This is a genomic window from Pararhodobacter sp. (assembly GCF_036802785.1).
Lineage (GTDB): Bacteria > Pseudomonadota > Alphaproteobacteria > Rhodobacterales > Rhodobacteraceae > Pararhodobacter.
This window is the reverse complement of the sequence record NZ_DAIRVN010000025.1, coordinates 1-52,130: the sequence shown is the minus strand read 5'-3', so window position 1 is coordinate 52,130 and position 52,130 is coordinate 1. Positions and strand designations below refer to the sequence as shown.

Sequence of the window (52,130 nt, the reverse complement as noted above, 5' to 3'; positions counted from 1 at the left end):
CCCTCTTGGCCTGCGGCCAATTCACCCCCCAGCGTATTTCCGGCAAGATGAAGGGCGCGCGCGCCCCTCTTCCGGCCGGGTGCAGGGCCTGCGTCGTTTTCGCGCGCTGATCGGTCGGAGCCACGGCACCGCCGGTGCCGCTTTGCTGCGATCTAGGCCTTTGAACCCTGCAGCCGGAGGCCCAGATGAAAACCCATGTTCGCGCCCTTGTCGTTGGCGGTGGCGCCGTTGGCACCTCGATCGCCTATCATCTGGCAAAGGCGAGCTGGGACGTGATGCTGCTGGAGCGCGACGAGCTGACCTCGGGCAGCACCTGGCATGCGGCGGGGCTGCTGCCGCTGTTCAACATGAGCTACGCCACGACGCATATTCATGATTATTCGGTCCGGTTCTACAAGACGCTGGAGGCGGAGACGGGCCTGAACCCCGGCTTCTCGGTCGTCGGCAACTTGCGGATGGCCCAGACTGACGCGCGGATGGATGAATACAGGCTCTATTCCACCAATGCCGAATGCGTGGGGATCGAGCATGAATTCCTGACGCCTGCAGAGATCAGCGCGCGCTGGCCGCTGGTACGCACCGATGATCTGAAGGGCGCGCTGTTTCACCCCACGGATGGTTATATCAACCCGGCCGATGTGACGCAGGCGATGGCCAAGGGCGCGCGTCAGCGCGGCGTTGAGATTGTGCGGCGTTGTCAGGTTGACGGCTATCGGTGGACGGGGTCGGAATGGGTGGTTTCCTGCACGAGGATGGTGGAGCGCGGCGGTAATCTGGTGCCCTCGGATGAGCGGTTTGAGATCACGGCCGAGCATGTGGTCACGGCTACGGGGAACCATGCGCAACGCACCGCGCGGCTGCTGGGCGTCAAGATCCCGGCCATTCCGGTGGAGCATCAGTATATCGTGACCGAGCCTGACCCGGCGCTGCAGGCATGGCGCAAGGCCGGTCACGCTGAGCATCCGGTGCTGCGCGATGCCGATGCCAAATGGTATGTCCGCGAAGAGCGGGGCGGCTGGATTCTGGGCCCCTATGAGCGGGGCGCGCCCGCGCGGTTCCTCTATGACGTGCCCGAAAGCTTCCGCGCCGATCTGTTCCCGCTAGACCTGGAGCGGATCGAGCAGGAATATATGTCGATGCTCCATCGTCTGCCCAGCTCGGAAAATGTGGGGCTGAAGGATGATTTCAACGGCCCCATCTGCTACACCCCCGATGGCAACCCGCTGGTCGGCCCCGTGCCGGGGCTGCGCAACATGTGGCTGGCCGAGGGCTTCAGCTTCGGCATCACGGCGGCTGGTGGAACCGGGTATTATCTGGCGCAGATGATGGTCGCGGGCGAGGCCGAGATCGACATGGCAGCCCTTGACCCGCGCCGCTACGGCAGCTGGATGACGACCGAATACGCTGCGCGCAAGAACGAGGAATGCTATGAGCATGTCTTCATCCTGCACCATCCGGATGAAGAGCGCGAAGCCTGCCGCCCGCTGCGCACCGCCCCCGCCTATGACCGCCAGAAGGCGCTGGGCGCGCAGTTCGGCCAGGTGAATGGTTGGGAGCGGCCCAACTATTTCGGCCCGCCGGATGCGCCCGCTGGGTTCGACCATGACGCGCGCAGTTTCCGGCGCGGGGGCTGGTGGCCCTATGCGGTGGAGGAGGCGCGGGCGATCCGTGAGGGGGTTGGGCTGATCGATGCCTCGGCCTTCACCAAGCATCTGGTGCGCGGCCCCGGGGCGACGTCCTTTCTGGACGGGTTCACCTGCAACAAGCTGCCGAAAGTAGGGCGTATCAACCTGACCTATGCGCTGACTGATGCTGGCACGGTGCGCACCGAATATACCATCATGCGGCTGGGCGAGGATGCGTATTATCTGGTCTCCGCCGGGGCCTGGACGGAATATGACGGTGATTTCCTGCGCAAGGCGGCGGAGGATTTCATGGCCCGTTCCGGGGCCTGGGTGGATATTCACGATGTCACCACGCAATGGGGCGTCTTCGCCGTGGCCGGGCCGAAAACGCGCGAATTGCTGGCGCCGCTGGTGCGCGATGCGGTGCCGGAAACGGTGCTGTCGAACAAAAGGTTTCCGTGGCTGAGCATGCGCGGGATCGAGCTGAAGATGTGCTCGGTGCGGGCGGTGCGCGTGGCCTATACCGGGGAGCTGGGCTGGGAGCTGCATCATCCGATCGAGATGCAGAACTACCTGTTCGACCAGCTGATGGCGGCGGGTGAGGGAGTCGGCCTGAAGCTGGTGGGCGCGCGGGCTCAAAACTGGCTGAGGCAGGAAAAGTCCTATCGTGCGTTCGGGACCGAGCTGGGAAGAGACGCCACACCACTGGAGGCGGACCTTCCGCGCTTTGTGGATATGTCGAAAAACTTCCATGGCAAGGAGGCGATGGCGGCCACCGGGATCCGCGCGAAATGCGTGACCCTGCTGATCGACGGCCCAGCGGATGCCGACCCCTGGGGCAAAGAGGCGCTCTATCACGGGGATGAAAAGGTGGGGCGGCTGACCTCGGGCGGGTATTCGGTGGCTTTCGGCAAGCAGATCGGCATGGGCTATGTGACGCCGGATCGCGCGGTGCCGGGGACGCGGCTCAAGTTGCGGATGCAGCGCCAGCTCTGGGATGCAGAGGTGGTCGAGGACAGCCCCTATGACCCGGCCAACGCGCGCATCCGTATCGACGGCTAGAACTGCGGGTGGTGGCTGCCCCCGGGACGCCGCTCATCCCCCGTGACATTTCTGCACAGTTGAAGCAGGGGCGCTCCGCCCCCCTTCATCTTGCCGGAAATACGCGGGGGTGAATGGGCCGCAGGCCCAGAGGGGGCAAAGCCCCCTGACCTTTTCATATATGGCGCGTGCGCGCCCTTTTGCCGCCGCGCGGGGTGCTGTCAGGGGGTGCCACTCAGGTCGACACGGAGGCGGAGGAAGCCTGCGCGGGTCAGGCCGCGTTCCTGGGGCGCGAAGGCTGCGATTTCACTCAGACAGGCGCGGGCGGCGGGGCTGGTTTCAAAGAGCGCGGCGGTGGCGGGCAGGGGCGTGAAGCCAAGGCTGCCGCGCGGCCTGATCCCGACCGTGCCCTGCCGCGCGACATGCTGGCGAAGGATGTCGCGGACAAGGTTCTCGCCGCCAAGCACGAGCTTGCGCCGGACCGCCCCGGCGAAACAGCCCGCACCGCTGGCGCGGTAGCTGTTGGTGCACAGGATGAATTCGGCCATCGGGTCAAGCGGCTGGCCCCGGAACAGCGCCTGCGCCACGCGGTGCGCATGCCAGTCGATCAGCGCGCCTTGCGGGTCATAGCGGGCGGGCTGCGACAGGTCATAGGTGACATCAAGCGCGTCGATCACCTCGAAATTGTAGCCCGGAACATCGGGGTTGCGCAGCAGGGTGTCGCTGGTGCCGGGCCGGATGCGGTTGAAGGTTGCCGCACTGCGCTCAAGCCATTCCAGCACCTCGGCCCCCGTGACCCGCAGCGCGGCGATGGCATTGGGGAAGGTATACAGATCCGCGATATGGCGGAGGGCAAGCGCGCCCGCAGGCACATCGGTATAGCCACTGGCACCACTGCGTCCGCCTGACTTGAAGGGGGCCGCAGCCGACAGGACGGGCAGCGCGCGCAGTTCCGGGTCCGTCAGCCGCTCGGTGACGAAGGCGCGCTGCGCCTCGGACACCAGCGTCAGGGCCGCGCAGGTACCCAGATGCGCGAAGAAGCTGTGCAGCGGTTGCGGGGTATGGCCCACCGGGCGCCGGATGGCGGCGAGTGTCGCCTGATGCCCCTCGTTGACGGCGCTTGCGACCCGTTCGGGCAGGCTGGCGCCGGTTCCCGGCGGGTGTGCCGGTTCCGCCTTCCCCGGCGCTGCCCCTGCAGGCAGCGCCCGGGTTTCCGAGCGGCTGCCCAGAACCTGCCACTCCCCGCCCTCGCGGGTCATCACAAGGTCGATCAGCCCGATATGTGCCCCCCAGCAGCCACCCATCACCACCGGCTTTCCGGCGATTGTTCCGGTCTGGATTTCGACATCGGGCACAGACGAGAAGACGGGCGAGGGGAACAGCAGGTGGCTGTGCCCGCTCATCAGCGCGTCAATCCCCTCAAGGCGCGCCAGCGGCAGCACCGCGTTTTCCATCCCCTCGCTATGCCGCACGGGGCCAATGCCGGTATGGGCAAGCGCCACGATCACTTCCGCCCCCGCCGCGCGCATCTCGGGCAGCCAGCGGCGCGCGGCAGCCAGGATATCCTGCGCCCAAAGCCGACCGTCGAGCATGTGGCGGTCCCAGTCCACGACCTGCGGCGGCGCGAAGCCGATCACCCCCACCCGGCAGGGATGGAGCCTGCCGCAGCCGTCCACCAGCACCCGGTCCAGCAGCACATAGGGCCGCACCAGCGGCTTGCCGCCCCGGCCTTCCGGTCCGCTCAGAAGATTGGCCGAAACCGCCGGGCAGGCCGCACCCGCCAGCGTTTTCATAAGAAAATCAAGTCCGTAGTTGAACTCATGGTTGCCCAGCGTCAAGGCGTCATAGCCAAGCACATTCATTGCCGCCATGACCGGATGCAGATCGCCTTCCCGCAGCCCGCGTTCAAAGGCCATGAAATCGCCCATGGGCGTACCCTGCAGGAAATCGCCGTTGTCGAACAGCAGTGCATTGGGTGCTTCTGCGCGGGCCTGCTCAATCAGCCGGGCGGCGCTTGTCAGGCCGAAACCCGGCATGGGGCGGTCCGCGTAGTAATCATAGGGCAGCAGATGCAGGTGCAGATCGGTGGTTTCGATCAGCCGCAGGTGAACGGTCCAGTCTCCGGTCAGTTGCGCGCCGGGGAACGCGGGGTTGAACAAGGCGTCGCCTCGAACGATCACAGCAATCTACACCTACAGTACGCCACACGGCATTCATCAGTAGCGGGGCCGAAACATCAAAGGCAAGCGGGAACGGGCATGGTCGGGATCATCAGAGGTTGTTTGTTTCCAGTTACGCAATGGTGCACATCCTCCGGTTGAAAACAAGCGCTGATGGCGGCGCGGTGCGGGCCGGGACTGGCGCTGTGCCCGCGATCCGTGGCATATACTGCGCGATCAGCGAATGAGGGCGGGTGTGAGTGACGGGGTGGTCTTTTCGGGTGGCTGGGATGACCGGGCAGCCGCACTGCGTTCTGATGAGGCCGCTCTGGCGGTGCTGGCGGTGCGCGATGATACGCGGGTTCTGCCGGTCTGGCGCGGCAAGCCGCTGATCGCGGGTGAAGCGCGCGACCGGCTGGGCTGGCTGGGCGCAGACAGCGCGGTTCTTGCCCATGCGCGCCACAAGCGATTGTTTCTGGGCTTTCACACGGGGCGCCCGCATTTTGCGGCCGATGTCTCAGGCTGGGAGCCGGACGGGCTGGACCGCGCCGCGTTGGCGATGTTCTTTGATCCGACAGAGCATCATCACCCCGACCTGCCCGGCGACCATCGCTTTGCCGAGCTTCGCGGCGCGATGTCCCTGCTCTCGCCTGCTGATGCGGCCATGGCGGCCACGGCGCGCGCCTTGTTCAACTGGCACCGGACGCACCGGTTCTGCTCCAGTTGCGGGGCGCGCAGCGACTGGGTGATGGCAGGCTGGCAGCGCCAGTGCCCCGCCTGCAACGCACAGCATTTTCCGCGCACCGATCCGGTGGTGATCATGCTGGTCGTGCGCGGCAACCGGATGCTTCTGGGCCGCTCACCGGGCTGGCCCGAGGGGATGTATTCCGCGCTCGCCGGTTTCGTGGAGCCGGGCGAATCGCTTGAGGCAGCGGTGCGCCGCGAGGTTTTCGAAGAGACCGCGATCCGGACCGGCGCAGTGCGCTATCTCGCCTCGCAGCCCTGGCCCTGGCCCAATTCACTGATGCTGGGTTTCGTGGCCGAGGCGCTGTCAGATGCCATAACCCTGGATCATGAGCTGGAAGACGCACGCTGGATGACGCGTGAGGAGCTGGTCGATGTGCTGGCCGGGCTGCATCCCGAGGTGCGCAGGCCACGCGCCGGGGCGATTGCGCATTTCCTTATTTCCGGCTGGCTGGCCGGGCATATCAATTGACGCCGGGCGACTGCCCGGCACGGCAGGGTGAAAGGATGATTGCATGAAAATTGCCGCCACAAAGGATTTCAAACGGCCACGGGGCAAAGTGTTCGGCACCTTCGCCGATCCGGCGCGGATGGATGCCGTGCTGGGAAGCTTTGGCAAGAACCTGCGCCGCGAAGGGTCCGGCGGGGTGGGCACTGTCTGGCATCTGGACGTGGTCTCGGCCGGGAAAGAGCGCCCGGTGGCCATCACGCTGGCCGGAATGGAAGCGCCCGGGGTGATCAACCTGCGCGTCACCTCCGAGATGGTGGATGCCGATGTGGCCTTCGTCTTTACCGACCTGCCGGAGCGGGGCTGTCAGGTGGCAGCAGAGCTTGATCTGGCCCCCCATACGCTTGCCGCGCGCGTGGGCATCCAGACCCTGCGACTGGCCAAAGGCAAGGTCGAGCAGAAGATCCAGCGCACGCTGACCATGCTGGGCAGGCCTGACTGACGCAACGCTGCCCTTTTCCCCGCACTCGTTCTGGTGCCCGCGTCTTTGCCCGCCCGCCCGCTCAGCGGCGGGCGGCATCGGCCGGATAGGTGCCCAGAATCTTCAGCATCGTGGTGAAATAGCGCAGCTCGTCCAGCGCAAGGCGCACATTGGGGTCTTCGGGGTGGCCCTCGATATCGGCATAGAACTGGGTCGCGGTGAATGAGCCGCCGACCATGTAGCTTTCCAGCTTGGTCATGTTTACGCCATTGGTGGCAAAGCCGCCCATCGCCTTGTACAGCGCCGCCGGGATGTTGCGCACCTGAAAGACGAAGGTGGTGATCATGCCATGATCGCCCCGGTGCGTGAAATCGGGCTCAAGTCCCATCACCAGAAAGCGCGTGGTGTTGTTGCCCTGATCCTCGATATGGCGGGCCAGCACATCCAGCCCATAGATTTCGCCTGCCAGATCGCCCGCCAGCGCCGCCAGTTTCCTGTCGCCCAGCTCGGCCACATGCCGCGCGGAACCGGCGGTATCGGCCCCGGTCACGCGCTGGATACCGTGCAGCTTGAGGAACTCGCGGCACTGGCCCAGCAGCACCGGGTGGCTCATCGCCGAGGTGATCTCGCCCAGCCGCGCACCGGGAACGCCCAGCAGGTTGATATGCACCCGCACAAAGGCTTCATCGACGATATGCAGGCCCGATTGCGGCAGCAGGTTGTGGTTGTCGGGCACCCGGCCAAAGGTTGTGTTTTCCACCGGCAGCATCGCCAGCGCGGCCTCGCCCTCATGGACGGCGGCGATCACATCCTCGAAGGTGCGGCAGGGCAGCGCCTCCATCTCCGGGCGGGCATTGACGCAGGCCTGGTGCGAATAGGCGCCCGGCTCTCCCTGAAAGGCGATGCGTTGGGTCATGTTTTCCTCGTCTGCCGTGCCGAATTGCGGGGTTGGTCATTTCGTCGCGCTAAGTATCGCTTGAAATCGCCAAGGGGAAGCGGGTAGATAGCCCCGGAACCGCAAAGGCATGAACGGGACGCGACATGTTCGACACGATGGTACTCACCAAAGCAGTAGCGGGGCTTTGCACGGCTCTGCTTTTTCTCCTGGTCGGTAAGTGGGTCGCCGACGAAGTCTATATGCCCTATGGCGCTGCGCCTGAGGCCTATGTGATCGATCTGGGTGAAGATGCTGCTGCCGAGGACGAAGGCCCCGTCGAAGAAATCGACGTGATGGCGCTCTATGCCGAGGCGGATGCATCCGCTGGTGAAGGCCTGTGGCGCAACTGCCGCGCCTGCCACTCGCTGGAAGAAGGCCGCAACGGTACCGGCCCTTACCTCTATGGCGTGGTCGGTCGTGAGATCGACGTGGTTGCGGGGTTCAACTATTCCGGCGCGCTTGAGCAACTGGGCGAAATCTGGACGGTTGAGACACTGAACCACTTCCTCGAAAATCCGCGCGCCGCAGCGCCGGGCACAACCATGGGCTATGCCGGCATGCGCAGCCTTCAGGACCGCCTGAACCTGATTGCCTATCTGGAAACCCAGGGCGGCTGAGGCTGCACTGCCTGATCAATGCGAAAGGCCGCCGCGCAAGCTGCGGCCTTTTTTGATGCCCGGCCCTCCGATGGCGCCTCCGGTCCTTCGCCTTTGCCAGACAGGTATGCCGGGCGCGGCGCTTTGCTTTTCACCTGTTTCCAAATATCCCGGGGGAGTCCGCTCTGCGGCAGCAGAGCGGGCGGGGGCAGCGCCCCCTGCGCCGCGCAGCGGCAAGACAAACAGGTGTCTGCGCAAGCAGTCAATCAGGTCACCGGGCGGCTCATCAACCCGGCCCGGGGCCGTTTTTACCCCTTCTCACGCAATCGCCACTTGAACCCCGGGGCTGGCTGCCTTTAGCTGTCGTGACGCTCTGTGACACGTCAGACAAGCCCCTGCCTCAGGAGAACCGCATGAACCATCCGACCGCTGCCCGTGCCCTTGCTCTCAGCCCCGCCCCTGGCCGGATGCGCGTCTGGGCCGCCGGTGCGGTGCTGGCGCTTGCCGCCATGACGCTGGGGCAGCAGGCTGTCGGGCAGGAGGCGGGCGATGGCGCGGATGCCGGTGAGACGATCGTTGCGCATGGCTACTCGTTCTACGGTGACCTCAGCTATCCGCCGGATTTCGAGCGTTACAATTATGTCAATCCGGATGCCCCGCGCGGCGGCGAGATTTCGATGTGGGCGCCGGGCACGTTTGATTCGATGAACCCCTACAGCCGCCGAGGCCGTGCCGGGCGTTTTTCCACCTCCATGTACGAAAGTCTGCTGGAAATGGCGGGCCCTTTTGGTGACAGCGTCCCTGCGGATGTTTACGGCGAGTATTACGGCCTTCTGGCGCATAGCATCGAATATCCGCCGTCAAAGGACTGGGTGATCTTTCACATGCGCCCCGAAGCGCGGTTTTCCGACGGCACGCCGCTTACGGCGCATGACGTGGTTTTCAGCCATAACCTGATGATGGAACAGGCCCTGCCGTCCTATTCGCAAGGCGTGTCCTACCGGGTTATCGGTGTCGAGGCGCTTGATGACCATACCGTGCGGTTTGAGTTCCGGCCGGGCATCTCGCGGCGCAGCCTGATTGATCAGGTCGGCTACCAGTCGGTGTTTTCGCAGGCCTGGTATGAGCGCACGGGCGCGCGCCTTGACGAAAGCCGGCTGGAAACCTCGCCGGGCTCCGGCCCGTATATGCTCGACAGCTACCAGATCAACCGCCGCATCACCTATCGCCGCAACCCTGATTACTGGGGCTGGCACCTGCCCAACAGCGTGGGGCGGCATAATTTCGATGTGATCCGGGTGGAGTATTTCGCCGATGATTCGGCCGCGTTCGAGGCGTTCAAGACCGGCGAATATACCTTCCGCGCCGAGGGTAATTCGCGGCAATGGGCGGTGGGCTATGATTTCCCGGCCGTCAGCCGTGGCCATGTCATCCGCGAGGAAATCCCCGATGGCACGCCCCCCACGCCCACCGGCTTCGTCTTCAACCTTGACCGTCCGCAGTTGCAGGACCGTCGTGTGCGTGAGGCGCTGTCGCTGGCCTATAACTTTGAATGGACCAACCAGCAGCTGCAATACGGGCTGATGAGCCAGCGGCAGTCCTTCAGTCAGGGCACAAGGCTTGAGGCGCAGGGCGTGCCTGAGGGCGCGGAACTGGCCCTGCTGGAAAGCCTGGGCGATCTGGTGCCGCCAGAACTGCTGAGCGAGCCGGTGGTGGTGGCGCATACCTCGTCGGCGGATCAGTTGCAGGACCGGCGCAACATGCGCCGCGCTAATGCCCTTCTGGAAGAGGCGGGCTGGGTTGTCGGTGCCGATGGTGTGCGGCGCAATGATCAGGGTCAGCCGTTGCGCATCGAAATGCCGTTTGCCAATTCATCATCCTCATCGCTTGAATCGGTGATCGAGACCTTCGTGCAGAACCTGCAGGCGATGGGCGTACAGGCGCGGGCACAAAAGATCGACCCGGCGCAATACACTGCCCGCTCGCGTGACCGCGATTATGACATCGTGTTCGACCAGTATCTGGCGTTTCTGGATACCGGCACCGGGCTGCATCAGCGCTTCGGTTCCGAGGCGGCGGATGATGTGTTCAACCCCGCCGGACTGCGCAGCCCTTTGGTGGATGAGGTGATCGAGATATCACTCAATGCTCCCACCCCTGAGGAGCGCGATGTCGCCCTGAAGGTGCTGGACCGCGTGTTGCGCTGGGAGCGGTTCATGATTCCGGTCTGGTACAACCCCGACAGCTGGGTCGCCTATTGGGACATGTACCGCCACCCGGAGGAACTGCCGCTCTTCTCTGAAGGGGTGCTGGATTTCTGGTGGTATGACGCCGAGGCCGGTGCAGCACTGCGCGCGGCTGGCGCGCTGCGGTAAGGGCCGATGACCGCCTATATCCTGCGCAGGCTTCTGCTGGTGATCCCCACGCTTCTGGGCGTGATGGTGATCAATTTCACGCTGGTCCAGTTTGTGCCCGGCGGACCCATCGAGCAGATCATTGCCCAGATGGAGGGGCAGGGCGATGTGTTCCAAAGCTTTTCCGGCGGCGGTGACGATGTCGCGCGCGGCGGCGGCGGCGGGGATGAGCGCTATATCGGCGCGCGGGGCCTGCCGCCCGAATTCATCGCCCAGCTTGAGCGCGAATTCGGCTTTGACAAGCCGCCGGTCGAGCGGTTCTTCAACATGCTGTGGAATTACATGCGATTCGATTTCGGGAGCAGCTATTTCCGCTCCATCTCGGTCCTTGATCTGGTGATCGAGAAGATGCCGGTATCGATTTCGCTGGGGCTGTGGTCAACGCTGATTGCCTATGTCATCTCCATCCCGCTGGGTATCCGCAAGGCGGTGCGCGACGGGGCGCCCTTTGATACCTGGACCTCGGGGGTGATCATCGTGGGCTATGCGATCCCGGGTTTTCTGTTTGCGATCCTGCTGCTGGTGCTGTTCGCCGGGGGCTCTTACTGGCAGGCTTTTCCGGCGCGCGGCCTGACATCGGAGGCCGAAATCTGGAACCAGCTGTCGGTCTGGGGCAAGATCGTCGATTACTTCTGGCACATCACCCTGCCGGTGATCGCCCTGACGATCTCCAGTTTCGCCACGCTGACGCTGCTGACCAAGAACAGCTTTCTGGATGAGCTGCGCAAGCAATATGTGATGACGGCGCGGGCCAAGGGGCTGATGGAGCGCAAGGTGCTTTACGGGCATGTGTTCCGCAACGCGATGCTGATCGTGATCGCGGGTTTTCCGTCGGTGTTCATCGGGGCGTTTTTTGGCGGATCGCTGATCATCGAGACGATCTTCTCGCTGGACGGGCTGGGGCGGTTGTTCTTTGAAGCGGCGGTGGCGCGGGATTATCCGGTGATCTTCGGCACGCTGTTCATCTTCACGCTGCTGGGGCTGGTTGTGGGGATCATCTCGGACCTGATGTATGTCTGGATCGACCCGCGCATCGATTTTGAAACGCGGGAGGGCTAGGAATGAAAGCATTGCACGCCCCCCTTGCGCTTTTCCTCCGGTGTGGAGGCGTGGACGCATGATCCGGCTGTCCCCGCTCAACCAGCGCCGCTGGCGCAATTTCCGCGCCAACCGCCGGGCCTTCTGGTCGCTGATCGTCTTTGCCCTGCTCTATACTCTCTCGCTCTTCGCCGAGTTCATCGCCAATGACCGGCCCATCCTGATCAACTACCGGGGTGCCTATCACTTCCCCACGTTCAACTTTTACCCCGAGACCGCCTTCGGCGGCGAGTTCCGCACCCAGGCGGTCTTTCGATCGGAGGAGGTGCAATGCCTGATCCGCACCGGCGGGGCCGAGCTGTGCCTTGACGACCCGGCGGAGGCTATGGCCGAAGCGCTGTCGCAAGGCACCGTCGAGGGTGAGCCCATCGCGCGGGGCTGGATGATCTGGCCGCCGATTCCCTACAGCTACAACACGGTCAGCAATCTTGGCGGCCCGGCCCCCTCGCCACCGGACAGCCGCCATCTGCTGGGCACCGATGACACCGCGCGCGACGTGCTGGCGCGGGTGATCTATGGTTTCCGCCTGTCGGTCACTTTCGCGCTGGTCGTTGTCGCCATCTCATCGCTGATCGGCATCGCGGCGGGTGCGATACAGGGCTTTTTCGGCGGCCTGACCGATCTGTTGTTCCAGCGCCTGATCGAATTGTGGGGCTCTGTCCCGTCGCTTTACGTCATCATCATCGTGGCCGCGATCATTCCGATGAATTTCTGGCTGCTGGTCTTTCTGATGGTGCTGTTCAGCTGGACTGCCCTTGTCGGCGTGGTGCGCGCCGAATTCCTGCGCGCGCGCAATTTCGAATATGTCCGCGCCGCGCGCGCGCTGGGGGTTTCCAACACCCGCATCATGTTCCGCCATGTGCTGCCCAACGCCATGGTGGCGACCGTCACGCTTCTGCCCTTCATCGTCACCGGCGCGATCGCCGGGCTGGCAACGCTGGATTTTCTGGGCTTCGGCCTGCCCGCCTCGGCGCCCTCGCTGGGTGAGCTGACCTTGCAGGCCAAGACCCATCTGCAGGCCACCTGGCTGGGTTTCAGCGCCTTTTTCACCTTCGCCATCATGCTCAGCCTGCTGGTGTTCATCTTTGAGGGCGTGCGCGACGCCTTTGACCCGCGAAAGACCTTTCGATGACCCTTCTGGACGTCTCCAACCTGTCTGTCAGCTTCCGGCAGGACGGCCGGGTGGTGCAGGCCGTGCGCGGGGTGTCGTTCTCGGTGGCGGCGGGGGAAACCGTGGCGCTGGTGGGCGAGTCCGGTTCAGGCAAATCGGTCACCGCCCTGTCCACGGTGGGTTTGCTGCCGGATTCGGCTGATATCGGCGGGTCGGTCACCTTTGCCGGGGCGCAGATGATCGGCGCGAAAGAGCCTGAACTGCGCCGGGTGCGGGGCAATGACATCAGCTTCATCTTTCAGGAGCCGATGACCAGCCTCAACCCGCTGCATACAGTCGAAAAGCAGGTGACCGAGGCCCTGACACTGCATCAGGGCCTGCGCGGCGCACCGGCACGCGCGCGCGCGCTGGAGCTGCTGCACAAGGTCGGTATCCGCGAGGCCGAAAGCCGCCTCAATGCCTATCCGCACCAGTTGTCAGGCGGGCAACGCCAGCGGGTGATGATTGCGATGGCGCTGGCCAATGGCCCCAAGCTGCTGGTCGCCGATGAGCCCACGACGGCGCTGGATGTCACCATTCAGGCGCAGATCCTGGAGCTGCTGGCCGGTCTCAAGCGTGAGGAAGGCATGGCGATGCTGTTCATCACCCATGATCTGGGGATCGTGCGGCGGGTGGCGGACCGGGTCTGCGTGATGCAGCACGGCGAGATTGTCGAGCAGGGGCCGACGGATGCGGTTTTCGCCAACCCCCAGCACCCCTATACGCAAAAGCTGCTGGCGGCAGAGCCGACCGGCGTGCCTGAGCCCGTGCTGACCGACGCAGCGCCGGTTCTGGAGACCGATGCCCTGCGCGTCTGGTTCCCTATCCATCGCGGCTTTCTGCGGCGCACGGTGGGGCATGTGAAGGCGGTCAACGAGGCCTCGATCCGGCTGCATGCCGGTGAGACGCTGGGGATTGTCGGTGAGTCGGGCTCTGGCAAGACCACGCTCGCGCTGGCGATCATGCGGCTCATCTCCTCCAGCGGCGAGATACGGTTCAAGGGGCGCAGTATCGCCGGGTTGCAGGCGAAACAGCTCAGGCCGCTCAGGCGCGAGATGCAGGTTGTCTTTCAGGACCCGTTTGGCAGCCTGTCGCCGCGTATGACCGTCGAAGAGATCATCGCCGAAGGCTTTGGGGTGCATGGCATTCCCACCGGCAGGAACCCGCGCGCGCTGGTGGCCGAGGTGATGGAAGAGGTGGGGCTGGACGCCGCCATGATGCACCGCTATCCGCATGAATTTTCCGGCGGGCAGCGGCAGCGCATCGCCATTGCCCGCGCCATGGTCCTGCGGCCAAGCCTGCTGGTGCTGGATGAACCCACATCGGCGCTGGACATGACGGTGCAGGTGCAGATCGTTGAGCTTTTGCGCGCGCTTCAGCACAAATACGGGCTGGCCTATCTGTTCATCAGCCATGACCTGCGGGTGGTGCGGGCGATGGCGCATCAGGTCGCGGTCATGAAAGAGGGCGATGTGGTGGAATACGGGCCGTCAAAGACCGTGTTCGATGCGCCAAAGACCGATTACACCCGCGCCCTGATGGCCGCCGCTTTCGATCTCAGGGTGATCGGCAAGACCCGGGTTGAGGAAAAGCCGGAGCAGGCCGTGTGAAAATCCTTCTCGTGCACCAGAACTTTCCCGGCCAGTTCCTGCATCTGGCACCGGCGCTGGCGGAACGCGGGCATGAGGTTGTGGCGCTGACGGATGAAGGAAACCAGCGGCCCTCGCCCATCACCACCTTCCGCTACCGCGCGCCCGAACCCCGGCCGGACCCGGCAGTGGCGCGCTTTGGCACCACCTATGCCGAGATGACCAACCGCGCCCACCGCGCTGCCCGCGCGGCGCTGGTGCTGCGCGATACGCATGGCTTTTATCCCGAGGTCATCTTTGGCCATGGCGGCTGGGGCGAGACACTGTTTCTGCCCGAGGTCTGGCCGGAAGCGCGGCTGCTGGTCTATGCCGAGCTCTATTACGCTGCGCGCGGGCTTGATGTGGGGTTTGACCCGGAGTTTGCCAGCCCTGAGCCTGAAAAGGCCTTTTCGGTCATCGCCCGGCAAGGGCATCAGGCGCTGATGATGGCACAGGCTGAGGCGGCGCTGGCGCCGACCGAGTTTCAGGCCGATACCTTCCCGCCCTGTTTCCGCGACAAGATCACCATCATCCATGACGGGATCGACACGCAGCGGCTGGCTCCGGACCCTGCGGCGGAAGTGGTGCTGCCCTCAGGCGCGGTGTTTCGCGCGGGGGACGAGCTGTTGACCTTTGTGAACCGGAACCTGGAACCTTACCGCGGGTATCACAGCTTTCTGCGCGCGCTGCCCGAGGTGTTGCGCGCCCGCCCGCAGGTGCAGGTGGTGATCGTGGGCGGCGATGATGTCAGCTATGGCGCGCGGCCCGGCGGGGAGCGGTCATGGAAGGAGATTTTTCTGGAGGAGGTGAGCGGGCGGCTGGATATGTCGCGTGTCCATTTCACTGGCCGAGTTCCTTATGCAACCTTTGTCGGCCTGATGCAGGCGACGCGGGTGCATTGCTACCTGACGGTGCCCTTCGTTCTGTCATGGTCGATGCTGGAGGCGATGAGTGCGGGGGCGCTGGTGGTGGGCTCACGCACGGCCCCGGTGGAAGAGTTGATCACTGACGGGGTGAACGGGCGGCTGGTGGATTTCTTTGATACCGCCGAAATTGCCGAGGTGCTGACCGACGCGCTGGCCCGCCCGATGGTCTATCGCCACCTGCGCGAGGCGGCGCGGGCGCATATCGTCGAGAATTACGACCTGCGCAGCATCTGCCTGCCGCGCCTGATTGATTTCGTCGAGGGGCGGATCTAGGGGCCGGAACCGGGCCGCCGTATCGTGCTGCGGAATCAGCCAGAGGCGCAGGGGCCGCTCCCGCCCGTCTTCGCATCACGGCTTCGCCGCAACACTCATCCCGTTTGGCCGGGCCGCGCGGCTGCGCCACGCGGCGAAGGGGGCTTTGCCCCCTCTGGGCCTGCGGCCCATTCACCCCCAGGATATTTCTGAACAGGTGAAAGCATGACGGCAGGGGCAGTGATCAGATGGCGCTGGAATGACCTGTTTTTGCCATGGCATAGGCATCAAAATCGGCGGCGATTACCCGGGTGAGAGGGCGGCCCTCGGGCGGGACGGTGAGGCCCTGTGCATCATGCTGAAGGAAGGCGCCGAATTTCCTGGCGACCGGGGCGAAGAGGCTGTCGAGGAATGCCGGTGTGGCGCCGAAATCGCGGATCAGCTCGGCGCTTTTCACCGAGAAATCGCACATCAATGCTTCGATGATCCGCCCGCGCAGAAGGTCATCGCCCTTGAACGCATGGCCGCGCGTGGTGGCGAACTGCCCGGCCTGCACCGCCTTCGCCCAGCCCGAGGTGGAGGGGTTCATCTGCGCATAGCCCTGCGGGAAGCGCGAGATGGAAGAGGCGCCGAGACCGATCAGCACCAGCGCGGTATCATCCGTATAGCCCTGAAAATTGCGCCGCAGCGTGCCGTTCTGCGCCGCCACCGCCAGACCGTCTTCAGGCCGCGCGAAATGGTCGATGCCGATTTCGTGGTAGCCGTCCCAGACAAAAAGCCGCCGCGCGGTTTCAAACAGCTCCAGCCGTTCTTCGGGGCGGGGCAGGCTGTCAGACGGGATCATCTGCTGGCGCCGCGCCATCCAGGGCACATGGGCGTAACCATAGAGCGCCACCCGGTCCGGTGCGAGCGAGAGCAGTTTCTGCACCGAGTCGGCGCTGCGGGCGCGGGTCTGATGGGGCAAGCCGTAGAGGATATCCGCGTTGAGGCTGTGCACACCGCGGGCGCGAATCGCTTCGACAGCGGAACGGGTGATTTCATAGCTCTGATCGCGGCCGATGGTTTTCTGGATCTCGGGGTCAAAATCCTGAACGCCGATCGAGGCGCGGTTCATCCCGGCCTCAGCCAGCGCATCCAGGCGCGGCTCATCGATCTCGTTCGGGTCGATCTCGACCGAGAATTCGGCCTTTTCGCCCAGCGGCACGGCATCGAAAATCGCCGCCGCCAGATCACGCATCTGGGCCACCGGCAGAAGGGTCGGCGTGCCGCCCCCCCAATGCAGGCGCGACAGGGTCACCCCCTCAGGAAGGGCGTTTTTCAGCAGTTTCAGCTCGGTCTTGAGGTTTTCAACGTATGCGATAACTGGTGAGTCCGTGCTCGTCCCCTGCGTGCGGCAGGCGCAGAACCAGCACAGCCTGCGGCAGAAGGGCACATGGATATAGAGCGAAATCCGGCTATTTGGTTCAATCGCGCCAAGCCAGTTGCCAAAGGCTGTCTGGCCGACCTCCGCCGAGAATTGCGGGGCGGTCGGATAGCTCGTGTAGCGGGGTACACGCGCGTCGAAGAGGCCCAGCCGGGCGAGTTGCGATTCACTGTTCATTCAGGTACGCTTAATTTGTTGACAGCCCAGAGCATTGACCTAGATCAAATCATGCAGAAAACCTCCATCGCCCCCGCCAAGACGGTCAACCTGACCTGCGGCGACTGCCCTATCCGGCACCGTGCGGTCTGCGCGCGCTGCGATGAGGATGAGATGCTTCAGCTGGAGGAGATCAAGTATTACCGCAGTTTTGAGGCGGGACAGACCGTGGTGTGGTCCGGCGACCGGATGGATTTCGTGGCCTCGGTTGTCTCGGGCATTGCCACGCTGACCCAGACGATGGAGGACGGGCGCCGCCAGATGGTGGGCCTGCTGCTGCCGTCGGATTTTGTCGGCCGCCCGGGGCGCGAAACGGCGGCCTATGACGTGACCGCCACCACCGATCTGGTCATGTGCTGCTTTCGCAAGAAACCCTTTGAAGATGTCATGATAAGCACGCCGCATGTCGGCCAGCGACTTCTGGAGATGACGCTGGACGAGCTGGACGCGGCGCGGGAATGGATGCTGCTTCTGGGGCGCAAGACGGCGCGCGAAAAGATCGCCAGCCTGATCACCATCATCGCCCGGCGGGATGTTTCGCTTCAGGCGCAGAGGAATGCGGGAAGCGTCAGCGTTGACCTGCCCCTGACGCGTGAGGCCATGTCGGAATATCTGGGCCTGACGCTGGAAACGGTCAGCCGCCAGATTTCGGCATTGCGCCGCGATGGCGTGATCGAGATTGAAAGCAAACGCCACATCATCATCCCTGATTTCGACCGGCTGGTCGAGGAAGCGGGCGATGACGCCGACGGCGGTTTTCTGATCTGAGGGCTGCTAAGCTTTCGTCAGAGCGTGTCGCGTTCATTCGCATTCACACGACGCGCTCCGACCTTTTGGCAACGCATGTTCAGGAAGCAGAAAACCGGTTCCCACTTTTCTGCAACAGGCTCAAACCCTGCCCGCCCCTTCACCTGTTTGAAAATATCCTCGGGGGGTGAATTCGGCGAAGCCGGAGAGGGGGGCTGAAAGCCCCCCTGCGCCGCCGCTCATGGCCGCAAAGCCGGTTCTAATGTGCCAGAAACACCGGCGTTTCGCTGTTTTCCAGCACGTTGCGGGTGGCGCCGCCCAGAATGGCCTCGCGCAGGCGGGAATGGCCGTAGGCGCCCATCACCAGAAGGCTCGCGCTGGTGTCCGCAATATGGCGCATCAGCACGTCTGAAACACGCGGCAGGGTCTTGGCCAGCACCGAGACCTCGGCGCGCACACCGTGACGCGCCAGCATCTGGGTCAGCAGCCCGCCCGGGTCAGAGCGTTCGGGGCTGTGCACCGGGGGGTTTACGACCACGATATTCACCAGATCGGCCTGTTTCAGCAGGGGCAGGGCGCGGCGCACGGCGTTGAGCGCCTCGTTCGACTGGTTCCAGGCGACGACGATGCGCTTGCCGAAATCCGGCCCCAGCCCGGTTTCGGGCACGATTAGGGTTGCGGACTGCCCCTCGAACAGTGCGGCCTCGATTGCGGCTTCCTGGGTGGGCAGGGCCTCGCGGCCATAGGGACGGACCTGAATCACCAGATCACTGAAACGGGCGCGCAGGCCCACCAGCCCCGGCAGCCCGCCGAACTGCACCACCGCCGATTCGGCACTCCAGCGCAGCCCGGAGCGGTCAAGCTTCTTGCGGGCCTGCGCTTCAAGCGATTCGGCGTCGGCCTGGGCGCGCTCAAGGGTTTCCTGAAGCAGAAGCGGCGAGGCCCCCATGTAAAAGCCGCCTGCCGGAGTCATGTCCACGCCCAGAAGACAGGCACTGAGATGGGCGTCCTGGCGCTCGGCAAAGTCGATCGCGGGCGGAAGGGTGATCTCCAGCTCGGCGGCACTGCTCACGAAGGTCGTGATGGATTTGTAGGCCATGTTCATTCCTCGTGTTACCTCAAAGGCTTGCGCCGCACCGCACCGATCCGCGCAGGCGCCGACAACGGCCGATACTGGGCTGCAACAATCACCGTGTCCTTGATTTCAATCAAGCCCCCCGTTTACCGGAATTGACCTGAATCAATGTATGCAGGCCGTACCCGGCCGATAAGGGACAAGGTGCAGCAGGTCCGGCGTGTCGTTCTCCGTTTTTCGGGGCGGGGCCGGGATACGCCAATAAAAACGGAATAGAGGGACGCAAGTAATGTGGGATTACGTCAAGCTGATCGTGCTTGCTGCGATCGCGGTTTTCGCCGCGATCATTGCAAGTTACGCGCGCGATCTCGCCCATCTGGTTCACATGATCATCATCATGTTGACCGCGGGAGGGCTTTTCCTGTGGCAGATCCGCCGCGTGGGAGAGCCGGTTGTTCACAACCAACTGGAATACATGGACGGGGTGGTGCGCTACGGCGTGATTGCCACCGCGTTCTGGGGCGTGGTCGGCTTTCTGGTCGGCGTGGTCATCGCCTTTCAGCTTGCCTGGCCCGAGCTGAACCTCGAATTTGCCCAGGGCTTTACCAATTTCGGCCGCCTGCGGCCGCTGCACACCTCGGCGGTGATTTTCGCCTTTGGCGGTAACGCGCTGATCGCCTCGGCCTTCTATGTGGTGCAGCGCACCTCGGCGGCGCGGCTCTGGGGTGGCAACCTTGCGTGGTTTGTCTTCTGGGGCTACCAGCTCTTCATCGTCATGGCCGCGACCGGCTATGTGCTGGGCTCAACCCAGGGGCAGGAATATGCCGAGCCCGAATGGCTGACCGACCTGTGGCTGACCATCGTCTGGGTGGCCTTCCTTGCGGTCTATCTGGGTACGCTGATCAAGCGCCGTGAGCCGCATATCTACGTCGCCAACTGGTTCTACCTGTCGTTCATCGTCACCGTGGCGATGCTGCATGTCGTCAACAACGTGCAGATCCCGGTGTCGGTGTTCGGTTCGGCCTCGGTCCCGGTGTGGTCGGGTGTGCAGTCGGCCATGGTGCAGTGGTGGTATGGCCACAACGCGGTGGGCTTCTTCCTGACGGCGGGCTTTCTGGGGATGATGTATTACTTCATCCCGAAGCAGGCCGAGCGCCCGGTTTACAGCTACAAGCTGTCGATCATCCACTTCTGGGCGCTGATCTTCCTGTATATCTGGGCCGGTCCGCACCACCTGCATTATACCGCGCTGCCTGACTGGGCGCAGACACTGGGCATGACCTTTTCTATCATGCTGTGGATGCCCTCCTGGGGTGGTATGATCAACGGTCTGATGACGCTTTCGGGCGCCTGGGACAAGCTGCGCACCGACCCTGTGATCCGCATGATGGTGGTCGCCGTGGGCTTTTACGGCATGGCCACTTTTGAGGGGCCGATGATGTCGATCCGCGCGGTCAACTCGCTCAGCCACTATACCGACTGGACCATCGGCCATGTGCATTCCGGCGCTCTGGGCTGGAACGGCATGATCACCTTCGGCATGATGTACTATCTGGTGCCGCGCCTGTGGAAGCGCGAACGCCTCTACAGCCTGTCGCTGGTGAGCTGGCACTTCTGGCTGGCGACCATCGGGATCGTTCTTTACGCATCCTCGATGTGGGTGACCGGCATCATGGAAGGGCTGATGTGGCGGCAGGTCGATGCCCAGGGCTTCCTGGTCAACAGCTTTGCTGACACCGTGGCCGCCAAATTCCCGATGTATGTGGTGCGTGGGCTGGGCGGGGTGATGTTCCTGCTGGGTGCGCTGATCATGTGCTACAACCTGTGGAAGACCGTGACGAGCGTGGGCGAACGTAAGCCCGCGGCCGCCGCGGTGCCCGCTGAATAACCGGAGGGCGTCATGAGCATTCTCAAACATCACAAGAAGATCGAGACGCATGCGACGCTGCTTCTGGTCCTCAGCTTTCTGGTGGTGACCATCGGCGGTCTGGTTCAGATTGTCCCGCTGTTCTATCTGGAAAACACCATCGAGGAAGTGGAAGGCGTGCGGCCCTATTCGCCGCTGGAGCTGGCCGGGCGCGAGATCTATGTGCGCGAAGGCTGCTACGTCTGCCACAGCCAGATGATCCGCCCGATGCGCGACGAGGTCGAGCGTTATGGCCATTACAGCCTTGCGGCGGAATCGATGTATGACCATCCGTTCCAGTGGGGCTCCAAGCGCACCGGGCCGGATCTGGCGCGCATTGGCGGGCGGTACTCGGACGACTGGCATGTGCAGCACATGATTGACCCGCGCGCGGTGGTGCCGGAATCAATCATGCCCAGCTACGCGTTCCTGATGAACCGGGTGATCGACGGGCGTTACATCGAGGATCTGTTGCGCACCTATCGTCTGGTCGGCGTGCCTTATACCGATGAGATGCTGGAAAACGGCCGTGCCGACTTTCTGGCGCAGGCCAATCCTGATGCCGATACTTCGGGCCTTCTGGCACGCTACCATTCGGCGCAGGTCCGCAACTTTGACGGGCAGCCTGAGCTGACCGAAATGGATGCGCTCATCGCCTATATGCAGATGCTGGGAACGCTGGTTGATTTCAGCACCTTCGTGCCTGACGCAAGCCGCTGAGAAAGGGGAAAAGCATGGAAACCTATACACTTCTGCGCACCTTCGCCGACAGCTGGCACCTTTTGTTCATGACGCTGTTCTTTGTGGGCATCGTGGTCTGGGCCTTCCGGCCCGGGTCAAAGAAGGTTCATGAGGAAACGGCGTCGATGATCTTTCGCAATGACGACAGACCGGCGGGCGACGATGCTCCGGCAGCCCGCGCCGGCAACCGCGAACCCAAAGAGGCACGCTGATGGTTGATCCAAAGAACAAGACACCCGAAAACAGGGTCAGCCCGCCCGAGCGGCAATACCCTGATCCAAGGGCGAAGCTGAAACAGGACCCGCCCACCACGGGCCATTCCTGGGACGGGATCGAGGAATACGACAACCCGATGCCGCGCTGGTGGCTGTGGACCTTCTATCTGACCATCATCTGGGCCGTGATCTACATGATCTTCTACCCGGCCTGGCCGATGGTCACGCGCGCCACCTCGGGCATTCTGGGCTATTCGACACGCGGTGAGGTCGCCGCCGAGATTGCCCGGTTCGACCAGCAGAATCAGGTCTGGTTCGAGCGCCTGCTCGACACCGATCTGGACGCCATCCATGACGACCGCGAACTGCAGAGCTTTGCGGTGAATGCCGGTGCTGCCGTGTTCCGCGCCCAGTGCTCTCAGTGCCACGGCACCGGCGGGGCAGGGGTTCAGGCCTCGGGCTTTCCCAACCTTCTGGACGATGAATGGATGTGGGGCGGCACGATGGATGATATCCACCAGACCGTGCGCTACGGCATCCGCAACGAAGACCATGCAGACGCGCGTTGGTCGGAAATGCCTGCCTTTGGCCGCGACGGCCTTCTGAGCGATCAGGAGATCGATCAGGTGGTGCATTATGTGCTGCGCCTGTCAGGTCAGCCGTCGGATGCCGCGCTGGCTGCCGCGGGTGAAGAGGTGTTCATGTTCAACTGCGCCTCATGCCACGGCGACAATGGCGAGGGTGACACTTTCGTCGGTGCGCCGCCGCTCAACTCGGCCATCTGGCTCTATGGCGGCACCTATGACGATATCCGCCACACGGTCGTCAATTCGCGCTTCGGCATCATGCCGGGCTTCACGGGCCGGTTGCGCGATGCCGAAATCCGTGCGGTTGCCGCTTATGTCCACCAGCTGGGTGGCGGGCAGTAACCCTGCGCTGAGATCCGGCGCTCCGGTCAAACGGGGTGTCGGGGCTGCACCAGGCCTCGTTCCTGTTCGCGCGTTTCCCGGGGAATGGTGCAGCCGATTTTTTCAAGGGCGTGTGCGGCCTGAAAACCGTGCGCGCCTTTGCCGCATCGAAAGATATAGAACTTACCCGCCTTTTGACGCAGGTCAAGGCATCGGTGATCCTGCAGGGTAATCAATGCCCAAGGTGAACCACGGAGAAGGGCAATGAGCACTTCAGATGATACCCAACAGCTTTATCAGGCCCGCGAACCGATCTTTCCGCGGCGCGTTTCAGGTGCGTTCCGCAACCTGAAATGGTGGCTTCTGGCTGCCATGCTGGGGCTTTACTACATCACGCCCTGGCTGCGCTGGGACAGGGGCCCTGAGCTGCCGGATCAGGCAGTGCTGCTGGACCTTGCCAACCGGCGGTTCTTTTTCTTCATGATCGAAATCTGGCCGCATGAATTCTATTTCGTCGCGGGCCTGCTGATCATGGCGGGTATCGGCCTTTTCCTGTTCACCTCGGCGCTGGGCCGTGTCTGGTGCGGCTATGCCTGCCCGCAGACCGTCTGGACCGATCTTTTCATTCAGGTCGAACGCTGGATCGAGGGGGACCGCAACGCGCGGCTGCGCCTGCACCGGCAGAAATGGAACGCCGAGAAGGCGCGCAAATATTCGCTGAAATGGCTGGTCTGGCTGTTGATCGCGCTCGCCACCGGCGGCGCGTGGGTGTTCTATTTCACCGATGCGCCCACCCTGCTGCGCGACCTGCTGACCCTCAGCGCCCATCCCATCGCCTATACCACCATCGCGGTCCTGACCGGCACCACCTTCCTGTTCGGCGGCTTTTTCCGCGAGCAGGTCTGCATCTATGCCTGCCCATGGCCGCGCATTCAGGCGGCGATGATGGACGAAGATACGATCACCATCTCATACCGCGACTGGCGCGGGGAGCCGCGCGGCAAGCTGAAAAAAGGGCAGGCCGCGCCGGAAGGGGCGCAGGGCGACTGCATCGACTGCATGGCCTGCGTCAATGTCTGCCCGATGGGCATCGACATCCGCGACGGCCAGCAACTGGCCTGCATCACCTGCGGGTTGTGCATCGACGCCTGCAATGACGTGATGGACAAGGTCGGCAAGCCGCGCGGCCTGATCGGCTACATGGCCCTGTCGGATGAGATCAGCGAGCGCGAGGGCAAGACGCCGATTTCAGTCTGGAAGCATGTGTTCCGGTTGCGCACCATGGTCTATACCGTCCTCTGGGCGGGGATCGGTGTGGGTCTGATCGTGGCGCTGTTCCTGCGCACCGATATCGACATCTCCATTTCGCCGATCCGCAACCCCACCTTCGTGGTCCTGTCGGATGGCAGTGTGCGCAATGCCTATGATATCCGTCTGCGCAACATGCATAATGAGCCGCGCCAGTTCTTCCTGTCGATTGCCGACAACCCCTCCATCCGGCTGACGATCGAGGGGGTGCCGGGGCAACTGGTGACGGTGCAACCGGATACACAGCTGAACCAGCGTGTTTATCTGACCGCGTCGTCGGGCACACCGCCCGCACGCGGAACACAGACGCCGGTGCGGCTATGGGCATCGGTTGCGGGCGATACCGCGCGCATATTCGGTGAAACCGTCTTTAACGGGAGAGGCCAATGACACAAGCAGCACCACAGAGCACACCAATGAGCACACCGCCCGAAAGCACGCGCGGCAAGATGACCGGCGGCAAGGTTCTGGCCGTGTTTGTCAGCGCCTTCGGCATCATCATCTCGGTTAATCTGGTGATGGCCTACAGCGCCGTCAGCACCTTTCCCGGCCTTGAGGTGCGCAACAGCTATGTTGCCAGCCAGGGCTTCAACGACCGGCTGACGGCGCAGCGCTCGCTGGGCTGGGATGTGCAGGTGGGCGTCACCGAAGGGCAGTTGCGCGTGGTTTTCACCGATCCTGACGGCAGCCCGGCCAATGTGGCGACGATGGATGCCACGCTGGGCCGCGCCACCCATACCCGAGACGACCTGAGCCCCGAATTCGCCTATGAGGGGGGGACATTCACCGCGCCGGTGTCGATTGCGCCGGGCAACTGGAACCTGCGCCTTGTCGCCACCGCACCGGACGGAACCGAGTTCCGGCAGCGCGTCTCCTTCCGGCATAGGGGCTGATCATGAGCGACACGCTGCATGCCCCGTCCCTTTCAGCCTGCCCGGCCTGTGTGGCGATGCCCGCCGCGCTGGATCAGGCCAGCCGCGCTGCGGCTGAGGGCGCGCGCATCGTCATGTCGGTGCCGGGCGCGCATTGTGCGCTGTGCATTTCGACCATCGAGCGCGATCTGGAGGGGATGCCCGGCGTGCAGTCGGCGCGGCTGAACCTGACGCTCAAGCGCGTCTCGGTTCAGGCCGAGGAGGGGGTGGATGCGGCGGCGCTGGCCAAACGGATCAAGGCGCTGGGCTATGAGGCGTTCGAGCTGGACCCCGGCACGCTTTCCATGACCGAGACCGACCGCCAGCGCCGAGATCTGCTGATGCGGCTGGGCGTGGCCGGGTTCAGCATGATGAACATCATGCTGCTGTCGGTGGCGGTCTGGTCCGGTGCGACCGATGCCACGCGCGATCTGTTCCATCTGATTTCGGCGGCGATTGCGCTGCCGACCGTGGCCTTTTCCGGCCAACCCTTCTTCAAGAGCGCCATCGCCAGCCTGCGCGCCGGGCGTCTGGGCATGGATGTGCCGATCTCGCTGGCGATCATTCTGGCCAGTGCGATTTCGGTCTATGAGACGTTCAATTCCGGCCACCACGCCTATTTCGATGCCGCCGTGATGCTGACCTTCTTTCTGCTGGCGGGCCGCTACCTTGATTTCCAGACCCGCGCTGCCGCCCGTTCGGCCGCGCAGGAACTGGCGGCGCTGGAAGTGCCACGGGCGATCCGGCTGAGCGTGAAGGAGGGCGCGCAGGTTGAAGAGACCGTCTCGGTGGCCGATCTGCGCCCCGGTGACCTTGTGCTGGTGCGCCCCGGCGGGCGGATTCCGGTAGACGGGGTGGTCATGGCGGGCACATCAGAACTTGACCGCTCGATCCTCACCGGCGAGACGCTGCCCGCCTATGCCGGGCCGGAAACCGTGGTCACGGCGGGCGCCGTCAACCTGACGGGGCCGCTGAGCGTGCAGGTGACGGCGGCGGGCAAGGACAGCTCGCTGCACCGTATGGCCGATCTGGTCGCCGTGGCTGAATCGGCGCGCACCCGCTACACCACGCTGGCTGACCGCGCCTCGCGCGGGTATTCGCCGGTGGTGCATGTTCTGGCGCTTTCGGCCTTTCTGGTCTGGCTGTGGGTCAGCGGCGGGGATGTGCGGCTGGCGATCAACATCGCGGCGGCCACGCTGATCATCACCTGCCCCTGTGCGCTGGGGCTGGCGGTGCCTGCGGTGGTGACGGCGGCTTCGGGCAAGCTGTTTCGCGCGGGCATGCTGATCAAGGACGGCACCGCGCTGGAACGTCTGGCCGAGGTGGACACCGCGGTCTTTGACAAGACCGGCACGCTGACCATGGGCACGCCCGAACCCACCAACCTTGATACGCTGGACCCGCAGGCGCTGTCGGTTGCGGCGGCGCTGGCCGGTGCCTCGTCCCATCCGCTGGCCATGGCGCTGGCAGGGGCGGCGCGTCGCGCAGGGGCGCTTCCGGCAGTGCTTGATGACGTTACCGAGGTGCCGGGCCATGGCGTGCAGGCAAGCTGGCGCGGCCAGCGCGTCCGGCTGGGCCGGGCCGCATGGGTGGGGGCCACCCCGCTGGAGGTGACCGCAACCTATCTCGCCATCGGCGATGCGCCGATCCGCGCTGTCACCTTCGCCGACCGGCTGCGCCCCGGGGCCGAGGCGGCGGTGCGGGCGCTGCAGGCGCAGGGCAAGGAGGTCTGGCTGATTTCCGGCGATGTGCCGGGCGCGGTGCGTGAACTGGCCGCGCGGCTGGGCATCGCCCACTGGCGCGCCGAAGCCCTGCCCGAGGAAAAGGCCGCCATCATCGAGGGGATGCAGGCCGGGGGGCGGCGCGTGCTGATGGTCGGAGACGGCCTCAATGACACGGTGGCGCTGGCCGCTGCGCATGTCTCCATCTCACCGGCATCGGCGCTGGATGCGGCGCGGGTGGCCTCGGACATTGTGCTTCTGGGCACCGACATATCGCCCATCGCCGAAGCGCAGCGGATCGCGGTGAAATCGGTCAAACGGATTCGTGAGAACTTTGTCATCTCGTTCGGATATAACGTGATCGCAGTACCGATTGCGCTTCTAGGCTTTGCCACGCCGCTCTGGGCCGCGCTGGCGATGTCGATATCGTCGATCACGGTGGCGCTGAATGCGCTGCGCCTGAAATGAAAGGAGGGCATCCATGGACGTTCTCGGCATTCTGATACCGATTTCGCTGGTCCTGGGCCTTCTGGGGCTTGGCGGGTTTTACTGGACGCTGAAGCGAGGCATGTACGAAGACCCCGAAGGCGACAGCCGCCGCATCCTTCAGGGCGATTACGACGACAAGCCGAAATCCTGACATCCGCGCGCCGGATGTTCAGACTCTGGCCTCGGTGCCCTGAACCTTTTTCTCTCCCCCTCTTTGTTGCGGCGGAAGCTCACTTCGGTTGGCATCCGAACCAGAGCGATTGATCCCCCTCAGTTTTCGGCCTATCGAGGTTCAGGGAAGCCCGCTTGGCCCCTGTCGGGGCACCGGGCGCTGGTTTCTGTCTGTTTCCGTGTTCCTGGTAGAAACGGGCATTTCCTGCCCTACCTCAACACCACGTCAATACTGACGGGCCGTGGATTATCGAAGGGATTTCCGGGATGCATCTGTTCCGTACTGCAATCGCTGCAACCGTCTGTACTGCTGCTCTGCTGGGCCAACCCGCCCAGGCGCAGGACCGCATGTTTGCGTTTTCCCTGACCGGGGGGGCGGCCATAGGACCGAGCTATTTCGGGTCAGACAGCTACCGGGTTTCACCCAGCGGCAGCTTCAGCTTCACCGGGCTGCAATTCGGCCGTGTGCAACTCGGCGATGCGTCAGGTCCGAGGCATTTCGCCCCCGGAACCGGCCTGCGCGGCGCATTCCGCTACATCGCCGGGCGGGACGGCACCGATGAGCTTGCCGGTCTGAATGATGTGGATGCGTCGGTCGAGATCGGGCTGGGGCTGCAGCACACGACGGAGTTCTGGCAAGTCTATGGCGACCTGCGCTATGGCGCGATCGGGCACAGGGGGTTCGCAGGTGAGGTCGGTGCGAACGCCCTTTACCGGGGTCAGGGCGGACTGGTGCTGCATGCGGGGCCGCGTGCCGAATTCGGCAATGCGCGTTTCGCACGGACCTATTTCGGGGTCACGGCGGCGGAAGCGGTGGCGTCGGGCCTTGGTGCTTACAGACCGGGCGGCGGCATGCATTCGGTCGGCTTCGAGATCGGCGCCTATCAGCCGCTGAGCGCCGACTGGGGCATCACAGGTTCGGTTCGGTATGACCGCTTGCACGGCGACGCGGCTGCGTCGCCCATTGTGCAGCAGGGCAGCCGCAATCAGTTGATCGCCAAGATCGGGCTCACCCGGCATTTCAATCTGCGTTTCTGAAACATCTGCGCGCGCCCTGACGAAGTTCCGGGCGCGCCCGCTGTCCGTGCGGGCATTATATCCCAGGCCGCCAGTTCACAGGGCGCGTCCGGGATCTAGTTGTTTGAGAGTTTGCGCAGCGCGTTGATCAGCGTGAGGCCATGGTCGAACCTGCCATAGCGCAGGAATTCCAGCACTTCGGCAATCACCATCGGATTCATCATCAGAAGCGTATGCGTGACCGGCATCACGATATGGTCGGCCATCCCATCCACCATGGTGCTGGCGACCGACACTGTGCCGTCATTCGCCCCCTCGATCAGGATCGGGCCGAGCGGGCTGATGGCCCGGTTCCCGGCGATCACCCCCAGTTCATAATCTACCGGCGGCAACTGGCTGGGAACCGAGCCTTCGCCGGTGCCCAACTCGCTGGCGGCGGGCCCGTGCAGGAAGGCGAGCAGGTCCGGCATCAGATTGGGCATGAGGTCAGGCAGGATTTCCATTCCCGAGAGGTTGTCGATGATCTCGGTGCCATGGTTGGGCGGCGCCAGCATCACCACCCGGCCCATCAGAGCGGGCCGGTTGTCGCGCAGCCATGCGCGCACCAGAATCCCGCCCATCGAATGGGTGACAAAATGGGTTTCGACCGGCCCGCATTGCTCGACGGCAGTGCCGACATGCCCCACCAGCGCCTCGATCGGCGCCTGGGTCGAAGGGTAGCCCTCATTCACCACCCGGTAGCCGTGGAATTCCAGCACCTCTTCGATCATCCACATCGACGCCTCGCTGCGCGCCAGCCCATGCAGAAGCACCACGCAACTGGCCGAAGCGGGCGTGGCGCAGAGGAAGAGAAAGATCGCAAGATACCGCATCAGACCATCTATAGGGGCAAAGCAGGCCGGGCGCGAGCGGGCGATGACAATCTGACCGCCCGAACTGCGGCTGTGGCAATCACAACCTTGCGCGCCGTTCATGTAGGCACTGTGATGATGATCACCGGCAACTGCCGCCTTGCCACGCATTCTAAGACAGCATGGCAAGGCGGAGAGCGCGGGCAGGCGTATTTGGGGCAAGATGAAACGGGGGCGCGCGCGTCAGTCCTGCGCCGAGAGGAAGGCTTCGGCGTCAAGCGCCGCCATGCAGCCCATGCCCGCGCTGGTAACGGCCTGACGATAGACATGGTCCGTCAGATCGCCCGCCGCAAAGACCCCCGGTACCGAGGTGCGGGTGCTGCCCGGTTCCACCCAGACATAGCCGCCGTCAATCAGCTTCAGCTGGTCCTTCACCAGTTCCGATGCCGGGGCATGACCGATCGCCACGAAGAAGCCTGCACAGGGGATGATCTGCTCAGCCCCGGTTTCGACATGGCGGACCTTGACGCCGGTCACGCCCAGCGGCGCCTCGTCGCCCTGCACCTCGATAGGAGCGTGCTTCCACAGCACCTCGATCTTCGGGTGTTTGAACAGCCGCTCCTGCATGATTTTTTCGGCGCGCAGGCTGTCGCGGCGGTGCACCAGCGTGACCTTGGAGGCGAAATTGGTCAGAAACAGTGCCTCTTCGACCGCCGTATTGCCGCCGCCGACCACCACGATTTCCTTGCCGCGATAGAAGAAGCCGTCGCAGGTGGCGCAGGCCGAAACGCCAAAGCCCTGAAACTTTGCTTCCGAGGGCAGGCCCAGCCATTTCGCCTGCGCGCCGGTGGCCAGAACCACGGCATCGGCGGTATAGGTGGTGCCGCTGTCACTGCGGGCCGTGAAGGGGCGGCTGGAAAGGTCAAGCGCGGTAATCACATCGGTGATGATCTCGGTGCCCATTTCTCGCGCATGATTCTCCATACGCGCCATCAGGTCCGGCCCCATGACCGAGGCATCGCCGGGCCAGTTTTCAACATCGGTGGTGATGGTCAGTTGCCCGCCGGGCTGGATGCCCTGCACAAGGATCGGCTCCAGCATCGCGCGCGACGCATAGACCGCCGCAGTATAGCCGGCCGGGCCCGAGCCGATGATCAGAAGGCGGGTGTGGCGGGTGTCTGACATGGGGGGCTCCATCAAATTCGTTTTATCGCATATAATCCTGCCTGCAGCCGGTGCAAGGCCGCTGGCGCATCTGCCCCGGCCATAGCCCCTTGCCCCCGGCGATGACAAGGTGGCATAGCACCGCCACCCGCCCGCCCGCGCACAAGAGTTGCGCGCTGGCGAAAGAATGTTGCGCACAATGCCGTTCCCGCATACATAAGCGCAAAACATGAATGGAGCACTGCCGCATGCCCGGCGCGAAACTCGATCCGATCGACCGCATGATTCTTGCTGAACTGCAGGCTGACGGGCGCATGACAAATGTCGAACTGGCCCGCCGTGTCGGCATCTCGGCACCGCCCTGCCTGCGCCGGGTGCGCACACTGGAAGAGGCGGGGTTTATCCGGGGCTATCACGCGCGCGTGGATGTGCGCGAACTGGGCTTCGAGGTGCAGGTTTTCGCCATGGTACGGCTGCACCGGCAGACCGAGGCTGACCTGAAGGCCTTTGAGCAGCGTTGCCGCGACTGGTCTTTGGTGCGCGAGTGCCACATGCTCAACGGCGAGATCGATTTCATCCTGAAATGCGTGGCGCCTGATCTGTCAAGTTTTCAGAACTTCCTGACGGAGGAACTGCTGGCGGCCGAGAATGTCGCGAGCGTGAAGACCTCGCTGGTGATCCGTTGCGCCAAGGATGACCCGGGTGTGCCGTTCGATGTGCTGGAAGAGCGCTACAGGAAAGAGGCCTGAGACGGGAAAAGGGGGGCTTTGCCCCCCTCGGCCTGCGGCCTCACCCCCCAGGATATTTTCAGACAGAAAATGAAGGGCGCGGCGCCCGTGTCAGAGCCGAAGCGCCTCGCGCGCGGGGGTGACCGGCAGGTCCAGCGCCATGCCGACGGCGTCATAGGTCACCCGTCCGGCATGGACGTTGAGGCCGTTGAGCAGGTGCTCGTCTTCCGAACAGGCCAGCCGCCAGCCCTTGTTGGCCAGCGCCATCAGATAGGGCAGGGTGGCATTGCCGAGCGCCTGGGTAGAGGTGCGGGCAACCGCGCCGGGCATGTTGGCGACGCAATAGTGCAGGATGCCATCCACCTCATAAATCGGATCGTGATGCGTGGTGGCGCGCGAGGTCTCAAAGCAGCCGCCCTGGTCGATGGCCACATCGACCAGGGCGGCGCCGGGCTGCATCTGCGACAGCTGCGCGCGGCTGATCAGCTTGGGCGCGGCGGCGCCGGGAATCAGCACCGCACCCACCACCATATCGGCGCGGGTGATCAGATCGCCGATTGCGGCGGCGCTGGAATATTGCGTGGTCAGGCGTCCCTGAAAGATGTCATCGAGATAGGACATGCGCGGCACCGAGCGGTCCAGCACGGTGACATTCGCCCCCATGCCCACCGCCACGCGCGCCGCCGCCGTCCCTACAACGCCGCCGCCGATGATCACCACATTCGCAGGCCGCACGCCCGGCACGCCGCCCATCAGCACTCCGCGCCCGCCATTGGCCTTCTGCAGCGTCCAGGCGCCGACCTGTGGCGCCAGCCGCCCGGCCACCTCGGACATCGGCGCCAGCAGGGGCAGGCCGCCGTGGCGGTCGGTCACGGTTTCATAAGCGATGGCGGTCACGCCGCTTTCCAGCAGGTCGCGCGTCTGATCAGCGTCGGGGGCGAGGTGGAGATAGGTGAACAGCACCTGCCCCTCGCGCAGTTGCCTGCGCTCGCTGGTCTGCGGCTCCTTGACCTTGACCACCATCTCGGCGCGCGCAAAGATTTCTTCAGCAGTATCGACGATCTCGGCACCCGCCGCGCGGTAATCGTCATCGCTGAACCCGGCGCCGATGCCGGCCCCGGTCTCGATGATCACACCGTGGCCCGCGCCCACCGCCTCCTGCGCTGCGGCGGGGCTCATCCCGACGCGGAATTCCTGTGCCTTGATCTCTTTCGGACAACCGATGAGCATGGCCACTCTCCTTTTCTGTTGGATGCGGGGATTCTGCGCCTTTTTCGCCGATGGTGCTTGGAAATTCGGTCTTCCCATGGCAATTTCTTCGCAGATTCCACGGCAATTTGGCCATGAATGGTGAAGAAAGTTGCGCTGCAATGCGGCTAGACCAGATCGACCGGCGCATCCTGCATGTGCTGCAGCGCGAGGGGCGGATCTCCAACGCCGACCTTGCAGAACGCATCAACCTCTCGCCCTCGGCCTGCCATCGGCGGGTTCAGCGGCTTGAGGCCGATGGCTTTATCAGCGGCTATGTCGCGCTGCTGGATCTGCGGCGCATCGGCAAGCCGACCACGGTTTTCGTCGAAATCAAGCTCAGCAGTCAGAGCGATGACACGCTTGACGCCTTTGAACGCGGGGTCACGCGCATTCCGGATGTGCTGGAATGCCACCTGATGGCGGGTGCTGCTGACTACCTTCTCAAACTGGTCGTCGAAGATACCGATGATTTCGCCCGGATCCACCGCCAGTATCTCGCCCGCCTGCCAGGCGTTGCGCAGATGCAGTCCTCGTTCGCGCTGCGCACCGTGCAAAAGACCACGGCGATCCAGCTCTGAACGCCGTCTTTATTTTCTGTCTGAAAATATCCTGGGGGTGAATTGGCGCAGCCAAGAGGGGGCAAAGCCCCCTTCTTCCGCAGCGCTCCGGCCTGTCGCAATCTCAAACCGGGAGATCGTTCAGCTTTTCCGGCACTTGCTTCAGCCAAAGAAAAACCCCCGCAGGCCAGGCCCCCGGGGGTTGATCAAAACCGCGCCCGAAGGTGCGGGCCGTGTCGCCTGGCCATAAAGCCTGCCGATCAGAGCATGCCTTCGCGCTGCGCTTTCTTGCGCGCGAGTTTACGCGCACGGCGGATCGCTTCGGCCTGTTCACGGGCTTTCTTGACGGAGGGTTTCTCGAAATGCTGCTTGAGCTTCATTTCACGAAACACACCTTCACGCTGAAGTTTTTTCTTCAGGGCCCGGAGCGCCTGTTCGACATTGTTGTCGCGAACACTTACCTGCATGTGGTTTTCACCACCTTTCTAAGCTAGAGTGACGGGGTATTGCAGGAGGCGCCCGGATAGCAAAGCCGGGTCGGTTTGTCCAGCACGGAGATTGCCATGACCGAGAACCAGAACCAGACACAGGATCAGAACGCCGACAATGCTACTGATCAGACGCTTGCCGACCGGCTGCTGGACGCCGCGCTGACGCATGTTGCCTTTGACGGATGGTCACAGGCGGCGCTTGATGCGGCTGCAGCTGAGTGCGGCGCCGATCCGGTGCAGGCGCGGGCGATCTTTCCGCGCGGGGGGCTGGATCTGGCGCTGGCCTGGCACCGGCGGGGCGATGCGGCGATGGCGGCTGCCTTGTCGGCGCGCGCGCTGGCCCCGTTGCGGATGCGTGAGCGGGTCGCGCTGGCGGTGCGCCTGCGGCTGGAGGGCCTTGACCGTGAGGCGGTGCGGCGGGGCGTCACGCTGATGGCGCTGCCCCATCATGCGCCCGAAGGGGCGCGCGCCCTGTGGAACACCGCCGACGCCATCTGGAATGCGCTGGGCGACACCTCCCATGATGGCAACTGGTACACCAAGCGGGCAATCCTGTCGGGGGTGTATTCCTCCACGGTGCTGTACTGGCTGGGCGATTCCTCGCCGGAGCAAGAGGGGACCTGGGCCTTTCTGGATCGCCGGGTCGAGGATGTGATGCGCATCGAAAAGGCCAAGGCCGAGGTGCGCAACAGTCCGGTTCTGAGCAAGCTGTTTGCCCTGCCGCTGGCGGTGATGGACCGTGCGCGCAAGCCCGGCGGCGCGGATGCCCGGTTGCCGGGGTGCTGGAAGCCGCAATCGGCGCGTAATTAAATTGCGCATCCGCGCAATAAAGTTTCGCCCTGCTTGACCGAAACGCTGCGGCGCGCTAAAGCCCGGAAAGCCGTTTCAGGGAGGGCAGGCCATGGCCGTAGGCAAGGAAATCGTCACCTGGTTTGAGGGGCGCTGGCACCGGGGCAATGCCCCGATTATCCGCGCCGCCGACCATGCTGCCTGGCTGGGCTCGGCCGTGTTTGACGGTGCGCGCCAGTTCGAGGGTGTGCGCCCGGATCTGGACCTGCACGCCGCGCGCATCATCCGCTCGGCCGAAGTGATGGGCATGGTGCCGCCGGTTGATGCGGCCACGGTGCAGGGCCTGCTGCTTGAGGGCTGTGCGATGTTCCCGCCCGATGCGGCGCTTTACCTGCGCCCGATGATGTGGGCCTGTGACTCCACCCCGGGGATCATTGATCTGGTGCCTGAGAGCACCGGGTTTTCGATCTGCATCGAGACCCTGCCGATGCCCGAGCCCGGAGCTTTTTCGCTGACGGTCTCGCCCTTTTCGCGCCCCCGCCCCGATATGGCGCTGACCGAGGCCAAGGCGGCCTCGCTCTACGCCAATAACGGGCGGATCATGGCCGAGGCCCGCGCGCGCGGCTTCTCGAACGCGCTGTCGCGCGATCCGGATGGCAATGTGGCCGAAACAGCCTCGACCAATGTGTTTCTGGTGCGGGAAGGTGCAGTGTTCACGCCGGTGCCCAACGGAACCTTTCTGAACGGGCTCACACGGCAGCGGGTGATCGGCCTGTTGCGCGCAGATGGGGTGGAGGTGGTGGAATGCACGCTGACCATCGCGGATTTCCACAAGGCGGAGGAGATTTTCGTGACCGGCAACATCGCCAAGGTGATGCCGGTGGCAAGGTTCGAGGAACGGGTCTTCGCCCGCACGCCGGTGGCTGACCGGGCGCGCGCGCTCTACTGGAACTGGGCGCATTCGGCGGTGCCCGGGTAAAGCCGTCTGGAAGCGGCTTGCAAGGCCGTCGCGACGGCCCTGGTAGCCCGGGGTGGGCTCAGGCACTTGCGCCCGGCGGCCCGGTCGCTATCCTGCCCCGGGCAATCAGGAGGACAGCAATGCGCGTGATCGAGATTTCCCAACCCGGCGGCCCCGAGGTTCTGGTGCCCGCTCAGCGGCCTGTGCCCGTGCCCGGCGCGGGCGAGATCGTCATCCGGGTTGCCTGGGCCGGGGTGAACCGCCCCGATGCCCTGCAACGCGCCGGGGCCTATGCGCCGCCGCCCGGGGCATCAGATCTGCCGGGGCTTGAGGCCTCGGGCCATGTTGCCGCTGTCGGCCCCGGTGTCACGCGCTGGCGCGAGGGTGATGCGGTCTGCGCCTTGCTGCCCGGCGGTGGCTATGCCGAATACGTCACCACACCCGCCGTCCATGCCCTGCCGGTGCCCGATGGCATGGACCTGCGCGCCGCCGCGTGCCTGCCCGAGACATTTTTCACCGTCTGGACCAATGTGTTTGAACGCGGCGGGCTGCAGGCGGGGGAGCGGTTTCTGGTGCATGGCGGCTCATCCGGCATTGGCACCACGGCGATTCAACTGGCCGCCGCGCGCGGCGCGCGGGTGTTCACGACCGCCGGCAGCGATGAGAAATGCGCGGCCTGCACCGCGCTGGGTGCCGAGCGGGCGATCAACTACCGCGATGAGGATTTTGTAGAGATTCTGCAGGCCGAGGGTGGGGCCAATCTGATTCTGGATATGGTGGGTGGCGACTATATGCCGCGCAATATCAAGGCGTTGGCCGATGACGGTCGGCTGGTGCAGATCGCTTTTCTGCAAGGCCAGAAGGTGGAGCTGAACTTTGCGCAGGTGATGATGCGCCGCCTGACGATTACCGGCTCGACCCTGCGCCCGCAGTCGGTGGCCGCCAAGGCCCGCATCGCCGCTGCGCTTGAGGCCGAAGTCTGGCCGCTGCTCGCATCCGGCCGGATTGCGCCGGTGATAGATGCCGAATTTCCGCTTGAGGAGGCCGCAAAAGCGCATGCGCGGCTGGAAAGCTCGGCCCATATTGGCAAGATCGTGCTGAAGGTGGCGCAAGAGTGAGCAGGGCACGCAGTCCGGCGTAAAAAGGCAGGGACAAACAGGCAGGGGGCTGCCGCCCCCTCTGGCCTGCGGCCATTCACCCCCGCGCGTATTTTTGGCAAGATGAAGGGGCGGGGCTGGACGCTGGCCCGGCCCGGCCCTAGTGTGCCCCCCGGAAGTGAGGCCCGATGTCCGAGACGCAAGCATATCAGGTTCTGGCCCGGAAATACCGCCCCGAGACCTTCGCCGATCTGATCGGGCAGGAGGCGATGGTGCGTACCCTCAAGAATGCTTTCGCCGCTGACCGCATTCACCATGCCTTCGTGATGACCGGCATTCGCGGGACCGGCAAGACAACCACTGCGCGGATCATTGCCAAGGGGCTGAACTGCATCGGCGTGGACGGGCAGGGCGGCCCCACAACCGAGCCCTGCGGCCAGTGCGAGCATTGCCGCGCCATTGCCGAGGGGCGGCATGTCGATGTGCAGGAGATGGACGCCGCCAGCCGCACCGGCGTGGGCGACATCCGCGAGATCATCGATTCGGTTGCCTATCGCGCGGCCAGTGCGCGCTACAAGATCTACATCATCGACGAAGTGCATATGCTGTCGAACAACGCCTTCAACGCGCTTCTGAAAACGCTGGAAGAGCCGCCGGCGCATGTGAAATTCATCTTCGCCACCACCGAGATCCGCAAGGTGCCGGTGACGGTTCTCAGCCGCTGCCAGCGCTTCGATCTGCGCCGGATCGAGCCGGAGGTGATGATCGCGCATCTGGAAAAAGTGGCCGGGCTGGAAGGCGCGCAGATCAACCGCGATGCGCTGGCGCTGATCACCCGCGCCGCCGAGGGATCGGTGCGCGACGCGATGAGCCTTCTGGATCAGGCGATCAGCCACGGCGCGGGCGAGACCGGGGCGGAACAGGTGCGCGCCATGCTGGGGCTGGCGGACCGGGGCCGGGTGCTGGACCTGTTCGAGGCCATTCTGCGCGGCGATGCGGCGGGCGCGCTGACCGAGCTGGGAGCGCAATATGCCGATGGCGCTGACCCCTCGGCTGTATTGCGCGATCTGGCCGAGATTGCGCATTGGGTGAGCGTGATCAAGATCACGCCTGATGCCGCGGAAGACCCCACAATCGGCCCGGATGAGCGGTTGCGCGGGCAGGAACTGGCGGCACGGCTGTCGATGCGGGTTCTGTCGCGGATGTGGCAGATGCTGCTCAAGGCGCTGGAAGAGGTGGCGATTGCGCCCAACGCGATGATGGCCGCCGAGATGTCGGTGATCAGGCTGACGCATGTCGCCGATCTGCCCACGCCCGAGGATCTGTTGCGCCGCTTGCAGGACGCGCCGCCCCCGCCCTCGAACGGCGGCGGGCCGGGGCGTGCGCCTGCGGGTGGCGGTAGCAGCGGCGGCGGCGCGCCGGTCAATGCGATGGGGGCGGGGCGGATGCCCTCCGGCAGCGGCGGTGGCGCGCAGGCCGCGCTGGCGGGTGAGCCATCGGCGCTGGCGCAGTATGCGACCTTTGAAAGCGTGGTGGCGCTGATCCGCGCGCAGCGCGACATGCGGCTGTTGATGGAGGTTGAGACCCATCTGCGGCTGGTGCGCTATGCCCCCGGCCGGATCGAGTTTGAACCCACGGGCGATGCGCCTTCAGACCTGGCGTCCCGGCTGGCCGGGCGGCTGCAAAGCTGGACCGGCGCGCGCTGGGGTGTATCGGTCACCAGCACCGGCGGCAACGCCACCATCGCCGAGACGCGTGACACTGAGCGCCTGGCTCGCGAGGAACGTGCGCGCGCCAACCCCATGGTGCAGGCCATTTTCGCGGCTTTCCCCGACGCGCGCATCACCGATTTCCGCGACCCCGAGGCCGCCGTGCAGGAGGCCGCGATCGAGGCCCTGCCCGAGGTTGAGGATGAGTGGGATCCGTTTGAAGACAATTGAAAGGACTGAACCATGATCAAGGGCTTGGGTGGACTGGGCGGATTGGGCGACATGGGCAAGATGATGAAGGCCGCCCAGGAAATGCAGGGCAAGATGGCCGCCCTTCAGGAAGAGCTGAACACCATCACCGTCACCGGCGAAAGCGGGGCGGGGTTGGTGAAGGCGACGGCGACGGCCAAGGGCACGCTGACCTCGCTGAATATCGACCCGTCGATCTTTTCCGCCGACGACAAGGAAGTGGTCGAGGATCTGATCCTGGCGGCGATCAAGGATGTGCAGGCCCGCGCGGCTGAGCGCACCAAGGATGAGATGGGCAAGCTGGCCGAAAGCATGGGCCTGCCGCGCGACATGAACCTGCCCGGCATGTGATGGAGCCTCGCCCCGCCGATATCGAGGGGCTGATCGCGCTGATGGCGCGGCTGCCGGGGCTGGGGCCGCGTTCGGCCCGGCGCGCGGTGCTGCATCTGTTGCGCAAGCGGGTGCAGGTGATGGAACCGCTCGCGCGCGCCTTGCAGCAGGTGGCGGAAACCGCCTGCGAATGCCAGGTCTGCGGCAATATCGGCACCAGTGACATCTGCGAGATCTGTGCCGATCCCAGGCGGGCGACCGGCGAGATCTGCGTGGTGGAAGACCTGTCAGACCTCTGGGCGATGGAGCGCGCGGGAGGGTTCAGAGGGCGGTATCATGTGTTGGGCGGCACGCTTTCGGCGCTCGATGCCGTGGGGCCGGATGACCTGCGCATCCCGCAACTGGTGGCGCGGATCGCGGAAGAGGGCGTTCAGGAGGTGATTCTGGCGCTCAATGTCACGGTCGAGGGCCAGACGACGGCGCATTACATCGCCGAGGCGCTGGCGCCCACCGGGGTTGGCATCAGCGCGCTGGCGCAGGGTGTGCCGATGGGCGGCGAGCTGGATTATCTGGACGACGGCACCATATCGGCGGCCTTTGCCGCGCGGCGGCGGCTTTAGGGCGCTTCTGTCCGACGCGTGGTGTAAGGCTGTGAACGGGATTAAAGCCGGATGGCTGAGATCAGGCGGCCATAATCGGCCTCGCCCGCATGGACCGAGCGGCGGTAGGAATAGAACTGATCGGCCTGCGCATAGGTGCAGTGGCGGGTCCATTCGGCATGGCCCACCCCGGCCTCACGCAGCCGGTGCAAGCCAAAGCCCGGAAGGTCGAACAGGTAGCGGTCGCCTTCGCCATTGATGAAGAACCAGTTGTAGCCGGGGTCTTCGGCCAGAAAACGCTCCAGAAATTCCGGACCAACCTCATAGGCGCGCTGGCTGATGCAGGGGCCGATCACGGCGCTGATCTCTGCGCGCTCGGCCCCCAGCCCTTCCATCGCTGCCAGCGTGGCCTCCAGCACCCCGTCCAGCGCCCCGCGCCAGCCCGCATGGACCGCGCCGATCACCCCCGCCTCAGGGTCAGCCAGCAGGACAGGCATGCAATCGGCGGTCAGCACGCTCAGCGCGATGCCGGGCTGGTCGGTGACCATCGCATCGGCCCGCGCCCCGGTGTGGCTGTCGGGGCTGCTGACGCAGACCACTTCGGCCGAATGAACCTGATGAACCCCCAGAAGCGCGCCCGGCGGTACTTCCATGGCCTGAGCCACGCGGGCGCGGTTGATCGCCACGATCTCGGTCTGATCGCCTGACCCGCCGCCGCAGTTCAGCCCCTGATAGACCCCGGACGAGGCCCCGCCGCGCCGGGTGAAGAAACCGTGGCGCAGGGGTGAGAGCGTATCTGAGGTCAGTATTTCGAGTGTCATGCAGCCAGCCTTACACCGCGTCGAACCCGGGGGGAAGCGGTGCGCCCGGTGCCACCAGCGCAAGCGCCTTGAACAACGTTCCCATTTCCGCCGCGTCGGTCAAGCGGTGATGCGCGGCGCGGTGGCTTTCAAGCGCCGCACCGCGCAGATTCCGGGCAAGAATTCCGGCGCGGGCGTCAATTCCAAGCTGGCGCAGCAGTGCGCCCTGCGGCATCAGCGCGCTGTGGGTCAGCAGCGGCGCGGCGCGGGCGAGGGCTTCGAAATCGACATGTGCGGTCAGGTCTGCTGCGCCGGGATGGGCGAGCGGGTCATCGAAAGCATGGTTGCGCAGCGCCTGAAAGGTGTCGCCCAGACTGCGCCAGCCGCCGTAATCAATGATCAATGCGGCGCCACCGTGCGCGGCGATTCGCGTCTGAAGCGCTGCCATGACCGGCGCGCTTGCGGGGCAGGTCTCGACGATATCGCCGGGCGTGGTATCGGCCAGCCGGTGCGCCAGCCCGGAGCGTGGCGCGGGGTCGGTCAGCCCCAGCACCAGCGCGCCGTCGCGTAGCCCCACCACCCGCTCACGCCACAGCGCGCCGTCGCGCTGAAACTGGCGGATCGGCAGCGCATCAAAAAACTCGTTCGCCACCAGCCATAGGGGGGCATCGGGCAATGTGCCGACGCTGTCATGCCATGTGACCGGCAGGCCCTGCAGGCGCGCGCGCTGTATACCGCGCAGGATGGGCGAGGCCTCGATCAGATGCACGCGCGCGGCGGCGTGAAAGCCTGGCACAGCCCGGGTGGCGCGCCAGATATCGGCCATCAGCGTGCCCCGGCCCGGCCCCGGCTCGGCCAGCGCGAAGGGTGCAGGCGCGCCCTGATCCAGCCAGCTTTGCGCCAGACACAGGCCCAGCAATTCGCCGAACATCTGGCTGATCTCGGGCGCGGTGGTGAAATCGCCGCCCGCGCCCAACGGGTCGCGCGTGGCGTAATAGCCGTGCTGCGGGTCCAGCAGGCAGTCGGCCATGTATTCGGCCAGCGTCAGCGGGCCGGTGGCGGCAATCCGTGCCTTCAGCTTTTCCGCCAGTGCCGTCATTGCCGCCCGCGCCTGAGGGCGATGGCGATCAGAACCACGCCGGCGACGGCCATCGGCAGGCTGAGAAGCTGGCCCATGGTAACGCCGAATTCGCCCAGCGTCAGAACATGGCCCTGCGGGTGGCGCATCAGGAACTGCTCATCGGGCATGCGCCAGAATTCAACGAGGAAGCGTGCCAGCCCGTAAATGGTGAAGAACGTGCCGGTGATCAGCCAGGGAAACTGCAGCGCATGACGCCGCCGCACCAGCCACAGCACGATCAGCCCCAGCAGAAGCCCTTCCAGCGCCGCCTCATAGAGCTGGGTGGGGTGGCGCGCACAGGGATGCTCCCAGTCCACCGGGCAAAGGCTGCCATAGCCGGGGAACAGCACGCCCCAGGGCTGGGTGGTGGGATGGCCCCAGAGTTCGGCATTGATGAAATTGGCAACCCGGCCCAGGAAAAGGCCGACGGGAATGACCATGGCCATCGCATCGGAAATGGCCGAAGGCGCAACACCATTGCGGCGCGCAAACAGATAGCCCGCCACGGCCGCGCCCAGAAGCCCGCCATGGAAAGACATCCCCCCCTCCCAGACCTGAAGGATTTCGGCGGGGTTCGCCAGGTAGTAGCCGGGCTGATAGAACAGCACGAAACCCAGCCGTCCGCCCAGAATGACCCCCAGGATGATCCAGGTCAGCAACGATTCGACGGCTACCGGCGCCATCGGGGCGCGTTCCCCGGGCCAGAGCGCGGGCTGGCGCATGGCGGCGACGATCAGCCGCCAGCCGATCAGGAAGCCCGCGATATAGGCCAGCGCATACCAGCGCAGCGCAAAGGTAAAACCGCCCAGATCGACCGAAAAGATGTCTGGTGAGAGGGGGGGGAAGGGGATCAGGGCCTGCATTATCGCTCTCCGCTGGCTTTGCGCCCGTCTTCCCGTGGCGCGGGAGCGAAGTCAACCTTGTGATTCGGGCCGCGCGGTCACATATAAGCGGGAACCGGACCAAGGAGTGCCCCATGCAGCCCACGAACCGCTTTTTCGACGATCTATCCAAACTGGCGACCAATGCCATGGGCGTGGCCCAAGGCGCCCGGGCCGAGGCCGAGACGGCAATGAAAAGCCTGATGGACCGCTGGCTTGCCGACCGGGACTTTGTCACCCGTGAGGAATTCGATGCCGTGCGCGCCATGGCTCAGAAAGCGCGTGAGGAAAACGAGGCGCTGAAGGCGCGCATTACGGCTCTCGAGGGCAAGCAGGGCGGCTGACATTCGGGGCTTTTCCGGCCGTGGCCCGCTTGTGGGGACGGAGATGGGGGCGCTGCCCCCGCCGCCCGTTCCGGGCGACTCCCCCGGGATATTTATGAACAGGTGAAATGATGGCCGACGTGCCCTTTTCATCTGTTCAAAAATGTCATGGGGGTGAGCGGCGTATCGGGAGCCTTCGAGGGGAAGGCCCCAGCCGTGAACGCCGAACCCGTGGCGAGGCTAGGGAATTGGCGCAGCCAAGAGGGGGCAAAGCTCCCTTTCTGTTTGGCCTGCTATTCGGCGGCGGCGGGCTGGGGATCGACGAGGCCGACGATATCCATCATGATGCGGTTCAGCTCAAAATCCTTGGGCGTATAGACCGCCGCCACGCCCATGGCACGCAGGCGTCCGGCGTCATCTTCGGGGATGATGCCGCCGACCACCACCGGGATATCGCCCAACCCGGCCGCCTGCATCTGGCGCATCAGCTCCTCCACCAGCGGAATATGGCTGCCCGAGAGGATCGACAGGCCGACGACATGCGCCGCTTCCTCGCGCGCGGCGCGGACGATCTCGGCGGGTGTCAGGCGGATGCCTTCATAGTGAATGTCCATGCCACAGTCGCGCGCCCGCGCGGCGATCTGTTCGGCGCCGTTGGAATGGCCATCCAGCCCCGGTTTGCCGACCACGAACTTCAGCCGCCGCCCCAGCGCGGTGCTGACCGTATCCACCGCGGCGCGGATCTCATCCAGCCCTTCGGTGCGGTTTGACGGGTTGCGCGAGACGCCGGTGGGCGCGCGGTATTCGCCAAACGCCTGCCGCAGCATGAGGCCCCATTCGCCGGTCGTGGCCCCGGCCTTGGCGGCCTTGATCGAGGCGGGCATGATGTTGATGCCGCTTTTCGCGGCCTCGCGCAGCTCTGACAGCGCGGATTTGACCGCCGCGTCATCGCGCGACGTGCGCCATGCCTCAAGCCGCGCGATCTGGTCGGCCTCGGCTGCCGGGTCGGCCATCATGATCGCGCCTTCGCCGGTGGTCAGGGGCGAGGGCTCGGTGGTGGTGAAGCGGTTCACGCCGACGACCACGGTTTCCCCGGCCTCAATCCGGCTGATGCGCTCGGAATTGGCCTCGACCAGCCGGCCTTTCATATACTCGATCGCCTGCACCGCGCCGCCCATCCCGTCGATCAGCGCAAGCTCAGAGCGCGCGCCTTCTTTCAGCGCGCTGACCTTGCGCTCAACGGCGGGGTTGCCATCAAACAGGTCATCGAATTCCAGAAGATCGGTCTCATACGCCAGGATCTGCTGCATGCGCAGCGACCATTGCTGATCCCACGGGCGGGGCAGGCCAAGGGCCTCGTTCCAGGCGGGGAGCTGCACGGCGCGGGCGCGGGCGTTTTTTGACAGGGTGACTGCCAGCGCCTCGATCAGAATGCGATAGACGTTGTTTTCCGGTTGCTGTTCGGTCAGGCCCAGCGAATTGACCTGCACACCGTAGCGGAAGCGGCGGAATTTTGCGTCTGTCACGCCATAGCGCTCAAGGCAGATTTCATCCCACAGATCGACAAAGGCCCGCATCTTGCACAGCTCGGTCACGAAGCGGATGCCCGCGTTCACGAAAAAGCTGATCCGCCCTACCATCTGCGGGAAATGCTCAGCCGGGACCTTGGTTTTCAGATCGTCCAGCACCGCGCAGGCGGTGGCCAGCGCAAAGGCCAGTTCCTGCTCGGGCGTCGCGCCTGCCTCCTGCAAATGGTAGGAACAGATGTTCATCGGGTTCCATTTGGGCAGGTGCTGGCGGGTATAGGCCGCGACATCGGTAATCATCCGCAGCGAGGGTTTGGGCGGGCAGATATAGGTGCCGCGCGAGAGGTATTCCTTGATCAGGTCGTTCTGCACCGTGCCGTTGAGCTGCGACACATCCGCGCCCTGCTCCTCGGCGACAGCGATATAGAGGGCCAGCAGCCACGGCGCGGTGGCGTTGATGGTCATCGAGGTGTTCATTTTTTCCAGCGGGATATCGTTGAACAGCGCGCGCATGTCCCCCAGATGGCTGACCGGCACGCCGACCTTGCCAACCTCGCCGCGCGCCAGTTCATGGTCGCTGTCATAGCCCGTCTGGGTAGGCAGATCGAAGGCCACCGACAGGCCGGTCTGCCCCTTGGACAGGTTGTTGCGATAGAGCGCGTTCGAGGCGGCGGCTGTGGAATGGCCCGCGTAGGTCCGAAAAAGCCACGGTTTGTCGCGGTTTGCCTGGGTCATCTGCGGCCTCCTGAATCACGGCTTGGCAATATTCTTGCCGTTGATGCGGTGATATTGGAAAGAATGTGTCCCTGTCAATCGCCGCGCTGCAGCGGTGCATTCGGCGCTGCGGCGGCGATTGCGCATTGTCGAAAGGCCCGGTGGAAATTAAGTTCATTCCCATGACGAATATTGTGGAAATGCCGCTCTGGCTGTTGGTCGTCGTTCTTGGGCTGGCAGCGGTTGCCACGCTTGACCGCATCATCGGCCCCGGTCTGCGCTGGTTCCTGCGCCGCCGGATGGAACGCGCGGTGGAGGAGCTGAACAAGCGGCTGGACCGCCCGATCAGGCCGTTCAAGCTGATGCGGCGGCAGGATCAGGTGATCCGCCTTATCCACGATCCGCAGGTGATGGAGGCGGTGGACGAATACGCCCGCACCGAGGGGGTGCCGCATAACGTGGCCTTTGACCGCGCACGCTCTTATGCGCGCGAGATTGTGCCGGGCTTTTCAACCGCCACCTATTTCGGCTTTGCCATCAAGGTGGCGCGGCGTCTGAGCCGGGGGTTCTACAAGGTGCGGCTGGGGCCGGGGGACGCGCAGACGCTGCGCACCATCGACCCGCGCTCAGCGGTGGTGTTCGTGATGAACCACCGCTCGAACATGGATTACGTGCTGGTGACATGGCTGGCCGCCGACCGTTCGGCGCTGGCCTATGCGGTGGGGGAATGGGCGCAGGTCTGGCCGCTGAAGGCGCTGATCCGGGCGATGGGGGCCTATTTCATCCGGCGGCGCTATTCGAGCACGCTCTACCGCGCGGTTCTGGCGCGCTATGTGCAGATGTCGATTGCCGAAGGTGTGACGCAGGCCATGTTCCCCGAAGGCGGGCTGAGCTTGAACGGTGCGGTCGGCCCTGCGCGCAAGGGGCTGCTGCACTATATCGTGCGCGATTTCGACATGGCGCAGGGCCGCGATGTGGTCTTTGTGCCGGTTGCGCTGAACTATGACCGGGTGCTGGAAGACCGGGTGCTGATCAAGGCCGGGCAGGACGGGGTGCGCCGGTTCAAGGTGAAGATAGGGGTGGCGCTGGGCTTTACCGCGCGCATTTTGTGGCAAAAGGCGCGTGGGACCTTCCGCCATTTCGGCTATGCGGCGGTGTGCTATGGCAAGCCGGTCTCGCTGCGCGAATTCCTTGAAACCCGGGCCGATGCCAGCACCGAAGCGCTGGCCGATCTGTTGATGGTGCGGATCCGGGCTGCGGTGCCGGTGCTGCCGGTGCCGCTGTCTGCGGCGGTGGTGGCGCGGGCGGGTGGCACAGTGTCGCGCGCGGCGTTTCTGGAAAGCGGCGCGGCTATGGTGGAGCAATTGCGGCTGAAGGGCGCGCTTCAGCATCTGCCGGGCGGTGATGCCATTGCCGCTTTGAACGAGGGGCGGGAATCGCTGATGCTGCGCGGTATTCTTGAGGAAACCGGCGGCCAGTTGCGGATTGTCGCGGGGCAGGAAGGGGCGCTGAGCTTCTATGCGGCCTCGGTCCTGCAACGGCTGGGGGAGGCCGATGCACCGCTGCGCGAAGCGGACGAAGCCCTCCAGTTGCCCGAGGCCGGTGAGACATAAAGTTACAAAAACTGTAATATCAGTGTTGCATTGTTGCGCGTCGGATTTTATTGATGCTGCACCTGCCGCATCGATTCTGCAATGCGGCGGAACCAGACGCAGGAGAGACGCATGGCCCTTGATCAGAACACCGGCATCGCCCCTTATGATGCGCCCGAGAAGGACCTCTATGAGATCGGCGAGATGCCGCCGCTCGGCTATGTGCCCAGGCAGATGTATGCCTGGACCATCCGCCGCGAGCGCCACGGTGAGCCCGACACCGCCATGCAGGTCGAGGTGGTGGATACATGGAAGCTCGACAGCAACGACGTGCTGGTTCTGGTGATGGCGGCGGGCGTCAATTACAATGGTGTCTGGGCCGCGCTGGGCATTCCCATCTCGCCGTTCGACGTGCACAAGGCGCCCTATCATATTGCCGGATCGGATGCTTCGGGCATCGTCTGGGCGGTGGGTGACAAGGTCAAGCGCTGGAAAGTCGGCGATGAAGTGGTCATCCATTGCAATCAGGATGACGGCGATGACGAGGAATGCAACGGCGGCGACCCGATGTATTCGCCCAGCCAGCGCATCTGGGGCTATGAGACGCATGACGGCAGCTTCGCGCAATTCGCCCGCGTCCAGTCACAGCAGCTGATGCCCCGGCCCAAGCATCTGACATGGGAGGAATCGGCCTGCTACACGCTGACGCTGGCCACCGCCTATCGCATGCTCTTCGGCCATGAGCCGCATGACCTGAAGCCGGGTCAGAACGTGCTGGTCTGGGGGGCGTCGGGCGGTCTGGGCTCCTATGCGATTCAGTTGATCAACACCGCAGGGGCCAATGCGATCGCGGTGATCTCGGAAGAGGACAAGCGCGATTTCGTCATGGGGCTGGGCGCAAAGGGCGTGATCAACCGCAAGGATTTCAAATGCTGGGGCCAGTTGCCTACGGTCAACACGCCCGAATACAATGAATGGCTGAAAGAGGCGCGCAAGTTCGGCAAGGCGATCTGGGAGATCACCGGCAAGGGTGTGAGCGTCGATATGGTGTTCGAGCACCCGGGCGAGGCGACCTTCCCGGTCTCGGCGCTGGTGGTCAAGAAGGGCGGCATGGTGGTGATCTGCGCAGGCACCACGGGCTATAACTGCACCTTCGACGTGCGCTACATGTGGATGCATCAGAAACGCCTGCAAGGCTCGCATTTCGCGCATCTGAAACAGGCCTCGGCGGCGAACAAGCTGATGCTGGAGCGCCGGCTGGACCCCTGCATGTCCGAGGTGTTTCTGTGGGAAGATATCCCCGCCGCCCATATGAAGATGCGCCGTAACGAGCATAAGCCGGGCAATATGGCGGTGCTGGTGCAGGCGCCTGTCACCGGGCTGCGCACGTTCGAGGATGCGCTGGAGGCCGGGCGCAAGCGCTGAGCGTCATTTCTGCGCCGAGCTGAATTCAGGGGATCGTCCACAAGGGCGGTCCCTTTTTGTTCTTTTTTCGGGGTTGCGTAAATCCTTTGTCAATCATGTTGCCACAAGACTTGGCCAACCGATGGAGGGCACCGTGAAGCATGACTGGATGATCCGCGTTCTGGAAGACCTGCAACGATATGCCGGGGATAACGGGATGGCCGCGCTGGCCGAACACCTGGATCAGGCGCGGCTTCTGGCGCTGACCGAAGCCGCCAGCCTGCCCGATGATCTGGATGACGCCGATGAAGGGGACCTGGCGGTCTTTAACTGACGCGCCAAGCCGGGAGGAGGTATCGCCCGGCCCCATGCGCGGGACTGAAGCGCCTTCGAAGGCGCTTCAATGCGGGTCTGAAACCGTGCGAGTCGGCGGGCGCATAGCGCTTGTGCAAACCCACCCAGATGCGCTTTCGCGGTTGGCACTGTGGCGCTCCTGTCCCGCAGGCGGAGAAAGCGCCTTCAAAGGCGCTTGGAAGCGGTTTCGAAACCGCTTCTTGCGGGTTTGATACAGGCCGGGGTACGGTCATTGCAGCGGAGGCTGAGCAAGGCTTCGCTCTGTGCGGAAAACATCCGCCCGAAGCCCGTTTCCGCGCCCCCGAACGACCAAGGCGCCGCGAAAGCGAAACGGGCGCCGGCTTTCGCCCTGCGCCCGTTTCATGTCTTGCGGCTTCTGCCGGGGTTCACCGGCTTAGTGCACCAGCTTCACCTGCGCCGCGTCATCGTCGCCGCTGCTGACATGCCCGGCGATGATCAGCCCTTCGGGGCCCGCGCTTACCGGCACCGTGGTGCCATCCAGCAGATCACCCGCCAGCAGCATCTGGGCAAGCGGGTCCTGCAGGTGGCGCTGGATCACGCGCTTGAGCGGGCGCGCGCCGTACACCGGGTCATAGCCCTTGTCGGCCAGCCAGGTGCGGGCGCTGTCGTCCAGCTCCAGCACGATCTTGCGCCCTTCAAGCCGTTTCATCAGCCGCTGGATCTGGATCTTGACGATCCCGTCCATATCCGCCCGGTCCAGCCGGTCGAAGATGATGGTCTCGTCCAGACGGTTCAGGAACTCGGGCCGGAAATGCGCCCGAACTGCCTCCATCACCTGCACACGTGCGTGCACGGGATCGGCCCCGTCGGGCAGGGTGCTCAGCGCCTGACTGCCAAGGTTCGAGGTCAGGATGATAAGCGTCTGCTTGAAATCCACCGTGCGGCCGTGACTGTCGGTCAGCACGCCGTCATCAAGCACTTGCAACAGCACGTTGAACACATCCGGATGCGCCTTTTCGACCTCGTCGAACAGCACCACCTGATAGGGCCTGCGCCGCACCGCCTCGGTCAGCACGCCGCCTTCTTCATAGCCGACATAGCCCGGAGGGGCGCCGATCAACCGTGCAACGGCGTGTTTTTCCATGAATTCCGACATATCGATGCGCACCATCGCGTTGTCGTCATCGAACAGGAATTCGGCAACCGCCTTGGTCAGTTCGGTCTTGCCGACACCCGTCGGCCCCAGAAACAGGAACGAGCCCAGCGGGCGCCCCTCGTCATTGAGGCCCGCACGCGCCCGGCGCACCGCATTCGCCACCGCATGCACCGCCGAATGCTGGCCGATGACGCGCTTGTGCAGCCCCTCTTCCATGCGCAGCAGTTTGTCGCGCTCCCCTTCCAGCATCCGCGTGGTGGGGATGCCGGTCCAGCGCTCCACCACTTCGGCGATCTGCTCAGGGCGCACGGCATCGGCGACCAGCTTTTCGGCCTCGCGCGCCTCGGCCTCGGCCAGTTTGCGCTCCAGTTCGGGGATGCGGCCATATTGCAGCTCACCGGCCTTGGCGAAATTACCCTCGCGCTTGGCCTGTTCCAGCTCGGCGCGGCCACGGTCCAGCTGTTCCTTCAGGTCGCGCGCCGCTTCCAGCCGGTCGCGCTCATCCTGCCACTGGGCAGTCATCTCGGCTGATTTCTGCTGCGCTTCGGCCAGTTCCCCTTCCAGCTTGGTCAGCCGGTCGCGGGAGGCGGCATCGTCTTCCTTCTTCAGCGCCTCGGCTTCGATGTGCTTTTGCAGGATCTCGCGGTCCAGCGCGTCCAGCTCTTCGGGCTTGCTGTCAATCTGCATCCGCAGCCGCGCGGCGGCTTCGTCGATAAGGTCGATGGCCTTGTCGGGCAGAAAGCGGTCGGTGATGTAGCGATGGCTCAGCGTGGCCGCCGCCACCAGCGCGGAATCGGCGATTCGCACGCCGTGGTGCAATTCATACTTTTCCTTGATCCCGCGCAGGATAGAGATGGTGTCTTCCACCGTCGGCTCGGCGATGAACACCGGCTGGAAGCGGCGCGCCAGCGCAGCGTCCTTTTCCACATGCTTGCGGTATTCATCCAGCGTGGTCGCACCGACGCAATGCAGCTCACCCCGCGCCAGCGCCGGTTTGATCAGGTTGGCCGCATCCATCGCGCCCTCGGATTTGCCCGCACCGACCAGCGTGTGCATCTCGTCGATAAAGAGGATGATCTCGCCTGCCGCCGAGGTGACTTCGTTCAGCACGGCCTTCAGCCGTTCCTCGAACTCGCCGCGATATTTGGCACCGGCGATCAGCGCGCCCATATCCAGCGCCAGCAGCTTCTTGCCCTGCAGCGATTCCGGCACGTCGCCATTGACGATGCGCAGCGCCAGCCCTTCGGCGATGGCGGTCTTGCCCACGCCCGGCTCGCCGATCAGCACCGGGTTGTTCTTGGTGCGCCGTGACAGCACCTGCATGGCGCGGCGGATTTCCTCATCGCGGCCGATGATCGGGTCAATCTTGCCCTCGCGCGCGGCCTCGGTCAGGTCACGGGCATATTTCTTGAGAGCTTCATAGCTTTCCTCGGCGCTGGCGCTGTCGGCGGTGCGGCCCTTGCGGATGTCGTTGATCGCGGCGTTGAGCGCCTGCGCGTTCACGGCACCGGCCTCCAGCGCGGTGCGCGCGGCGGATTTCACCATGGCCAGCGCCATCAGCACACGCTCCACCGGAACAAAGCTGTCGCCCGCCTTCTTGGCGATCGTCGTGGCCTCGTCCAGCACACGCACCAGCGTCTGGTCGGTATAGACCTGCGCTGCGTCGCCTGAAACCTTGGGCAGCTTGCCCAGTGCCAGCTCCGTCGCCTCCACGACCCGGTCGGGCGCGCCGCCCGCACGGCGGATCAGGTTTGCAGCCATGCCCTGATCGTCATCCATCAGCGCCTTGAGCAGATGCTCCGGCGTCAGCCGCTGGTGACCTTCGCGGATGGCGATGGTCTGAGCTGCCTGCAGGAACCCGCGGGCACGTTCGGTGAATTTCTCAAGATTCATCCCAAGTCTCCTTCACAAGCGCCCGATCTCTGGAATGCCTGACCGTCAGCACATCCCGCCTGCGGGCCTCACTTGGTAATTGGGGGGCCGCGCGGGGCGCTGCAAGGGCAGTTGCGTGATATTTGCAACACCCCCCGTTCCCTGCGTCAGGGGCCCGCGCCTTGACTCACTGGCGCACCAGTCGCATATCCCTTTCAAACGGAGGCCACCCATGTTCATCCAGACTGAATCCACGCCGAACCCCGCCACGCTGAAGTTTCTGCCCGGCCAGAATGTGCTGGGGCAGGGCACCGCTGACTTTCCTCAGGCCGCTGACGCCGCGAAATCGCCGCTGGCGCGGGCGATCTTTGCCCATGAAGGGGTGAGCGGCGTTTTTCTGGGGTCTGACTTCATCACCGTCACCAAGGCAGATGCTGTCGACTGGGCGCATATCAAACCCGCTATTCTGGGCGCGATCATGGAGCATTTCCAGTCCGGCCGCCCCGCCATCGAGGGTGAGGCCGCCGAGGCCCACGCCACGCAGGACGGGCCGGACAGCGAGATTGTCGAGCAGATCAAGGAATTGCTGGATACCCGCGTGCGCCCGGCTGTCGCGCAGGATGGTGGCGACATCACCTTTCACGGGTTCGAGCGGGGTGTGGTGTATCTGCATATGAAGGGCGCCTGCGCCGGTTGCCCCTCGTCCACGCTGACGCTGAAGATGGGGATTGAGAACCTGCTGCGCCACTACATTCCTGAGGTGACCGAGGTTCGCCCGGTTGCCGTCTGACACGGTTACTGACCCGGCGGTTCTGGGCTTTGATACATCCGGCGGCTGGTGCCGCGCCGCATTGCTGCGCGGGCCGACCGTGCTGGCGCTGCGCGATGAGGTCATGGCGCGCGGGCAGGGCGAGCGGTTGATGCCGCTGTTGGAAGAGGTGCTGGCCGAGGGCGGGCTTGTCTGGCGCGATCTGGCGGCGCTGGGTGTCGGCATCGGCCCCGGCAATTTCACCGGCATCCGCATCAGCGTGGCCGCCGCGCGCGGTCTGGCACTGGGACTGGGCATTCCCGCAATCGGCGTTTCCCGCTTTGATGCGCTGGCGCTCGATGGCCCGGCGCTGCCGGTACTGGTGGCCGCGCCGCGCGGGCAGGGCTGGGTGCAGCAGGGCGCCAAGGAACCTGTGCTGAGCGATATCGCGACGCTGGAAGGGGCGATGATCGCTGATCCGGCGGAATTTCCCCCCCTTGCCGTCACGCCCGCCGCGCAGCCTCTGGCGCTGGCCATCGCCCGCATTGCCGCCGCCCGG

Annotated in this window: 46 protein-coding genes; 33 read left to right on the top strand and 13 right to left on the bottom strand. The window is 64.5% G+C overall.

Annotated elements, in window-relative coordinates; translation table 11 throughout:
- Window positions 1-185: 185 nt before the first annotated feature.
- A complete protein-coding gene (locus tag V7Q53_RS10725) occupies window positions 186-2,687 on the top strand; it encodes a GcvT family protein (protein WP_333828539.1) in 2,502 nt (833 codons plus the stop codon).
- Window positions 2,688-2,887: 200 nt separating this feature from the next.
- Here V7Q53_RS10725 and V7Q53_RS10720 read toward each other — a convergent pair whose 3' ends face one another.
- Window positions 2,888-4,825, bottom strand: coding sequence for a bifunctional 2',3'-cyclic-nucleotide 2'-phosphodiesterase/3'-nucleotidase (locus V7Q53_RS10720; protein ID WP_333828538.1), 1,938 nt, complete (start codon window positions 4,823-4,825; stop codon window positions 2,888-2,890).
- A gap of 244 nt (window positions 4,826-5,069) precedes the next feature.
- Here V7Q53_RS10720 and nudC point away from each other — a divergent pair, with 244 nt between their 5' ends.
- Window positions 5,070-6,041 (top strand): NAD(+) diphosphatase, encoded by a 972-nt coding sequence (gene nudC, locus V7Q53_RS10715; RefSeq protein WP_333828537.1) that lies wholly within the window; start codon window positions 5,070-5,072, stop codon window positions 6,039-6,041.
- A gap of 43 nt (window positions 6,042-6,084) precedes the next feature.
- Window positions 6,085-6,519, top strand: coding sequence for an SRPBCC family protein (locus V7Q53_RS10710; RefSeq protein WP_333828536.1), 435 nt, complete (start codon window positions 6,085-6,087; stop codon window positions 6,517-6,519).
- A gap of 61 nt (window positions 6,520-6,580) precedes the next feature.
- Here V7Q53_RS10710 and V7Q53_RS10705 read toward each other — a convergent pair whose 3' ends face one another.
- Window positions 6,581-7,414, bottom strand: coding sequence for a prephenate dehydratase (locus V7Q53_RS10705; RefSeq protein WP_333828535.1), 834 nt, complete (start codon window positions 7,412-7,414; stop codon window positions 6,581-6,583).
- Window positions 7,415-7,539: 125 nt separating this feature from the next.
- On the opposite strand from V7Q53_RS10705, the gene V7Q53_RS10700 reads away from it, so the two are divergent.
- From V7Q53_RS10700 to V7Q53_RS10675, 6 genes are all read left to right on the top strand, one after another.
- Window positions 7,540-8,052: a c-type cytochrome gene (locus V7Q53_RS10700; RefSeq protein ID WP_333828534.1), complete on the top strand. Its 513-nt coding sequence runs from the start codon at window positions 7,540-7,542 to the stop codon at window positions 8,050-8,052.
- A gap of 392 nt (window positions 8,053-8,444) precedes the next feature.
- Entirely contained in the window at window positions 8,445-10,406 is a 1,962-nt protein-coding gene (locus tag V7Q53_RS10695) for an extracellular solute-binding protein (RefSeq protein WP_333828533.1), read from the top strand.
- 6 nt (window positions 10,407-10,412) lie between these two features.
- On the top strand, window positions 10,413-11,504 hold the full coding sequence (locus tag V7Q53_RS10690) for a microcin C ABC transporter permease YejB (protein ID WP_333828532.1): 1,092 nt from the start codon (window positions 10,413-10,415) through the stop codon (window positions 11,502-11,504).
- Between the two features lie 61 nt (window positions 11,505-11,565).
- Window positions 11,566-12,675 (top strand): ABC transporter permease, encoded by a 1,110-nt coding sequence (locus tag V7Q53_RS10685; RefSeq protein ID WP_333828540.1) that lies wholly within the window; start codon window positions 11,566-11,568, stop codon window positions 12,673-12,675.
- Window positions 12,672-14,303 carry an ABC transporter ATP-binding protein gene (locus tag V7Q53_RS10680; protein ID WP_333828531.1) on the top strand — a complete coding sequence of 544 codons (1,632 nt, stop codon included), beginning with the start codon at window positions 12,672-12,674 and terminating at the stop codon, window positions 14,301-14,303. Before V7Q53_RS10685 ends, V7Q53_RS10680 begins: the two co-directional genes overlap by 4 nt.
- Window positions 14,300-15,520 (top strand): glycosyltransferase, encoded by a 1,221-nt coding sequence (locus tag V7Q53_RS10675; RefSeq protein WP_333828530.1) that lies wholly within the window; start codon window positions 14,300-14,302, stop codon window positions 15,518-15,520. Before V7Q53_RS10680 ends, V7Q53_RS10675 begins: the two co-directional genes overlap by 4 nt.
- Before the next feature lie 223 nt (window positions 15,521-15,743).
- On the opposite strand, the gene hemN is transcribed toward V7Q53_RS10675, so the two are convergent.
- Complete coding sequence (hemN, locus tag V7Q53_RS10670) at window positions 15,744-17,099, bottom strand: oxygen-independent coproporphyrinogen III oxidase (RefSeq protein ID WP_333828529.1); 1,356 nt, start codon at window positions 17,097-17,099, stop codon at window positions 15,744-15,746.
- A gap of 51 nt (window positions 17,100-17,150) precedes the next feature.
- Between hemN and fnrL the strand changes: the two genes are divergently transcribed.
- Window positions 17,151-17,906 carry a transcriptional regulator FnrL gene (fnrL, locus tag V7Q53_RS10665; RefSeq protein WP_333828528.1) on the top strand — a complete coding sequence of 252 codons (756 nt, stop codon included), beginning with the start codon at window positions 17,151-17,153 and terminating at the stop codon, window positions 17,904-17,906.
- 238 nt (window positions 17,907-18,144) lie between these two features.
- Here the strand turns inward: fnrL and V7Q53_RS10660 are convergent, their stop codons facing one another.
- Window positions 18,145-18,984: a universal stress protein gene (locus tag V7Q53_RS10660; protein ID WP_333828527.1), complete on the bottom strand. Its 840-nt coding sequence runs from the start codon at window positions 18,982-18,984 to the stop codon at window positions 18,145-18,147.
- A gap of 265 nt (window positions 18,985-19,249) precedes the next feature.
- Here V7Q53_RS10660 and ccoN point away from each other — a divergent pair, with 265 nt between their 5' ends.
- The 9 genes from ccoN (at window position 19,250) to V7Q53_RS10615 (ending at window position 28,368) form a co-directional block, all read left to right on the top strand.
- Window positions 19,250-20,848 (top strand): cytochrome-c oxidase, cbb3-type subunit I, encoded by a 1,599-nt coding sequence (gene ccoN / locus V7Q53_RS10655; protein ID WP_333828526.1) that lies wholly within the window; start codon window positions 19,250-19,252, stop codon window positions 20,846-20,848.
- Between the two features lie 12 nt (window positions 20,849-20,860).
- Window positions 20,861-21,586, top strand: coding sequence for a cytochrome-c oxidase, cbb3-type subunit II (gene ccoO, locus V7Q53_RS10650; RefSeq protein ID WP_333828525.1), 726 nt, complete (start codon window positions 20,861-20,863; stop codon window positions 21,584-21,586).
- A 14-nt stretch (window positions 21,587-21,600) separates the two neighbouring features.
- Complete coding sequence (locus tag V7Q53_RS10645; protein WP_333828524.1) at window positions 21,601-21,819, top strand: cbb3-type cytochrome c oxidase subunit 3; 219 nt, start codon at window positions 21,601-21,603, stop codon at window positions 21,817-21,819.
- Window positions 21,819-22,751 carry a cytochrome-c oxidase, cbb3-type subunit III gene (gene ccoP, locus V7Q53_RS10640; RefSeq protein ID WP_333828523.1) on the top strand — a complete coding sequence of 311 codons (933 nt, stop codon included), beginning with the start codon at window positions 21,819-21,821 and terminating at the stop codon, window positions 22,749-22,751. The genes V7Q53_RS10645 and ccoP overlap by 1 nt, the downstream gene beginning before the upstream one ends.
- 243 nt (window positions 22,752-22,994) lie before the next feature.
- Window positions 22,995-24,428, top strand: a complete 1,434-nt coding sequence (ccoG, locus tag V7Q53_RS10635; protein ID WP_333828522.1) for a cytochrome c oxidase accessory protein CcoG — start codon at window positions 22,995-22,997, stop codon at window positions 24,426-24,428.
- Window positions 24,429-24,454: 26 nt separating this feature from the next.
- On the top strand, window positions 24,455-24,931 hold the full coding sequence (locus V7Q53_RS10630) for a FixH family protein (RefSeq protein WP_333828521.1): 477 nt from the start codon (window positions 24,455-24,457) through the stop codon (window positions 24,929-24,931).
- Window positions 24,932-24,933: 2 nt separating this feature from the next.
- Window positions 24,934-27,138 carry a heavy metal translocating P-type ATPase gene (locus tag V7Q53_RS10625; RefSeq protein WP_333828520.1) on the top strand — a complete coding sequence of 735 codons (2,205 nt, stop codon included), beginning with the start codon at window positions 24,934-24,936 and terminating at the stop codon, window positions 27,136-27,138.
- A 13-nt stretch (window positions 27,139-27,151) separates the two neighbouring features.
- A complete protein-coding gene (gene ccoS / locus V7Q53_RS10620) occupies window positions 27,152-27,310 on the top strand; it encodes a cbb3-type cytochrome oxidase assembly protein CcoS (RefSeq protein WP_333828519.1) in 159 nt (52 codons plus the stop codon).
- 368 nt (window positions 27,311-27,678) lie between these two features.
- The gene (locus V7Q53_RS10615) at window positions 27,679-28,368 is read left to right on the top strand and encodes a MipA/OmpV family protein (protein ID WP_333828518.1); all 690 of its coding nucleotides are present in this window, start codon (window positions 27,679-27,681) and stop codon (window positions 28,366-28,368) included.
- 95 nt (window positions 28,369-28,463) lie between these two features.
- Here V7Q53_RS10615 and V7Q53_RS10610 read toward each other — a convergent pair whose 3' ends face one another.
- Window positions 28,464-29,219: an alpha/beta fold hydrolase gene (locus tag V7Q53_RS10610; RefSeq protein ID WP_333828517.1), complete on the bottom strand. Its 756-nt coding sequence runs from the start codon at window positions 29,217-29,219 to the stop codon at window positions 28,464-28,466.
- Between the two features lie 222 nt (window positions 29,220-29,441).
- Complete coding sequence (gene trxB, locus V7Q53_RS10605; RefSeq protein WP_333828516.1) at window positions 29,442-30,383, bottom strand: thioredoxin-disulfide reductase; 942 nt, start codon at window positions 30,381-30,383, stop codon at window positions 29,442-29,444.
- A 227-nt stretch (window positions 30,384-30,610) separates the two neighbouring features.
- Between trxB and V7Q53_RS10600 the strand changes: the two genes are divergently transcribed.
- Entirely contained in the window at window positions 30,611-31,111 is a 501-nt protein-coding gene (locus V7Q53_RS10600; RefSeq protein WP_333828515.1) for an Lrp/AsnC family transcriptional regulator, read from the top strand.
- A gap of 90 nt (window positions 31,112-31,201) precedes the next feature.
- On the opposite strand, the gene ald is transcribed toward V7Q53_RS10600, so the two are convergent.
- Complete coding sequence (ald, locus tag V7Q53_RS10595; protein ID WP_333828514.1) at window positions 31,202-32,320, bottom strand: alanine dehydrogenase; 1,119 nt, start codon at window positions 32,318-32,320, stop codon at window positions 31,202-31,204.
- Window positions 32,321-32,460: 140 nt separating this feature from the next.
- Here ald and V7Q53_RS10590 point away from each other — a divergent pair, with 140 nt between their 5' ends.
- On the top strand, window positions 32,461-32,919 hold the full coding sequence (locus tag V7Q53_RS10590; RefSeq protein ID WP_333828513.1) for an Lrp/AsnC family transcriptional regulator: 459 nt from the start codon (window positions 32,461-32,463) through the stop codon (window positions 32,917-32,919).
- Window positions 32,920-33,158: 239 nt separating this feature from the next.
- Here V7Q53_RS10590 and rpsU read toward each other — a convergent pair whose 3' ends face one another.
- Window positions 33,159-33,365: a 30S ribosomal protein S21 gene (gene rpsU / locus V7Q53_RS10585; RefSeq protein ID WP_068305413.1), complete on the bottom strand. Its 207-nt coding sequence runs from the start codon at window positions 33,363-33,365 to the stop codon at window positions 33,159-33,161.
- Window positions 33,366-33,461: 96 nt separating this feature from the next.
- Between rpsU and V7Q53_RS10580 the strand changes: the two genes are divergently transcribed.
- The 6 genes from V7Q53_RS10580 to recR all read left to right on the top strand — a co-directional run bounded on the left by V7Q53_RS10580 (window position 33,462) and on the right by recR (window position 39,141).
- The gene (locus tag V7Q53_RS10580; RefSeq protein ID WP_333828512.1) at window positions 33,462-34,199 is read left to right on the top strand and encodes a COQ9 family protein; all 738 of its coding nucleotides are present in this window, start codon (window positions 33,462-33,464) and stop codon (window positions 34,197-34,199) included.
- A gap of 91 nt (window positions 34,200-34,290) precedes the next feature.
- The gene (locus V7Q53_RS10575; RefSeq protein WP_333828511.1) at window positions 34,291-35,157 is read left to right on the top strand and encodes a branched-chain amino acid aminotransferase; all 867 of its coding nucleotides are present in this window, start codon (window positions 34,291-34,293) and stop codon (window positions 35,155-35,157) included.
- 119 nt (window positions 35,158-35,276) lie between these two features.
- Window positions 35,277-36,254: an NAD(P)H-quinone oxidoreductase gene (locus V7Q53_RS10570; protein ID WP_333828510.1), complete on the top strand. Its 978-nt coding sequence runs from the start codon at window positions 35,277-35,279 to the stop codon at window positions 36,252-36,254.
- Window positions 36,255-36,421: 167 nt separating this feature from the next.
- Window positions 36,422-38,173, top strand: coding sequence for a DNA polymerase III subunit gamma/tau (locus V7Q53_RS10565; RefSeq protein ID WP_333828509.1), 1,752 nt, complete (start codon window positions 36,422-36,424; stop codon window positions 38,171-38,173).
- Between the two features lie 12 nt (window positions 38,174-38,185).
- The gene (locus V7Q53_RS10560; protein WP_333828508.1) at window positions 38,186-38,542 is read left to right on the top strand and encodes a YbaB/EbfC family nucleoid-associated protein; all 357 of its coding nucleotides are present in this window, start codon (window positions 38,186-38,188) and stop codon (window positions 38,540-38,542) included.
- On the top strand, window positions 38,542-39,141 hold the full coding sequence (recR, locus tag V7Q53_RS10555; protein WP_333828507.1) for a recombination mediator RecR: 600 nt from the start codon (window positions 38,542-38,544) through the stop codon (window positions 39,139-39,141). The genes V7Q53_RS10560 and recR overlap by 1 nt, the downstream gene beginning before the upstream one ends.
- Window positions 39,142-39,182: 41 nt before the next feature.
- Here the strand turns inward: recR and pgeF are convergent, their stop codons facing one another.
- From pgeF to lgt, 3 genes are read right to left on the bottom strand one after another with little or no spacing between them, the layout of a single operon-like run.
- On the bottom strand, window positions 39,183-39,941 hold the full coding sequence (gene pgeF, locus V7Q53_RS10550) for a peptidoglycan editing factor PgeF (protein ID WP_333828506.1): 759 nt from the start codon (window positions 39,939-39,941) through the stop codon (window positions 39,183-39,185).
- Between the two features lie 10 nt (window positions 39,942-39,951).
- Window positions 39,952-41,019 carry a class I SAM-dependent methyltransferase gene (locus V7Q53_RS10545; RefSeq protein WP_333828505.1) on the bottom strand — a complete coding sequence of 356 codons (1,068 nt, stop codon included), beginning with the start codon at window positions 41,017-41,019 and terminating at the stop codon, window positions 39,952-39,954.
- Complete coding sequence (gene lgt / locus V7Q53_RS10540) at window positions 41,016-41,903, bottom strand: prolipoprotein diacylglyceryl transferase (protein WP_333828504.1); 888 nt, start codon at window positions 41,901-41,903, stop codon at window positions 41,016-41,018. The genes V7Q53_RS10545 and lgt overlap by 4 nt, the downstream gene beginning before the upstream one ends.
- Before the next feature lie 113 nt (window positions 41,904-42,016).
- On the opposite strand from lgt, the gene V7Q53_RS10535 reads away from it, so the two are divergent.
- On the top strand, window positions 42,017-42,265 hold the full coding sequence (locus V7Q53_RS10535; RefSeq protein WP_333828503.1) for an accessory factor UbiK family protein: 249 nt from the start codon (window positions 42,017-42,019) through the stop codon (window positions 42,263-42,265).
- 272 nt (window positions 42,266-42,537) lie between these two features.
- Here V7Q53_RS10535 and V7Q53_RS10530 read toward each other — a convergent pair whose 3' ends face one another.
- On the bottom strand, window positions 42,538-44,505 hold the full coding sequence (locus tag V7Q53_RS10530) for a protein meaA (RefSeq protein ID WP_333828502.1): 1,968 nt from the start codon (window positions 44,503-44,505) through the stop codon (window positions 42,538-42,540).
- A gap of 161 nt (window positions 44,506-44,666) precedes the next feature.
- Between V7Q53_RS10530 and V7Q53_RS10525 the strand changes: the two genes are divergently transcribed.
- The 3 genes from V7Q53_RS10525 to V7Q53_RS10515 all read left to right on the top strand — a co-directional run bounded on the left by V7Q53_RS10525 (window position 44,667) and on the right by V7Q53_RS10515 (window position 47,814).
- Window positions 44,667-46,097, top strand: a complete 1,431-nt coding sequence (locus tag V7Q53_RS10525) for a 1-acyl-sn-glycerol-3-phosphate acyltransferase (protein WP_333828501.1) — start codon at window positions 44,667-44,669, stop codon at window positions 46,095-46,097.
- A gap of 111 nt (window positions 46,098-46,208) precedes the next feature.
- Window positions 46,209-47,501, top strand: a complete 1,293-nt coding sequence (ccrA, locus tag V7Q53_RS10520) for a crotonyl-CoA carboxylase/reductase (protein WP_333828500.1) — start codon at window positions 46,209-46,211, stop codon at window positions 47,499-47,501.
- Between the two features lie 133 nt (window positions 47,502-47,634).
- Complete coding sequence (locus tag V7Q53_RS10515) at window positions 47,635-47,814, top strand: hypothetical protein (RefSeq protein ID WP_333828499.1); 180 nt, start codon at window positions 47,635-47,637, stop codon at window positions 47,812-47,814.
- A 414-nt stretch (window positions 47,815-48,228) separates the two neighbouring features.
- Here V7Q53_RS10515 and clpB read toward each other — a convergent pair whose 3' ends face one another.
- Window positions 48,229-50,844: an ATP-dependent chaperone ClpB gene (clpB, locus tag V7Q53_RS10510; protein ID WP_333828498.1), complete on the bottom strand. Its 2,616-nt coding sequence runs from the start codon at window positions 50,842-50,844 to the stop codon at window positions 48,229-48,231.
- A gap of 211 nt (window positions 50,845-51,055) precedes the next feature.
- Here clpB and V7Q53_RS10505 point away from each other — a divergent pair, with 211 nt between their 5' ends.
- Together V7Q53_RS10505 and tsaB are read left to right on the top strand one after the other, a co-directional pair.
- On the top strand, window positions 51,056-51,613 hold the full coding sequence (locus V7Q53_RS10505) for a NifU family protein (protein WP_333828497.1): 558 nt from the start codon (window positions 51,056-51,058) through the stop codon (window positions 51,611-51,613).
- Window positions 51,603-52,130: tRNA (adenosine(37)-N6)-threonylcarbamoyltransferase complex dimerization subunit type 1 TsaB (gene tsaB / locus V7Q53_RS10500; RefSeq protein WP_333828496.1), on the top strand; the 528-nt coding region annotated here is incomplete at its 3' end. The genes V7Q53_RS10505 and tsaB, both read left to right, overlap by 11 nt.

What these genes read in the sequence shown, in the direction of transcription:
- V7Q53_RS10725 (WP_333828539.1), top strand. Translation starts at nt 186, where the DNA reads ATGAAAACCCATGTTCGCGCCCTTGTCGTTGGCGGTGGCGCCGTTGGC.
- nudC (WP_333828537.1), top strand. Translation starts at nt 5,070, where the DNA reads ATGAGGGCGGGTGTGAGTGACGGGGTGGTCTTTTCGGGTGGCTGGGAT.
- V7Q53_RS10710 (WP_333828536.1), top strand. Translation starts at nt 6,085, where the DNA reads ATGAAAATTGCCGCCACAAAGGATTTCAAACGGCCACGGGGCAAAGTG.
- V7Q53_RS10705 (WP_333828535.1), bottom strand. Translation starts at nt 7,414, where the DNA reads ATGACCCAACGCATCGCCTTTCAGGGAGAGCCGGGCGCCTATTCGCAC.
- V7Q53_RS10700 (WP_333828534.1), top strand. Translation starts at nt 7,540, where the DNA reads ATGTTCGACACGATGGTACTCACCAAAGCAGTAGCGGGGCTTTGCACG.
- V7Q53_RS10695 (WP_333828533.1), top strand. Translation starts at nt 8,445, where the DNA reads ATGAACCATCCGACCGCTGCCCGTGCCCTTGCTCTCAGCCCCGCCCCT.
- V7Q53_RS10690 (WP_333828532.1), top strand. Translation starts at nt 10,413, where the DNA reads ATGACCGCCTATATCCTGCGCAGGCTTCTGCTGGTGATCCCCACGCTT.
- V7Q53_RS10680 (WP_333828531.1), top strand. Translation starts at nt 12,672, where the DNA reads ATGACCCTTCTGGACGTCTCCAACCTGTCTGTCAGCTTCCGGCAGGAC.
- hemN (WP_333828529.1), bottom strand. Translation starts at nt 17,099, where the DNA reads ATGAACAGTGAATCGCAACTCGCCCGGCTGGGCCTCTTCGACGCGCGT.
- fnrL (WP_333828528.1), top strand. Translation starts at nt 17,151, where the DNA reads ATGCAGAAAACCTCCATCGCCCCCGCCAAGACGGTCAACCTGACCTGC.
- V7Q53_RS10660 (WP_333828527.1), bottom strand. Translation starts at nt 18,984, where the DNA reads ATGGCCTACAAATCCATCACGACCTTCGTGAGCAGTGCCGCCGAGCTG.
- ccoN (WP_333828526.1), top strand. Translation starts at nt 19,250, where the DNA reads ATGTGGGATTACGTCAAGCTGATCGTGCTTGCTGCGATCGCGGTTTTC.
- ccoO (WP_333828525.1), top strand. Translation starts at nt 20,861, where the DNA reads ATGAGCATTCTCAAACATCACAAGAAGATCGAGACGCATGCGACGCTG.
- V7Q53_RS10645 (WP_333828524.1), top strand. Translation starts at nt 21,601, where the DNA reads ATGGAAACCTATACACTTCTGCGCACCTTCGCCGACAGCTGGCACCTT.
- ccoP (WP_333828523.1), top strand. Translation starts at nt 21,819, where the DNA reads ATGGTTGATCCAAAGAACAAGACACCCGAAAACAGGGTCAGCCCGCCC.
- ccoG (WP_333828522.1), top strand. Translation starts at nt 22,995, where the DNA reads ATGAGCACTTCAGATGATACCCAACAGCTTTATCAGGCCCGCGAACCG.
- V7Q53_RS10630 (WP_333828521.1), top strand. Translation starts at nt 24,455, where the DNA reads ATGAGCACACCGCCCGAAAGCACGCGCGGCAAGATGACCGGCGGCAAG.
- V7Q53_RS10625 (WP_333828520.1), top strand. Translation starts at nt 24,934, where the DNA reads ATGAGCGACACGCTGCATGCCCCGTCCCTTTCAGCCTGCCCGGCCTGT.
- ccoS (WP_333828519.1), top strand. Translation starts at nt 27,152, where the DNA reads ATGGACGTTCTCGGCATTCTGATACCGATTTCGCTGGTCCTGGGCCTT.
- V7Q53_RS10615 (WP_333828518.1), top strand. Translation starts at nt 27,679, where the DNA reads ATGTTTGCGTTTTCCCTGACCGGGGGGGCGGCCATAGGACCGAGCTAT.
- V7Q53_RS10610 (WP_333828517.1), bottom strand. Translation starts at nt 29,219, where the DNA reads ATGCGGTATCTTGCGATCTTTCTCTTCCTCTGCGCCACGCCCGCTTCG.
- trxB (WP_333828516.1), bottom strand. Translation starts at nt 30,383, where the DNA reads ATGTCAGACACCCGCCACACCCGCCTTCTGATCATCGGCTCGGGCCCG.
- V7Q53_RS10600 (WP_333828515.1), top strand. Translation starts at nt 30,611, where the DNA reads ATGCCCGGCGCGAAACTCGATCCGATCGACCGCATGATTCTTGCTGAA.
- ald (WP_333828514.1), bottom strand. Translation starts at nt 32,320, where the DNA reads ATGCTCATCGGTTGTCCGAAAGAGATCAAGGCACAGGAATTCCGCGTC.
- V7Q53_RS10590 (WP_333828513.1), top strand. Translation starts at nt 32,461, where the DNA reads ATGCGGCTAGACCAGATCGACCGGCGCATCCTGCATGTGCTGCAGCGC.
- rpsU (WP_068305413.1), bottom strand. Translation starts at nt 33,365, where the DNA reads ATGCAGGTAAGTGTTCGCGACAACAATGTCGAACAGGCGCTCCGGGCC.
- V7Q53_RS10580 (WP_333828512.1), top strand. Translation starts at nt 33,462, where the DNA reads ATGACCGAGAACCAGAACCAGACACAGGATCAGAACGCCGACAATGCT.
- V7Q53_RS10575 (WP_333828511.1), top strand. Translation starts at nt 34,291, where the DNA reads ATGGCCGTAGGCAAGGAAATCGTCACCTGGTTTGAGGGGCGCTGGCAC.
- V7Q53_RS10570 (WP_333828510.1), top strand. Translation starts at nt 35,277, where the DNA reads ATGCGCGTGATCGAGATTTCCCAACCCGGCGGCCCCGAGGTTCTGGTG.
- V7Q53_RS10565 (WP_333828509.1), top strand. Translation starts at nt 36,422, where the DNA reads ATGTCCGAGACGCAAGCATATCAGGTTCTGGCCCGGAAATACCGCCCC.
- V7Q53_RS10560 (WP_333828508.1), top strand. Translation starts at nt 38,186, where the DNA reads ATGATCAAGGGCTTGGGTGGACTGGGCGGATTGGGCGACATGGGCAAG.
- recR (WP_333828507.1), top strand. Translation starts at nt 38,542, where the DNA reads ATGGAGCCTCGCCCCGCCGATATCGAGGGGCTGATCGCGCTGATGGCG.
- pgeF (WP_333828506.1), bottom strand. Translation starts at nt 39,941, where the DNA reads ATGACACTCGAAATACTGACCTCAGATACGCTCTCACCCCTGCGCCAC.
- V7Q53_RS10545 (WP_333828505.1), bottom strand. Translation starts at nt 41,019, where the DNA reads ATGACGGCACTGGCGGAAAAGCTGAAGGCACGGATTGCCGCCACCGGC.
- lgt (WP_333828504.1), bottom strand. Translation starts at nt 41,903, where the DNA reads ATGCAGGCCCTGATCCCCTTCCCCCCCCTCTCACCAGACATCTTTTCG.
- V7Q53_RS10535 (WP_333828503.1), top strand. Translation starts at nt 42,017, where the DNA reads ATGCAGCCCACGAACCGCTTTTTCGACGATCTATCCAAACTGGCGACC.
- V7Q53_RS10530 (WP_333828502.1), bottom strand. Translation starts at nt 44,505, where the DNA reads ATGACCCAGGCAAACCGCGACAAACCGTGGCTTTTTCGGACCTACGCG.
- V7Q53_RS10525 (WP_333828501.1), top strand. Translation starts at nt 44,667, where the DNA reads ATGACGAATATTGTGGAAATGCCGCTCTGGCTGTTGGTCGTCGTTCTT.
- ccrA (WP_333828500.1), top strand. Translation starts at nt 46,209, where the DNA reads ATGGCCCTTGATCAGAACACCGGCATCGCCCCTTATGATGCGCCCGAG.
- clpB (WP_333828498.1), bottom strand. Translation starts at nt 50,844, where the DNA reads ATGAATCTTGAGAAATTCACCGAACGTGCCCGCGGGTTCCTGCAGGCA.
- V7Q53_RS10505 (WP_333828497.1), top strand. Translation starts at nt 51,056, where the DNA reads ATGTTCATCCAGACTGAATCCACGCCGAACCCCGCCACGCTGAAGTTT.